The sequence below is a fragment of the Allomuricauda sp. CAU 1633 genome, assembly GCF_017313225.1.
Lineage (GTDB): Bacteria > Bacteroidota > Bacteroidia > Flavobacteriales > Flavobacteriaceae > Flagellimonas.
In genome coordinates this window covers 340692-398362 of record NZ_JAFLNE010000003.1, presented here as the reverse complement: position 1 = coordinate 398362, position 57671 = coordinate 340692, and the positions used below count along the sequence as shown (strand labels likewise).

General features: G+C 42.5%; 52 protein-coding genes (1 of these 52 only partly in view). 45 read left to right on the top strand and 7 right to left on the bottom strand.

From position 1 onward, the window contains the following. The 7 genes from nrfD to J0X14_RS11235 form a co-directional block, all read left to right on the top strand. Positions 1–604, top strand: partial view of an NrfD/PsrC family molybdoenzyme membrane anchor subunit gene (gene nrfD, locus J0X14_RS11265; protein WP_242528000.1) — the 3' portion only. The gene continues 851 nt to the left of window position 1, outside the view; 604 of the gene's 1455 nt are visible here — the last part of the coding sequence; the start codon falls outside the window, past its left edge; its stop codon occupies positions 602–604. A 2-nt stretch (positions 605–606) separates the two neighbouring features. Then, complete coding sequence (locus J0X14_RS11260; RefSeq protein ID WP_207097878.1) at positions 607–1134, top strand: DUF3341 domain-containing protein; 528 nt, start codon at positions 607–609, stop codon at positions 1132–1134. A 4-nt stretch (positions 1135–1138) separates the two neighbouring features. Then, the gene (locus tag J0X14_RS11255) at positions 1139–1708 is read left to right on the top strand and encodes a c-type cytochrome (protein WP_207097877.1); all 570 of its coding nucleotides are present in this window, start codon (positions 1139–1141) and stop codon (positions 1706–1708) included. A 17-nt stretch (positions 1709–1725) separates the two neighbouring features. Continuing rightward, on the top strand, positions 1726–3081 hold the full coding sequence (locus J0X14_RS11250; RefSeq protein WP_207097876.1) for a quinol:cytochrome C oxidoreductase: 1356 nt from the start codon (positions 1726–1728) through the stop codon (positions 3079–3081). A 28-nt stretch (positions 3082–3109) separates the two neighbouring features. Further along, the gene (locus J0X14_RS11245) at positions 3110–4168 is read left to right on the top strand and encodes a cytochrome c oxidase subunit II (protein ID WP_207097875.1); all 1059 of its coding nucleotides are present in this window, start codon (positions 3110–3112) and stop codon (positions 4166–4168) included. Positions 4169–4212: 44 nt separating this feature from the next. Continuing rightward, positions 4213–6027, top strand: coding sequence for a cbb3-type cytochrome c oxidase subunit I (locus J0X14_RS11240; RefSeq protein WP_207097874.1), 1815 nt, complete (start codon positions 4213–4215; stop codon positions 6025–6027). 124 nt (positions 6028–6151) lie between these two features. Then, complete coding sequence (locus J0X14_RS11235; RefSeq protein WP_207097873.1) at positions 6152–6976, top strand: GIN domain-containing protein; 825 nt, start codon at positions 6152–6154, stop codon at positions 6974–6976. Between the two features lie 5 nt (positions 6977–6981). Here the strand turns inward: J0X14_RS11235 and J0X14_RS11230 are convergent, their stop codons facing one another. Further along, complete coding sequence (locus J0X14_RS11230; protein ID WP_207097872.1) at positions 6982–9246, bottom strand: acyl-CoA dehydrogenase; 2265 nt, start codon at positions 9244–9246, stop codon at positions 6982–6984. A gap of 109 nt (positions 9247–9355) precedes the next feature. Between J0X14_RS11230 and ruvB the strand changes: the two genes are divergently transcribed. From ruvB to J0X14_RS11150, 15 genes are all read left to right on the top strand, one after another. Then, positions 9356–10378, top strand: a complete 1023-nt coding sequence (gene ruvB, locus J0X14_RS11225; RefSeq protein ID WP_207097871.1) for a Holliday junction branch migration DNA helicase RuvB — start codon at positions 9356–9358, stop codon at positions 10376–10378. 99 nt (positions 10379–10477) lie between these two features. Continuing rightward, on the top strand, positions 10478–10840 hold the full coding sequence (locus tag J0X14_RS11220) for a hypothetical protein (protein WP_207097870.1): 363 nt from the start codon (positions 10478–10480) through the stop codon (positions 10838–10840). A 37-nt stretch (positions 10841–10877) separates the two neighbouring features. After that, complete coding sequence (locus J0X14_RS11215; protein WP_410548705.1) at positions 10878–11069, top strand: c-type cytochrome; 192 nt, start codon at positions 10878–10880, stop codon at positions 11067–11069. A 512-nt stretch (positions 11070–11581) separates the two neighbouring features. Then, the gene (locus tag J0X14_RS11210; RefSeq protein WP_207097868.1) at positions 11582–12565 is read left to right on the top strand and encodes a c-type cytochrome; all 984 of its coding nucleotides are present in this window, start codon (positions 11582–11584) and stop codon (positions 12563–12565) included. An 8-nt stretch (positions 12566–12573) separates the two neighbouring features. Continuing rightward, the gene (locus J0X14_RS11205; protein ID WP_207097867.1) at positions 12574–13251 is read left to right on the top strand and encodes a Tat (twin-arginine translocation) pathway signal sequence containing protein; all 678 of its coding nucleotides are present in this window, start codon (positions 12574–12576) and stop codon (positions 13249–13251) included. Between the two features lie 11 nt (positions 13252–13262). Then, positions 13263–13673 carry a DsrE family protein gene (locus J0X14_RS11200; RefSeq protein WP_207097866.1) on the top strand — a complete coding sequence of 137 codons (411 nt, stop codon included), beginning with the start codon at positions 13263–13265 and terminating at the stop codon, positions 13671–13673. Positions 13674–13848: 175 nt separating this feature from the next. Then, complete coding sequence (locus tag J0X14_RS11195) at positions 13849–14169, top strand: GIY-YIG nuclease family protein (protein ID WP_207097865.1); 321 nt, start codon at positions 13849–13851, stop codon at positions 14167–14169. A gap of 27 nt (positions 14170–14196) precedes the next feature. Continuing rightward, positions 14197–15120 carry a tRNA epoxyqueuosine(34) reductase QueG gene (gene queG / locus J0X14_RS11190; RefSeq protein WP_207097864.1) on the top strand — a complete coding sequence of 308 codons (924 nt, stop codon included), beginning with the start codon at positions 14197–14199 and terminating at the stop codon, positions 15118–15120. Positions 15121–15253: 133 nt separating this feature from the next. After that, complete coding sequence (locus J0X14_RS19070) at positions 15254–16927, top strand: MFS transporter (RefSeq protein WP_242527999.1); 1674 nt, start codon at positions 15254–15256, stop codon at positions 16925–16927. A gap of 124 nt (positions 16928–17051) precedes the next feature. After that, entirely contained in the window at positions 17052–19352 is a 2301-nt protein-coding gene (locus J0X14_RS11175) for an NADP-dependent malic enzyme (protein ID WP_207097863.1), read from the top strand. A 29-nt stretch (positions 19353–19381) separates the two neighbouring features. Next, positions 19382–19963, top strand: a complete 582-nt coding sequence (ruvA, locus tag J0X14_RS11170) for a Holliday junction branch migration protein RuvA (RefSeq protein ID WP_207097862.1) — start codon at positions 19382–19384, stop codon at positions 19961–19963. A gap of 5 nt (positions 19964–19968) precedes the next feature. Further along, positions 19969–27108: a cell surface protein SprA gene (sprA, locus tag J0X14_RS11165; protein WP_207097861.1), complete on the top strand. Its 7140-nt coding sequence runs from the start codon at positions 19969–19971 to the stop codon at positions 27106–27108. A gap of 104 nt (positions 27109–27212) precedes the next feature. Further along, complete coding sequence (gcvH, locus tag J0X14_RS11160; RefSeq protein WP_207097860.1) at positions 27213–27593, top strand: glycine cleavage system protein GcvH; 381 nt, start codon at positions 27213–27215, stop codon at positions 27591–27593. A gap of 49 nt (positions 27594–27642) precedes the next feature. Continuing rightward, positions 27643–27993, top strand: coding sequence for a VanZ family protein (locus J0X14_RS11155; RefSeq protein WP_207097859.1), 351 nt, complete (start codon positions 27643–27645; stop codon positions 27991–27993). Positions 27994–28045: 52 nt separating this feature from the next. Next, positions 28046–28750 carry an energy transducer TonB gene (locus J0X14_RS11150; RefSeq protein WP_207097858.1) on the top strand — a complete coding sequence of 235 codons (705 nt, stop codon included), beginning with the start codon at positions 28046–28048 and terminating at the stop codon, positions 28748–28750. Positions 28751–28821: 71 nt separating this feature from the next. Here J0X14_RS11150 and J0X14_RS11145 read toward each other — a convergent pair whose 3' ends face one another. After that, positions 28822–29718 (bottom strand): MBL fold metallo-hydrolase, encoded by an 897-nt coding sequence (locus J0X14_RS11145; RefSeq protein WP_207097857.1) that lies wholly within the window; start codon positions 29716–29718, stop codon positions 28822–28824. A gap of 119 nt (positions 29719–29837) precedes the next feature. On the opposite strand from J0X14_RS11145, the gene cyoE reads away from it, so the two are divergent. The 17 genes from cyoE to tsaB all read left to right on the top strand — a co-directional run bounded on the left by cyoE (position 29838) and on the right by tsaB (position 45278). Beyond that, positions 29838–30737, top strand: a complete 900-nt coding sequence (gene cyoE / locus J0X14_RS11140) for a heme o synthase (RefSeq protein ID WP_207097856.1) — start codon at positions 29838–29840, stop codon at positions 30735–30737. 5 nt (positions 30738–30742) lie between these two features. After that, entirely contained in the window at positions 30743–31324 is a 582-nt protein-coding gene (locus J0X14_RS11135; protein ID WP_207097855.1) for a heme-copper oxidase subunit III, read from the top strand. A gap of 93 nt (positions 31325–31417) precedes the next feature. Further along, complete coding sequence (locus J0X14_RS11130) at positions 31418–32392, top strand: cytochrome c oxidase subunit 3 (RefSeq protein WP_207097854.1); 975 nt, start codon at positions 31418–31420, stop codon at positions 32390–32392. A 16-nt stretch (positions 32393–32408) separates the two neighbouring features. After that, positions 32409–32792 (top strand): cytochrome C oxidase subunit IV family protein, encoded by a 384-nt coding sequence (locus J0X14_RS11125; protein WP_207097853.1) that lies wholly within the window; start codon positions 32409–32411, stop codon positions 32790–32792. Between the two features lie 70 nt (positions 32793–32862). Continuing rightward, complete coding sequence (locus J0X14_RS11120) at positions 32863–33495, top strand: hypothetical protein (RefSeq protein WP_207097852.1); 633 nt, start codon at positions 32863–32865, stop codon at positions 33493–33495. Further along, positions 33476–34219 carry an SCO family protein gene (locus tag J0X14_RS11115; protein ID WP_207097851.1) on the top strand — a complete coding sequence of 248 codons (744 nt, stop codon included), beginning with the start codon at positions 33476–33478 and terminating at the stop codon, positions 34217–34219. The genes J0X14_RS11120 and J0X14_RS11115 overlap by 20 nt, the downstream gene beginning before the upstream one ends. Further along, positions 34216–34749 (top strand): DUF420 domain-containing protein, encoded by a 534-nt coding sequence (locus J0X14_RS11110; protein WP_410548704.1) that lies wholly within the window; start codon positions 34216–34218, stop codon positions 34747–34749. The genes J0X14_RS11115 and J0X14_RS11110 overlap by 4 nt, the downstream gene beginning before the upstream one ends. Before the next feature lie 7 nt (positions 34750–34756). Beyond that, positions 34757–34969, top strand: coding sequence for a hypothetical protein (locus J0X14_RS11105; RefSeq protein ID WP_207097850.1), 213 nt, complete (start codon positions 34757–34759; stop codon positions 34967–34969). 102 nt (positions 34970–35071) lie between these two features. Then, the gene (locus tag J0X14_RS11100; protein ID WP_207097849.1) at positions 35072–36316 is read left to right on the top strand and encodes an ABC transporter permease; all 1245 of its coding nucleotides are present in this window, start codon (positions 35072–35074) and stop codon (positions 36314–36316) included. 20 nt (positions 36317–36336) lie between these two features. Beyond that, positions 36337–37593 carry an ABC transporter permease gene (locus J0X14_RS11095; protein WP_207097848.1) on the top strand — a complete coding sequence of 419 codons (1257 nt, stop codon included), beginning with the start codon at positions 36337–36339 and terminating at the stop codon, positions 37591–37593. Between the two features lie 32 nt (positions 37594–37625). After that, complete coding sequence (locus tag J0X14_RS11090) at positions 37626–38735, top strand: efflux RND transporter periplasmic adaptor subunit (RefSeq protein WP_207097847.1); 1110 nt, start codon at positions 37626–37628, stop codon at positions 38733–38735. Positions 38736–38836: 101 nt separating this feature from the next. Next, entirely contained in the window at positions 38837–39538 is a 702-nt protein-coding gene (locus tag J0X14_RS11085; protein WP_207097846.1) for an ABC transporter ATP-binding protein, read from the top strand. Next, a complete protein-coding gene (locus tag J0X14_RS11080; protein ID WP_207097845.1) occupies positions 39531–40763 on the top strand; it encodes an ABC transporter permease in 1233 nt (410 codons plus the stop codon). Before J0X14_RS11085 ends, J0X14_RS11080 begins: the two co-directional genes overlap by 8 nt. 1 nt (position 40764) lies before the next feature. Further along, positions 40765–42027, top strand: a complete 1263-nt coding sequence (locus J0X14_RS11075; protein ID WP_207097844.1) for an ABC transporter permease — start codon at positions 40765–40767, stop codon at positions 42025–42027. 38 nt (positions 42028–42065) lie between these two features. Then, positions 42066–43184 carry an efflux RND transporter periplasmic adaptor subunit gene (locus tag J0X14_RS11070; protein ID WP_207097843.1) on the top strand — a complete coding sequence of 373 codons (1119 nt, stop codon included), beginning with the start codon at positions 42066–42068 and terminating at the stop codon, positions 43182–43184. A 50-nt stretch (positions 43185–43234) separates the two neighbouring features. Beyond that, a complete protein-coding gene (locus tag J0X14_RS11065; protein WP_207097842.1) occupies positions 43235–44584 on the top strand; it encodes a TolC family protein in 1350 nt (449 codons plus the stop codon). A gap of 16 nt (positions 44585–44600) precedes the next feature. Further along, entirely contained in the window at positions 44601–45278 is a 678-nt protein-coding gene (gene tsaB, locus J0X14_RS11060) for a tRNA (adenosine(37)-N6)-threonylcarbamoyltransferase complex dimerization subunit type 1 TsaB (RefSeq protein ID WP_207097841.1), read from the top strand. Here the strand turns inward: tsaB and J0X14_RS11055 are convergent. From J0X14_RS11055 to J0X14_RS11040, 4 genes are all read right to left on the bottom strand, one after another. Beyond that, positions 45275–46102: a mechanosensitive ion channel family protein gene (locus tag J0X14_RS11055; protein WP_207097840.1), complete on the bottom strand. Its 828-nt coding sequence runs from the start codon at positions 46100–46102 to the stop codon at positions 45275–45277. The two genes, tsaB and J0X14_RS11055, sit on opposite strands and share 4 nt — an antisense overlap. 79 nt (positions 46103–46181) lie before the next feature. Next, positions 46182–48296 (bottom strand): thioredoxin domain-containing protein, encoded by a 2115-nt coding sequence (locus J0X14_RS11050; protein ID WP_207097839.1) that lies wholly within the window; start codon positions 48294–48296, stop codon positions 46182–46184. Between the two features lie 65 nt (positions 48297–48361). After that, on the bottom strand, positions 48362–48562 hold the full coding sequence (locus J0X14_RS11045) for a dodecin family protein (protein WP_207097838.1): 201 nt from the start codon (positions 48560–48562) through the stop codon (positions 48362–48364). A 70-nt stretch (positions 48563–48632) separates the two neighbouring features. Continuing rightward, complete coding sequence (locus J0X14_RS11040) at positions 48633–49526, bottom strand: NifU family protein (protein ID WP_207097837.1); 894 nt, start codon at positions 49524–49526, stop codon at positions 48633–48635. A 127-nt stretch (positions 49527–49653) separates the two neighbouring features. Between J0X14_RS11040 and J0X14_RS11035 the strand changes: the two genes are divergently transcribed. After that, positions 49654–50649 carry a type IX secretion system membrane protein PorP/SprF gene (locus J0X14_RS11035; protein ID WP_207097836.1) on the top strand — a complete coding sequence of 332 codons (996 nt, stop codon included), beginning with the start codon at positions 49654–49656 and terminating at the stop codon, positions 50647–50649. A gap of 58 nt (positions 50650–50707) precedes the next feature. On the opposite strand, the gene J0X14_RS11030 is transcribed toward J0X14_RS11035, so the two are convergent. Further along, the gene (locus J0X14_RS11030; protein ID WP_207097835.1) at positions 50708–51877 is read right to left on the bottom strand and encodes a vWA domain-containing protein; all 1170 of its coding nucleotides are present in this window, start codon (positions 51875–51877) and stop codon (positions 50708–50710) included. 197 nt (positions 51878–52074) lie between these two features. Between J0X14_RS11030 and J0X14_RS11025 the strand changes: the two genes are divergently transcribed. The 5 genes from J0X14_RS11025 to J0X14_RS11005 all read left to right on the top strand — a co-directional run. Continuing rightward, positions 52075–54291: a histidine kinase gene (locus tag J0X14_RS11025; RefSeq protein WP_207097834.1), complete on the top strand. Its 2217-nt coding sequence runs from the start codon at positions 52075–52077 to the stop codon at positions 54289–54291. Then, entirely contained in the window at positions 54291–55022 is a 732-nt protein-coding gene (locus J0X14_RS11020) for a LytR/AlgR family response regulator transcription factor (protein ID WP_207097833.1), read from the top strand. The genes J0X14_RS11025 and J0X14_RS11020 overlap by 1 nt, the downstream gene beginning before the upstream one ends. An 8-nt stretch (positions 55023–55030) precedes the next feature. After that, entirely contained in the window at positions 55031–55546 is a 516-nt protein-coding gene (locus J0X14_RS11015) for a gamma carbonic anhydrase family protein (protein ID WP_207097832.1), read from the top strand. A gap of 47 nt (positions 55547–55593) precedes the next feature. After that, positions 55594–56478, top strand: a complete 885-nt coding sequence (gene fabD / locus J0X14_RS11010; protein ID WP_207097831.1) for an ACP S-malonyltransferase — start codon at positions 55594–55596, stop codon at positions 56476–56478. A gap of 145 nt (positions 56479–56623) precedes the next feature. After that, on the top strand, positions 56624–57671 hold a 1048-nt coding region (locus tag J0X14_RS11005), incomplete at its 3' end, for a Calx-beta domain-containing protein (protein WP_207097830.1).

The following is a 57671-nucleotide window of genomic DNA, read 5'->3' as shown; positions in this document are numbered from 1 at the left end:
AGTATGTCACTTGGAAGCATATATCACGGTTCAGCATATTGAGTTGATGAACATCGTTATTATGATTACAGGTTCCATCGTGGGATGTGCCTATATCACCGAGTTGTTCATTGCTTGGTATTCCGGTGTGGAGTACGAACAGTATGCCTTCTTGAACAGGGCTACAGGACCTTACTGGTGGGCCTACTGGTCTATGATGACCTGTAACGTGTTCTCACCACAGTTCATGTGGTTCAAAAAATTGCGTACCAGTATCATGTTCTCTTTCTTCATCTCTATTGTGGTAAACATAGGAATGTGGTTTGAGCGTTTTGTGATCATCGTGACCTCATTGCACAGGGATTACTTGCCCTCTTCTTGGACGATGTTCTCCCCAACCTTTGTGGATATCGGAATCTTCATCGGAACCATAGGATTCTTCTTTGTGTTGTTCCTATTGTATTCCAGAACCTTCCCGGTAATTGCGCAGGCGGAAGTAAAATCCATTTTGAAGGCATCAGGGGAAAAGTACAAGAAGCTTCGAGACGCTGGAAAACCATTATATGAAATGCCGGCAAAAGGAGGAAAGACAACTAAAGCTAAAAAATCTAACGATAAAGAATAATTATGGCATCAAAAGTTATACAAGCGCTTTATAATGATGACGATGTGTTGATGCATGCCGTAAAGAAAGTGAGGGCAGAGCACCATCATATAGAGGAAGTGTACACGCCGTTCCCGGTTCACGGTCTGGACAAGGCCATGGGATTGGAGGATACCCGTATCGCTATCACTTCTTTTATGTATGGATGTTTGGGATTGACCGTTGCCATAGTGATGATGAACTACATCATGATTGAGGATTGGCCCCAAGACATTGGTGGTAAACCAAGCTTTAGCTATTTGGCGAACATGCCCGCCTTTGTGCCGATCATGTTCGAGATGACAGTTTTCTTCGCAGCCCACTTAATGGTGATTACCTTTTACCTTAGAAGTAGAATGTGGCCCTTTAAAAAGGCGGAGAATCCAGATGTACGTACAACCGATGACCACTTTTTAATGGAAATTGGCGTACACGATAATGAAAAGGAACTGACCGATTTGTTGTGGGAAACAGGTGCGGTGGAAATAAATGTTACAGAAAAGGAGTCTTAAAACTATGAAGCATTTAGGTAAAATAAGTGTTGTCTTGGTCTTGGTACTGTTGGTTGCAGCTTGCGCCGATAAAAACAGTCCCAACTACCAATATATGCCAAACATGTACGAACCCGTAGGCTATGAAACCTACCAAGGTGTGGACAATGGGTTGTTCCCCGATGGAACATCGGCCATGCTTCCCGTTGAAGGAACCATCTCCAGAGGATATATGCCCTACGAGTTTGAAAATACACCAGAAGGGAAAGAATTGGCCCGTTTAAACCCTAGTCCATTGGATTCCTTGGATATGGAGGATAACATGGTAAAAGGTGCTGAATTGTATGCTATTTACTGTGCCGTATGCCACGGACCCAAGGGAGATGGACAGGGCAACTTGGTAAAACGCGAAAAAATATTGGGTGTTCCCAGCTATTCGGATGCTGCACGTAACATTACGGTAGGCACCACTTACCACACCATTTATTATGGACTGAACTCTATGGGTTCATATGCTTCTCAGTTCGCAAATGAAAAAGAGATGTGGCAGGTGTCCGAATATGTGATGAAATTAAAGGAAGACCTAACAAAATAATTGGATAAGAGTTGATTATGTATACCTTTTCAAACAGACTAAAAATAGGATCTTTCATTGCCATGGGTCTTGGACTTATTTTCCTGGCAATAGGTTTTGTATCCGCACCCTCAACCGTGGAAGAGGCAAAAGCTATTGTAGCATCCGCCCACGGAGATGGCCACGGTGGAGGTCATGCCGAAGCCACCGAAGACCATGGCGGTGATCAAACTCACGGAGAAGCTGCAGCACATGGTAAAGAAGCTTCCCATGATGAAGGTCACGATGCTTCACATGATGAGCATTTGTTGCACCAATTGCAGAACAGACCATGGGCTGCATTATATGTAGCTGCATTTTTCTTCTTTATGATTGCCTTGGGAGTTTTGGCCTTTTATGCTATTCAACGAGCTGCTCAAGCTGGTTGGTCGCCATTATTGTTTAGGGTTATGGAAGGGATTACAGCCTATTTGGTGCCCGGAGGTATCATCGTGTTCGTGATATTGGTGCTTTCCGTTTTGCATATGAACCATATGTTTGTTTGGATGGATTCTGAAGTTGTGGCACACGATGAATTGCTACAAGGAAAAGCGGGTTATCTCAACCCAACCTTCTTCTTGATTCGTGCTGCTATTTTCTTGGGCGGTTGGATTTTCTACCGTGAATATTCAAGAAAATTGTCCCTGGCTCAAGATGAGTCTGATGACAACTCCAACTTTGTAAAGAATTTTAGATGGTCTGCCGGTTTCTTGGTGTTCTACTTGGTGACCGAGTCCATGATGTCTTGGGATTGGATCATGAGTTTAGATCCCCACTGGTTCAGTACGCTTTTTGGATGGTATGTGTTTGCCAGCATGTTCGTATCGGGTATTACCGTTATTGCCATGGTGAGCATTTACCTAAAATCAAGAGGATATTTAGAGGTGGTCAACGACAGCCACATCCACGATTTGGCCAAGTTCATGTTTGGTATCAGTATTTTCTGGACTTATTTGTGGTTCGCCCAATTTATGTTGATATGGTACGCGGACATACCTGAGGAAGTTACCTACTACGTAGCGCGTTTTCAAGACTACAAACTGCCATTTTTTGGCATGTTGGTCATGAACTTTGTGTTTCCATTGTTAGTATTGATGAACAGTGATTACAAAAGGGTAAACTGGTTTGTGATTATGGCCGGTATTGTGGTCTTGTTGGGCCATTATTTGGATATTTTCAATATGGTAATGCCTGCTACCGTGGGAGACCAATGGCATATAGGACTGCCCGAAATAGGTGGAATATTGTTCTTTGGTGGACTCTTTGTGTTCTGGGTGTTCAACACCTTGACCAAGGCTCCGTTATTGCCAAAGCGTAACCCATTTATTGAGGAAAGTAGACATTTTCATTATTAATACGATTTAAGTCTTAGATAGATACACGATGACTGCATTATTAACTTTGACTGTTTTAGTACTGGTGGCAATTGCAATTTGGCAGATGACCAAGATTTTTGAATTGTCCCAACTCAAAACAGAGCACGCTGAGGTAGCAACTGACAATGACAATAAGAACAATGGCTATCTTATGTTTGGTTTCCTGATTTTTATCTACGGAATCACCATATTTAGTTTTGCAAAATATTCCAAGATGTTGCTTCCTGAAGCTTCATCTGCCCACGGTGGAGAGTACGATCAATTGATGTGGGTATCCTTTGCCATCATTTTCTTTGTTCAGTTCATCACTCAGGCCTTGTTGCACTACTTTGCCTACAAGTATCGTGGTGAAAAGGGGAAAAAGGCACTTTTCTTTGCGGATAATGACCGTTTGGAGTTTATCTGGACCATTATTCCCGTAATTGTTTTGGCAGGACTGATTCTTTGGGGTCTATACACTTGGACCAATATCATGGATGTAAATGATGAAGATGACCCCTTGGTAGTGGAACTCTATGCCCAACAATTTAACTGGACAGCTCGCTATGCCGGAGATGATAATGTATTGGGTGATGCTAGCGTTCGTCTAATTGATATTGATCGTGCCAACGTATTGGGATTGGATGAATCTGACCCTAATGGCGAGGACGATGTCATCGTAAAGGAATTGCACCTTCCTGTTGGTAGAAAGGTGAACTTTAAAATGCGATCACAGGATGTATTGCACTCGGCCTACATGCCACACTTTAGAGCACAGATGAACTGTGTTCCTGGAATGATCACACAATTTTCATTCACCCCAACGGTAACTACCGAAGAAATGCGGTTGAATCCCGATGTAGTGGAAAAAGTAAAAAGAACCAATGCGCTTAGGGCACAATGGGCCGCAGAAGGAAGGCCAAACTCTGAACCTTGGGAGTTTGACTACGTACTTCTGTGCAACAAAATTTGTGGAAAGTCCCACTACAACATGCAAATGAGAATAGTGGTGGAGACCGAAGAGGAATTCAACAAGTGGATGGCAGAGCAAAAGACCTTTAAGGTGAGCATGGCACCCGCAGAATAATAGTAAGGCTAGGAAAAGAACCAAAACAAAATTTAGAAGAGATTATGTCAGCTACTGGACACGAACACGGACACGACGATCACGGACATCATCATAAAGAGACCTTTATTACTAAGTACATCTTTAGCCAAGATCACAAGATGATTTCCAAGCAATACCTTATTACGGGTCTCATCATGGGATTCATTGGTATTGCAATGTCATTGCTGTTTAGAATGCAATTGGCTTGGCCAGGGGAGTCTTTCCCTATTTTTGAGGCTTTGCTTGGAAAATGGGCCCCAGATGGTGTTATGGATGCCGATATCTATTTGGCATTGGTGACCATCCACGGAACCATTATGGTGTTCTTTGTGTTGACAGCTGGTTTAAGTGGTACCTTCAGTAACTTATTGATTCCATTGCAAATTGGTGCTAGGGATATGGCATCAGGCTTTTTGAACATGGTATCTTATTGGTTGTTCTTCCTGTCCTCTGTCATCATGGTGATTTCCTTGTTTGTTGAGGCTGGACCTGCAGCAGCAGGATGGACTATTTACCCGCCTTTAAGTGCATTACCTATGGCGCAACCTGGTTCTGGGGCTGGTATGACCCTTTGGTTGGTATCCATGGCCATATTTATTGCCTCTTCCTTATTGGGTTCTTTGAACTATATCGTAACGGTTATCAACCTAAGGACGAAAGGAATGTCAATGACCCGTTTGCCATTGACGATTTGGGCGTTCTTCGTAACAGCTGTTATCGGTGTGATTTCATTCCCAGTGCTACTTTCAGCAGCCTTGTTGTTGATCATGGATAGAAGCTTTGGAACCTCTTTCTTCCTATCGGATATTTTCATCCAAGGTGAAGTATTGCACTATCAAGGTGGTTCGCCCGTGCTATATGAGCACCTGTTCTGGTTCTTGGGTCACCCTGAAGTATATATCGTATTATTACCAGCATTGGGAATTACTTCTGAAGTAATGTCCACTAATGCACGGAAACCCATCTTTGGATATCGTGCGATGGTAGCCTCCATTTTGGCGATTGCCTTCCTTTCAACCATAGTTTGGGGTCACCACATGTTTATTTCTGGTATGAACCCATTCTTGGGCTCTGTATTTACTTTTACAACCCTATTGATTGCGATTCCATCAGCGGTAAAAGCATTTAACTATATCACCACTTTATGGAAGGGTAACCTCCAACTGAACCCTGGAATGCTATTTTCCATAGGTTTGGTTTCCACATTCATCTCTGGAGGTCTTACCGGTATTATTTTGGGTGACAGTACCTTGGATATCAACGTACACGACACCTATTTTGTAGTGGCTCACTTCCACTTGGTAATGGGTATTTCAGCCTTGTACGGACTATTTGCAGGGGTATACCATTGGTTCCCTAAAATGTTCCAAGGTAGAATGATGAATAAGAATTTAGGATATGTCCACTTCTGGATAACCGCAATTTGTGCCTACGGAGTATTCTTCCCCATGCACTTTGTGGGTATGGCTGGTGTACCTCGACGTTATTATGAGAACACAGCTTTCCCTATGTTTGATGAGTTGACAAACGTTCAGGTATTGATGACGGTATTCGCCATCATTGCGGGATTGGCCCAGTTGGTATTCGTCTACAACTTTATCTCCAGTATTTTCTATGGAAAAAGAGGGCCTCAAAACCCTTGGAGCTCCAATACCTTGGAATGGACAGCACCACAAGAGCATATGCATGGCAACTGGCCTGGTGAAATTCCCCATGTATACCGTTGGGCTTACGACTATAGCAAGACCTACGAAAATGGAGAGTACATTATTGCCGGTCAAGATTTTGTGCCGCAGAACGTACCCTTACAAGAAAACGAAGAAGAACTCAACCATTAAGGAGTATCTTTAAAAAATATACGGCCCATCCTTTAGGATGGGCTTTTTTTTTGGTATATGATTGAATCACAATAGTTAGCAGTAATTGTAATATCTTTAGTGCACCATACCCCAAAAAAGAACCATGAAAAAAATACTTGTTGTACTACTGCTTAGCGTTCCCATCATCGCATTGGGGCAACGAAAACCGAGAATAAAAGGAAGTCGTGTTGTAACCGAAGTCAATGAAGAATTGCCCCCGTTCAATGCCATTATTCTTAATGATAATCTGGACATAGTGCTTAAAAAGTCCTTCGGACCAGGGTATGAAATTGTCGCCGATGACAACCTTATCGACATTCTTAAATTTGAAGTACAGGATGGTACTTTGGTCATTAGCTCGTATTATGATGTCACAGCCAAAAAACAATTAGACATCACCGTAACCTACACCGACCTCAGAGCAATTTCTCTAAAGGATGGCAGCATTGTTTCCCAAGATATTATTCAAAGTGATGAGCTCTTTGTGGATGGATTCAACAATACCCGATTGGACATCAAAGCCAGTGCCTCCGTAATGGACATCAATTTGGAAGATACCAGCCATGGTGATTTTAACGTAGATGTGGATTCGCTAAATGTCACTATAGGAAATAGGGCAGATGCCTACGTGTATGCCGTGAACGAAACCAGTTTGGTAGATTTGGAAAATGATGCTTCCTTGACATTGGAAGGAACCTCGAGCACCATTCAAGCTCGCTTGGTTGGCAATTCAAAATACAAAGGGGAGACCATGGAGGTGGGAACCGTTAAAATAACCATGGAAGACGACCCAACAGCCCATATTTATGCCCATGGCGATTTTGAATTGAGTGCCAAAGGAAGGTCTCGGATTTATCTTCACGGGACACCCAAAATCACGATTTTGGAGTTTTTGGATACCGCCCAGTTGATTAAAAAGGACGACTGATCCTATTAGTTTACGATAGGAGCCGTTAAACAATGTTCGGGAATCCCAAAACCATCCACCAATACTTCAATATGAGGTCGTAATTCCGTGGACAGTCGTTCCACACGTTGGCGAATGGCTTTTGATTTGGTTCCCCCAATATAGCCCTGCTCCAAATACCATCGGGCATCCGAATGAATTTGATGTAACGCATAAAGCGTTCCCAATTTTTCCAATAGACTTTTGTATTCCTCATCTTCAACATTGGCACAAAATTCAGTAAATACCGAATAGGCCAGCTCTACGCTGTAGGCTTTTCCCAACGCCAATAAATGGGTCTGCACCTTTAAAAAAGCTTGATAGGAGGGGACTCCTTTTTTGATATAGCTACGAATTCGCATGGCCAAGGTGTAGGTTAATCTTCGGGTGCGATAGTTGAAAGCGTGCTTGTGAAACTTGGGATTATACAAATGCCCTGCATCTACTTTGTTGGAATAAAGTGGATTGATGGCCGTTAATTTATCCGAAAGCTGTGTTTGCAGCAATTTGAGCACCGATGCAAAACCCGCACTGTTGAACTCCGCCTTAAAATCGGAAAGTACACCTTTGGCGGCCAACTGCAATAATACGGTGTTGTCTCCCTCAAAAGTGGTGAAAATATCCACATCGCCCTTTAGGTCGGCTATACGGTTTTCCAATAAGTAGCCTTTTCCTCCACAGGCTTCGCGGCACTCTTGGATAGTCTCATTCGCAAACCAAGTAATCACCGATTTCAATCCTGCTACTTGCGTTTCTATTTCCCGTTTGTCCGGTTGCGATTCGTCACTGTAGCGCTTCATCATTTCCTCCAAGGTAAAATGGTAGACGTAGGCACTGGCCACAGCAGGGGTCAATCGCAGTTGATGGGTAGGATAGTCCATAATCAAATCTTCCTGAACTTTTACGCTATCATTGAATTGTCTCCGATTCAAGGCATATTTTACGGCAACGGTCAAAGCCATCTTGGCACCACCCAGAGCACCTCGGGCCACGCAAATACGTCCACCCACCAATGTGCCCAACATGGTGAAAAAGCGTTTACTTGGATTTTTTATGGACGAATGGTAGGTGCCGTCTGGCTTGATTTCGCCGTATTTGTCCAAAAGATTTTCCCGTGGCACCGAAACATTATTGAACCAAATTTTCCCATTGTCCACCCCATTCAGACCAAGTTTGTAACCGTTGTCTTCAATGATTATGCCTTCAAGTAGTTCGTGTTTTTCGTTTCTGAGGGGAACCAATACAGCATGCACCCCTTCATTTTTTCCGTTCACGATCAGCTGTGCAAAAACCGTCGCAATTTTGGAGTGTAGTGCGTTACCGATATATTCCTTATTATCATTTTTTCCAGGAGTATCGATAATGATGGAGTCGGTGGTTGGGTCGTACGTCGCGGTGGTTTTAATGCCCCGTACATTGGAGCCGTGTCCCGTTTCCGTCATGGCAAAACAACCTAGCAAGTTAGTTGTCCCTGCATCGGATAAGTATTGGTCATGATGCCTTTGGGTGCCCAATTTTTGAATGCTGCCCCCAAAAAGTCCAAACTGCACCCCAAATTTTACGGCAAGACTACCTTCAATAAACATTAAATGTTCAAAAATGGCCGCATAGGCAGGCATGTTTCCCGTTCCACCAAATTCTGAAGGATAGGCCATGGCTCCGTAGCCTTTTTTGCCCAAGACCTGGACCTGTTCCAAGATTTTGGCCCGGAAATCCTCTTTTTTTCTTCGGATATCCCATTTAAAGATGGGTTGATTCAAGAAGCTTCGGAATTCATCCACCACCAATGCATGGGGACCTTTCAATAAATGATCCAGAATGTTGGCATTATACTGGTCCGAAGTTTTTTCATGAACCACATCAACCTCAAACAAATGATTGTAATGGTTCGGTTGAATCCCCAAATTGATTTCGATATGTTTGAGATTTTCATTGAAGCCCAAACCATCGGTTTGCAAATTGACCAAACGCTGGCTAAGCGATGTTAGCGGGTACGTATCACTTTCAATGAGCTTGACCTGAGAAGTGGAAATGGCTTGCTTCCAAGTTTTTATTTCGTCATCCGTTGGAGGATTTTCCCGATTCAACCAAAACCGCAACTGCTCTTTTTCATTGGAATCCAAGGAAGTGTCTTGTTCAATGGTGTTTTCAACAACGGAGATTTCAGAAACCGATAAAAGGTCATCCGACCAAATGACATAGAAAAAAGGGATATATTGTAAAATTCCAAGGGAATACTCTGTGGTGACCATAAACTGAAGGTTGAGGCAAAGCCTGCTATTTCGTGATAACTAAGGTAAGACTTAGATTTTTAAGATGTGCCTTCAGGCTCATGGGCTTTTCAACTATATTTGTTAAGCGATGAATGAAAATTTAGACCCAACTGCCGAGAATTTTTCCCAAGAAGAGCTGGATATCGAAAGAGCGCTCCGGCCCATCACTTTTGATGACTTTACCGGTCAGGCACAAGTGCTGGAAAACCTGAAAGTATTTGTTGAGGCTGCCAATTTACGGGGAGAAGCTTTAGATCATACCCTTTTTCACGGCCCTCCTGGATTAGGAAAGACCACCCTTGCCCATATCTTGGCGAATGAACTTGGCGTTGGCATAAAAGTGACTTCGGGCCCGGTTTTGGACAAGCCCGGTGATTTGGCCGGACTGCTCACTAATTTGGAAGAGCGGGATGTTTTGTTCATTGATGAAATCCACCGACTTAGTCCCATTGTGGAAGAGTACCTCTACTCGGCCATGGAGGATTACAAAATTGATATCATGATAGAGACGGGCCCCAATGCCCGAACGGTCCAAATCAATCTAAGCCCATTCACGTTGATAGGGGCTACCACGCGCTCTGGGTTGCTCACCGCACCCATGCGGGCACGATTTGGCATTCAAAGTCGGTTGGAATACTATAATACCGAATTGCTTTCCACCATTGTGGAACGAAGTGCTGAAATTTTAAAGGTGCCCATCAGTCAAGATGCAGCCATAGAAATTGCGGGTAGAAGCAGGGGCACACCAAGAATTTGCAATGCATTGCTACGAAGAGTAAGGGATTTTGCCCAAATCAAAGGGAATGGAAACATCGATTTGGATATCTCCCAATTTGGCCTCAAAGCCTTGAACGTGGATGCCCACGGTTTGGATGAAATGGACAACAAAATCCTAACCACCATCATTGACAAGTTCAAGGGCGGTCCGGTGGGTATCACCACCTTGGCCACAGCAGTTTCGGAAAGTGCGGAGACCATAGAGGAAGTTTATGAACCTTTCCTGATTCAACAAGGGTTTATCATGCGCACCCCAAGAGGGCGTGAGGTAACTGAATTGGCTTATAAACATTTGGGAAGGATTAAAGGTGGTGGTCAAAATCAATTGTTTTAAAATTTAAGCATTTTGTACAGTTGGCAAAGCAAATTGTACAATTGTAAATTTCTGTGTTTTTCTTGTTTGTAATATTGCCGCGATTTATTCGTAAAAACAATGAGAACACAAAGAAATCTTTCTAAAATTCTAGGCTTATTAGGCCTATTAATCCTTCTTGTTTCATGTCAACAGAAAAAGGAAAAACCCCTTGAGGAAATAGTGGAAAATCAACTTCCACCTATAGATTTGGTTGCACATGGAAAATATATGGTAGATGTTTTGGGTTGCGCGGATTGTCACACTCCAAAGAAAATGACCGATATGGGTCCGGTCTTGGATATGGAAAAATATTTAATGGGCTATGATTCTTCCCAAGAGATGCCCCCTGTGCCTGAAAACGTCCCTATTGGACCATGGGTTCTTTTTAAGGGAGACCTAACAGCGGCCGTGGGACCTTGGGGGAACCTCTTACTCGGGTAACTTAACGCCACATGGAACAGGAATTGGCAATTGGACATTGGAGCAATTTACCAAGGCATTGCGTGAGGCCAAGTTTAAAGGAATGGACAATACTCGACCAATAATGCCACCCATGCCTACAAACTACGCTAACCTTAAGGATGAGGATATTGTGGCAATTTTTGCCTATCTGAAGTCAATCAAACCCATTGAAAATGTGGTTCCAGGTTACCAACCACCAACCTCATAGTTGTAGTTTTTCACAAAATTCATCAATCAAAAAGAAAACGGGGCCAACTGCTCCGTTTTGTCTTTATAGCTTTTAGTGAATTCCATGAGTCAATGAGTCAAAATCCATACTTATTTTTAAAAAATAACATGCTTGGAGAGATGCAGTATATGGAAAACCATTTTGATAAGCGCTTGGATAAAATGAGAGAAGGAGCGCTGTTCTAATTACTGATTGTCCTCGCAAAGGGCAAATAACCTACCCTAACCACTTAAATTTTAACATTTTTTTGTAATTTAATACAATGTATTGGTTTGCAATGTTTTATATGGTTTTTCCTATAAAGTATTTAGGGTAATTCCATGGTTTTGCACCATATCGCTACTCCAGATCTACCATTTATAAATTAAGTCTTCAGATAGATTTTAATGAATCAATGTGGTAGCATGGGGGAAAGTCAAAAAAATATAAATACTTCCGCTTCAACGGATTTTCAGTCCTTATCCAAGCAAATAAGGGGGTTGTGCACTAAAATGGGCATTTGTACAGCCCTCTTGATTTTTTTGGCATTTGGGGTAATCATGATTGGCTTTGGTTCTGAGAAAAAAACCTACGCTGCTTTTCCAGACGAAGTCTACTACATGGATTATAATGTGTACAACCTCTCCTTTTCCGAGAAAAATGAACTGATCAAATGGGGGTTTGAGATTTTCAGAAATACCTCATTACACATTGGCCCCAAACAGAAAGATTCCACCCAAATATTTGCCGGAAACAACTTGGCTTGTGCCAGTTGTCATCTCAACGGCGGAACCAAACCCTATGGTGCACCGCTGATCGGTGTAATTAAACGCTTTCCCCAATATCGTGGACGTGAAGATAAAATTGGGACGATTGAGGAACGAATCAATGGCTGTATGGAACGTAGCATGAATGGAAGAATGATGCCGGAAGACAATGCAGAAATGAAAGCTCTTGTGGCCTACATGGATTGGTTGGGCCGTGCGGCACCGGAAGATGGCAAAATAGAAGGGCAAGGGTTTATGAAAGTCAAGATACCCAATCGTTCCGTGAATTTGGAACACGGTCAGCTAATTTTTGAGAAAGTCTGCGTGGAATGTCATGGAATGGATGGACAAGGGCAGATTGTGGAAGGGGAGGGACTTTATCTGTATCCACCACTTTGGGGCAATGATTCCTATAACAATGGGGCAGGAATGACCAGGGTCATTACCGCTGCAGAATTCATTAAGAGTAATATGCCCTATGGAACCACCTATGACCAACCCTTGCTTACCGATGAGGAGGCCTATGATGTGGCGGGATACATCAATCAAAAATTTAGACCTACCAAACCCAATCGCGAGGTCGATTTTCCGGATTTGGTTAAAAAACCTGTTTCTACACCGTATGGCCCCTATGTGGATTCATTTACGGAAGAACAACACCAATTGGGGCCATTCCAACCTATTATGGATTACTATCTAGAAAACCATAAAATCAATAAATCTAAATAAACACTACTATGAAAACAACAAAAACAACAACGAGAAGAAATTTTATGGGAGCCATGATGTTGGGAGCTACAGCATCCACATTATCGGCCCTTACCAACCCTATTTTGGCAGGCATGCCAGAATTTACCCATTCTGAAATGAATGATGCAGAAGCTTGGTTGAAAACCATTAAAGGAAATCATCGTGTGGTGTATGATGGTTCTTATCCGCATAAAGGGTTTCCAGTTATCTGGAATTGGGCCTTTTATTTGTCCAACAATGAAATGGGGTCAACGGATGATCAGGTCACGGCCATGACCGTATTTCGACATGATGCCATTCCCTTGGCGTTGCATGATGATCTTTGGAAAAAATATCCCTTGGGAGAAATGTTCCATGTTAAAAAAGCAGATGGAACTCCCTACGATCGTAATCCATTTTATGAACCCCAAGAGGGTGATTTTCCATTGCCCATGATACAAGGGGTTAAAGACATGCTGGGGCGTGGCGCTATGTTCTGTGTCTGCAATCTGGCACTTAATGTATATAGTGGTGCCATTGCACAGCAGATGGGAAAAGACCCCAATGCGGTATACGAAGAGTGGAAGGCTGCCGTGTTGCCCGGTATCCAAATTGTGCCCTCTGGAGTCTGGGCATTGGGTAGAGCCCAAGAAGAGGGTTGTGGTTACATTTTTGCGGGAGAATAAATCGTAGTATCATGAAAAAAGCAATTCTATTTATCATGTTAATGGTTTCTGGGATTATTTTGGCCCAGAAAGAACCCATCAAAGTAGTATTTGATGTTACCAGTAGTAATCCGGATGTTCATAGAACCGCTGCCAAACATTTACGATTGATGGCAGAGGCGTATCCCGATTCGGAGTTTGAAATGGTCATTTACAGTGGTGCTTTTACATTAGTGGACAAAAAATCATCAGCGGCAGGGGAGAGCCTGTCCGAAATTGTCCAAAAAGACAATGTGTCCATTGTTATTTGTCAGCAGACCATGAAGCGTCATGAAATGACCATGGATGATCTTATTCCAGGAGTGAGTTCTGTACCCGATGGTATTTATGAAATCTACATGAAACAAAAGGAAGGCTGGGGTTACATTAAGGAAGCGCAATAAGCAGTTCCCATACTGATTAGCTATCAAGAAAACCGGAGTGAGCAGCTTCGGTTTTTTTGTTGTCTTCTATGTCAGGCTGAGCGCAGTCGAAGCCTCAAAAAAGAGAAAACTTCCTAAAGTGTCAGGCTGAGCGTAGTCGAAGCCCTTTATTGAGACAAATGTTTAAATTTACGCCGTGTTTACCTACTATGTCTATATTTTAAAGTGCGCGGATAATTCCTTTTACACAGGAATAACAAATAATTTAGAGATACGCTTGCAACAACATAGATCTGGTTTCACAAAAAGCTGCTACACCTATAAAAGAAGACCTGTTGAGTTAAAATTTCAGCAAGAGTTCAATGATGTTTTGCGGGCTATTTATTTTGAGAAAAAAATCAAAGGGTGTACAAGGGCAAAAAAGATTGCCTTGATAAAAGGTGATTTTGATACGTTACAGACTTTGGCAGAATGCAGAAACGCAACGCACTTCAAATACCAACCTTTAGACGAGTAAGCGCTTCGACTGCGCTCAGCATGGCAGATGGGTACTAAACAAATGCATACCGATTTAATCAAGACCGAAGCCAAGCGCCTCGGTTTTTTGTCTTGTGGGATTTCCAAAGCACAATTCTTGGAGGAAGAAGCTCCGAGACTGGAAAAATGGCTCAACCAGAATATGCACGGGGAAATGCAGTATATGGAAAACCATTTTGACAAGCGGTTGGATCCAACAAAGCTTGTTGAAGATTCCAAATCCGTTATTTCATTATTGTTGAATTACTACCCATCTGAAAAACAAAATCCAGATTCCTATAAAATTTCCAAATATGCTTATGGAATGGATTATCACTTTGTGATAAAGGACAAGCTCAAAAACCTGTTGCATTTCATTCAAGAAGAAATAGGGGAAGTACATGGCAGGGCCTTTGTGGATTCCGCTCCCGTTTTGGACAAAGCTTGGGCGGCCAAAAGCGGTTTGGGATGGATGGGAAAGCATAGCAATCTCTTGACCCAACAGGTGGGCTCTTTCTACTTTATTGCCGAGCTTATTGTGGACTTGGAACTGGAATATGATACTCCGGTCACGGACCACTGCGGTACCTGCACGGCCTGCATTGATGCTTGCCCTACGGAAGCCATTGTGGAACCTTATGTGGTGGATGGCAGCAAATGCATTTCCTATTTTACCATTGAATTGAAGAATGAGATTCCAAACGAGTTCCATGGAAAATTTGATGAGTGGATGTTCGGCTGCGATGTTTGCCAGGATGTTTGTCCATGGAACCGCTTTTCAAAACCCCATAACGAACCTTTGTTCAATCCAAACCCAGAGTTGTTGTCCTTTACTAAAAAGGATTGGGAAGAAATTACGGAGGATGTTTTCAAGAAAATATTCCAGAAATCCGCAGTTAAGCGTACCAAGTTGTCCGGGCTTAAGCGAAATATTGATTTTATCAAAGAGTAAAAAGCTTTCCATTAGGTCTTTTGGGAATTATTTCTGTAGGCATTACGAAAAAATGCTATCTTGAAGTCGGGTTTTTTGAGGAATTCTCATTTATTCCCTATCCCTGTTGCAAACTAACTAAACTCACACAGCAATGAAGATTACCAAACCAAGGTTGAGCTTTTGGCAAATCTGGAATATGAACGTTGGATTCTTCGGGATCCAATTCAGTTTTGGCCTACAACAAACTGCTGTCAGTCCTATTTTCTCATTTTTAGGTGCCCATCATGATGAGCTTCCCCTATTGAACTTGGCCGGTCCCGTAACAGGCCTGTTGATTCAGCCTATCATTGGAGCCATTTCTGATAAAACATGGTCACCCAAATGGGGTGGGCGCCGTAAACCGTTCTTTTTAATTGGGGCTATTTTGGCCAGCTTATGTCTTTTTGCCTTCCCATTTAGTCCTGAACTCTGGTTTGCCGTGGGATTATTATGGATTTTGGATGCAGGGAACAACACAGCCATGGAACCCTACAGGGCCTTTGTGGGAGATAAACTGCCCGATAGTCAATTGACCTTCGGCTACCAAATGCAGAGCCTTTTTGTGGGAGCAGGGATTACCTTGGCCAACTTGTCGCTGTTTGCTTTTCAGCATTGGTTCAGTACATCCGCTGAAACCAGTGGACTTTTTGATACGGTAGCTGAAACAACTTCTTCCATTCCAACTTGGGTGTACTATTCTTTCTTTTTAGGAGCTTTGGCTTCCATTGGAACGGTATTGTGGTCCGTTTGGAAAACCCCTGAAATTCCCCCAGCACCTGAAGAGCTTCAGGAAATTAAAGAACTGAATGAAAATACCCCAGCACCCATCATTCAAATATTGAGTGTGCTTTTTGTTATTTTTTCTGTTCCGCTTGCTTTGGGCTATTTGTTGGGCGGCGTGTATCCGCAATTATGGGAAAACATCAACCTTTGGGTCATCTTCGTTTTGGTATTTGCTTTCTTATGGCTGTATATGCTCTATCGAATCATCAAAAAAAATACGGGAAACCCAACCATCAAAAAACTGGGTGAGACGTTGAATCCCTTGCTTGAAGCCGCAGAAGCCATTGGAGTAATGCCTGGATTCTTGTGGAAACTGGCCGCTGTTTATCTATTTCAATGGTATGCACTGTTCGTATACTGGCAGTTTATGCCACCTATGTTGCGAAGCAGTTTGTACGGCATAACCAATGAGGATAATGAGCGCTTCGAATCCATAATGTCTTCCTTTAGGGAGGGCGCTACCATCAGTGCAGAAGACATGTCCTTTGCAGAGCAGATTCAATCTTTGGCCGAACAAGCTTTGGGGCATGCTGGTTTAATGAATGGCACGTACAATTTTGTGACCATGTTAGTGGCTTTGGCCTTGGTGCCCATTGCTTCTAGAATTGGTTCAAAGTTGGTGTACGTACTCTGTTTGTTCCTGACAGGTGTGGCCATGCTGATGATGCCTTTTATTACCGATAAATGGTTGTTGCTGGCTCCCATGGTCTTGTTTGGAATAGGTTGGGCCGCTATGATGGGCATTCCCTACGCCATGGTTTCCAAAGTAATTCCAGAAGAACGCCGTGGAGTATATATGGGAATTGTTAACATGATGATTGTTATTCCCATGTTGATTCAAACGGTAAGTTTTGGTCCCATTATCAAGAATTGGATGAACAACAGTGCAATCAATGCCATTTTGTTCGGTGGGATATTCTTTATCATTGCTGGATTATTGGCCATGCGTCTTAACCTCCCACAGGACAAAAGAGATTCAGAATTGGATGCAGAAATACCATAGGTTTTCAGAAAGAGGGGAGACCGTAAATATTGTTTGAGATTTAACTTTTGTATCAAAATTGGTGTCTATGGTATTACCTTAAAACCATGGAATGCCCTACCTTTACCCATTCATTAGCCACTATATGAGTAAGGAAAAGCAAAGAAGGGAAGCGTTACTTTATCACGCAAAGCCACAACCAGGAAAGATAAAGGTAGTACCAACCAAACCGTATTCCACACAAAGAGACTTGGCATTGGCCTACTCTCCCGGAGTAGCAGAACCCTGTTTGGAGATCGAAAAAAATAAGGACGATGTCTATAAATACACGGCAAAAGGAAATATTGTAGCGGTGATTTCCAATGGGACCGCCGTTCTGGGCCTTGGCAATATTGGGCCAGAAGCATCAAAACCCGTGATGGAAGGGAAAAGCCTTCTGTTTAAAATTTTTGCGGACATTGATGGTATTGATATTGAATTGGATACCGAAGATGTAGACAAATTCATTGAAACCGTTAAGACCATTGCCCCAACATTTGGAGGCATCAATTTGGAGGATATTAAAGCACCGGAAGCTTTTGAAATTGAACGCCGCCTTAAAGAAGAATTGGATATTCCCGTAATGCACGATGACCAGCATGGAACGGCCATTATTTCTGCTGCAGCTTTGCTGAATGCCTTGGAATTGACCAATCAAAAGATTGATGAGGTGAAAATAGTGGTCAGTGGCGCTGGTGCCGCTGCGGTTTCCTGTACAAAACTCTACAAGGCTTTTGGGGCCAAAGCTGAGAATATCGTGATGTTGGACAGTAAGGGGGTTATCCGTAGTGATCGGGAAAACCTTAGTGATGAGAAGAGAGAGTTCGCCACGGATAGGAAGATTGATACCTTGGAAGAGGCCATGAAAGATTCCGATGTGTTTATTGGGCTTTCTATCGCCAATATTGTAACGCCCAAAATGCTCAAATCCATGGCAGAGGATCCCATTGTATTTGCCATGGCCAACCCTAATCCAGAAATTGCATACGATCTGGCTCTAAAAACCAGAAAAGATGTCATTATGGCCACAGGGCGTTCCGATCATCCTAACCAAGTGAACAATGTACTTGGCTTCCCGTTTATTTTTAGGGGGGCATTGGATGTTAGGGCTACCAAAATCAATGAAGAAATGAAGATGGCTGCGGTAAGGGCGTTGGCTGATTTGACCCGGGAATCGGTTCCTGAGCAAGTGAACATCGCTTATGATACTACTCGACTGGCCTTTGGAAAGGAGTACATCATTCCAAAACCATTTGATCCACGGTTGATTACTACCATTCCACCTGCGGTAGCAAAAGCAGCCATGGAAAGTGGTGTGGCTAAGTTTCCCATACAGGATTGGGAAAAATACGAGGAAGAACTTTACCAAAGGTCGGGTAACGATAATAAAGTGGTTCGATTGATGCACAACCGGGCCAAGCTGAACCCAAAACGTATTGTTTTTGCGGAGGCCGAATTGTTGGATGTGTTAAAAGCTGCCCAAATTGTACATGACGAAGGTATTGCCATACCCATACTTTTAGGACATAAGGAGACGATAGAAAAGTTAAAGAAGGAGCTCGACTTTGATGCTGAGGTGCCTATTATGGACCCTCGAGCGGATGAGACCAGTGAAATGCGTACAAAATACGCCTTGAAGCTATGGGAAATCAGAAAACGAAAAGGAGAGACGAAATATAGTGCCCGGGTAAATATGGGCAAACGAAATTATTTTGGGGCCATGATGCTTCAGGAAGGGGATGCGGATGGAATGATCTCTGGATATTCCAGGGCTTATCCAAGGGTGTTGCGCCCTGTTTTTGAAGTCTTGGGTCGTGCCAAAGGCGTAAAAAATGCCTCCACGGTGAATATTATGATCACCGAAAGGGGTCCACTCTTTTTGGCGGATACCTCCATCAATATTGATCCCAACGCCGAAGAATTGGCTGAGATAGCTCAAATGACCGCCAATGTGGCCAAAACCTTTGGTTTTAGCCCGGTTATGGCGATGTTGTCATACGCTAATTTTGGGTCTTCAAGCCACCCACACGCCCAAAAGGTGAGGGAAGCGGTAAAGATTCTACATGAGAGAAATCCTGAGCTGATTGTGGATGGTGAAATTCAGACTGATTTTGCTTTGAGTCAGGAGCTGTGCAATAATAATTTCCCATTTTCAAAAATTTCAGGAAAGAAAGTAAACACATTGATCTTCCCTAATTTGGAATCGGCCAACATTACCTATAAATTGCTCAAAGGATTGCACGAAGCAGATTCTATTGGACCAATTATGGTTGGTTTGCCAAGGGCTGCCCATATTATTCAGTTGGGAGCCAGTGTGGATGAAATGGTAAACATGGCGGCTGTGGCCGTAATTGATGCCCAAGAACGGGAAAAAAGAAGAAAGGCAAGGATGGAATCCGAAGCCTAGTTTCAAACTAAGCAACTTTAGGTCGCGAAATGATTAACCACCTCAGAGGAAAACTGGTAGAAAAGAACCCCACCTATGTCATTGCGGAGTGCAATGGGGTGGGCTACTTTTTACATATTTCCCTGCATACCTTTTCCTTGTTGAAAGATGAAGAGAACATTCACTTGTACACCCATCTTCTCATCAAGGAAGATTCCCATACCCTCTTCGGTTTTGTAGAAAAATCTGAACGGGAAATTTTCAGGTTATTGATTTCTGTTTCTGGGGTGGGATCTAGTATTGCAAGAACCATGCTTTCTTCACTTTCTCCAACGGAGGTTCGGGATGCGATAGCCAATGGAGACGTGGCTTCCATTCAGGCAATCAAGGGAATAGGAGCCAAGACGGCCCAACGCGTAATCTTGGACCTTAAGGACAAGATTTTGAAAGTCTACGATATGGGAGAAGTTTCCCCTCAATCAAACAATACAAGTAAAGAAGAAGCGTTATCTGCTTTAGAGGTTCTTGGTTTCACCAGAAGACAATCTGAAAAGGTGGTTGACAAAGTGCTTTCCCAAGACCCTTCACTTAGCGTCGAGAACACTATAAAACAGGCGCTGAAAAATTTGTAACTAGTTTGAAAAGAGGGGCAAAACCAATGCTTAAACCATCGAGTTTTAAGTACATTTTCTTGTTTTCATGTTTCTTGATTACGGCCATGATGATGGGTCAGGAGACCAATGAGCAGGCTCAAGATTCTGTACAGACGGGCGTAGCGCTTGGCCGCTTGATATTGGATAACCCCGACAGTATCGTTGCCAAGTATACCTATGATCCCAATACCGATCAATATATTTACACAGAGAGCATTGGGGATTTCAACGTAAATTACCCACTTATCCTCACTCCGGAACAGTACTATGATTTGGTGGAGAAGGAGCAGATGAAATCCTATTTCAAGGAAAAAATAGATGCCTTTACAGGTCGAAAGGAGGGAAGTGAAGAAGCTCGAAAAAATCTACTGCCCAACTTTTATGTGAACAGCAACTTTTTTGAATCCATCTTTGGTGGGAATACTATTGAAGTGATTCCCCAAGGTTCCGTGGCCATGGATTTGGGAGTGTTGTGGCAAAAAAATGACAATCCAGCATTATCGCCCAGAAACCGAACCAACCTTTCTTTCGATTTTGATCAGCGTATCAGTTTGAGTTTATTGGGAAAAGTGGGGGAGCGACTCCAAGTGACCGCTAACTATGACACAGAGGCCACTTTTGATTTCCAAAACTTGGTCAAGTTGGATTACACTCCTACCGAAGATGACATTCTACGAAAAATAGAGATAGGTAACGTGAACATGCCTTTGAACAGTTCACTGATCACAGGCGCACAAAGCCTTTTTGGGGTGAAGACACAATTGCAATTTGGGAAAACAACGGTTACCGCAGTTTTTTCTGAGCAGCGATCCCAGAATAATACCGTTGTGGCCCAAGGCGGGGGAACCTTAAATGAATTTGCCCTTACCGCATTGGACTATGATGAAGACAAACACTTTTTCTTGGCACACTATTTTAGGGATAATTATGACCGTGCTTTGCAAAACTATCCCTTTATTCAAAGTCAGGTACAGATTACCAGATTGGAGGTATGGGTGACCAACCGCAACCAGCAGACCTTAAATGTTAGGAACGTAGTGGCCATTCAGGATTTGGGGGAAGCACTGTCAGATAAAACACGAATAGGAATCAACAATGGAGACCCAGCAGGATTCTTTAACCCTGTTGCAATTGCCACCGGATTTCCGCAAAACGGTGCCAACGATTACGATCCCAACCAGATTGGTTCTGGGGCCTTGACCCCATCCATTCGCGATATTGCCACGGTGGAAGCCGGATTTAATATTCCCGGATATTCTGTTAACCAAGGTTTTGATTATGCCATCCTGGAGAATGCCCGAAAACTGGAGCAGGGTAGAGACTATCAATTCGATTCTCAATTGGGATACATCTCCTTGAACCAACGATTGAGCAACGATGAGGTGTTGGGGGTAGCGTTTCAGTATACGTACAATGGGGAAGTGTATCAGGTTGGGGAGTTTGCCAACGGCGGTGTGGATGCCACAACCGTTTCTGGTGGCGTAAATCCAATTATTGAGAACAATACGCTGATCCTAAAATTGTTGAAGAGTAACATCACCAATGTGGATGACCCCATTTGGGATTTGATGATGAAAAATATTTACGCTACTGGAGCTTTTCAGTTGAGCGAGGAGGATTTCAAGTTGAACATTCTATATTCTGACCCTACTCCGAGGAACTATATCACCCCTGTGGATCCCAATATAGGATGGCCTTCTGGTTTGGAGGATCGGATTTTGATCAATGTGTTCAATTTGGATCGTCTTAATGTCTATAATGATGTACAACCGGGCGGAGATGGATTTTTTGATTATGTCCCTGGGATTACCGTAGACCCCCAATCGGGACGAATTATTTTTACCAAAGTGGAGCCCTTCGGGGAGTATTTATTTGAGCAACTGGGAGGGGGAGCGTATGATGTGGAAAACGATCAGGGGTATAATGTAAACCAGCAGCGGTACGTATTCCGAAACATGTATGCCAAAACCAAGGCCGCTTCATTGCAGGATGCGGAAAAGAACCGGTTCCAGATAAAAGGACGCTACAAATCCCAAGGGAATAATGGAATTCCAATCGGAGCCTTTAACGTGCCCAGAGGTTCGGTTCGGGTAACGGCTGGTGGACGTCAGCTTCAAGAAGGAATTGATTATACCGTGAACTATCAGGCGGGAACCGTTCAGATTTTGGATCCAAGTTTACAAGCTTCCAATACACCCATCAATATTTCAGTCGAGAACAATGCTGTTTTTGGGCAACAAACCCGAAGGTTTACCGGAATCAATGTGGAGCATCAATTCAATGAAAATTTTGTGTTGGGGGGAACGCTTCTCAATCTGAATGAGCGACCGCTGACCCAAAAATCCAATTACGGAATAGAACCCGTGAACAATACCATTTTTGGTCTGAATGGAAACTTTAGCACTGAGATTCCCTTTTTGACCCGACTGGCCAATAAGTTGCCAAATATTGATACCGATGTGCCTTCCAACCTATCCCTGCGGGGCGAAGTGGCTTTTTTGAAGCCCAACTCCCCCAAAAACGCAGATTTTCAAGGGGAGACCACCACCTATTTGGATGATTTTGAAGGGGCACAGGCCTTGATAGATATCCGTTCTTCCTTGGGATGGACCTTAGCGAGCCCGCCTGTTGAGTTTTTACAGGACAGAACCGATATTGATGTGGGCTATGAACGGGCAAAAATGGCATGGTATACCATCGACCCCATTTTTTATACCAACCAAAGACCATCGGGCCTATCTGATAATGATATTTCGCTGAACACCACCCGTAGGGTGTTCATTGACGAGGTTTTTACCGAAACCGATATTGCCCAAGGGCAAACCCAAGTCCAGAGCACTTTGGACATTGTATATTATCCTAACCAAAAAGGACCTTATAACGCCAACCCCGGTTTTGAAACTGAGACCCCGGAGGCCAAATGGGCCGGGATTATGCGTCCGTTGAGCAGTACCAATTTTGAACAATCCAATGTGGAATTTGTGCAGTTTTGGGTTCTTGATCCTTATGTGGATGGTCAGACCACCAATGCCAATGCAGGGGAGCTGGTATTGAACTTGGGAAATATTTCTGAAGATATTTTACGTGATGGTCGTAAGCAGTATGAAAACGGATTGCCGGCAAGTACCAATACCGAAGTGCCACGACCTACCATTTGGGGACAAGTACCTTCCACACAATCGTTGGTATATGCATTTGATGCCGATGAGGCCAATCGAACCTTGCAAGATGTAGGTTTGGATGGTTTGGATGATGCGGGTGAACAAACCATTTATAATGGTCCTGCAGAAGACCCCGCTTTGGATAACTATCAATATTATTTGAATAGGGATGGAAGCATTTTAGAACGCTATTCAGATTTTAACAATACGGATGGAAACTCGCCTGTTGCCGTGACCAATACCAATCGAGGTTCAACTACCTTGCCCGATGTGGAGGACATTGACCGGGATTTGACGATGAACACCGTGAACAGCTATTATGAGTATCGCATCCAAATTAAGCCCAATACCACCATAGATGATGAATATGTAACGGATATCCGCGAAGGCCTTACCCCATCATTGCCCAACGGTACCCAATTGAACCGTAGGTGGATTCAGTATAAAATTCCTTTGAGTGATTTTACCGATGCGGTAGGGGGAATCACCGATTTTAGGTCCGTCAGTTTTATGCGGATGTACCTGACTGGATTCTCCGATGATGTTGTGCTCCGTTTTGCCACTTTGGATTTGGTTCGTGGCGATTGGCGTACTTATACAAGGTCGTTGCAGCCCGATGTGGACAATGACCCTTCAGACGATGGTACCGTAACCGATGTGAACACTGTGAACATTGAGGAGAATTTTGGAAGACAGCCTATTCCGTACGTGTTGCCTCCGGGAGTGGTTCGGGAGCAGTTAAACAACAACAATACCATTATCCGTCAGAATGAACAGTCCTTGTCATTTGTTGTAGACGGATTGGAATCTGAGGACTCCCGCGGGGTTTTCAAAAATGTGAACGTCGATGTGCGGCAATATGAACGGATAAAGATGTTCATGCACGCCGAAAAAATTATGAGTGGCGACTATTCGGATGATGATACGCCTTTGGTTGGTTTTCTTCGAATAGGGACAGATTTCTCGGAAAACTTCTACCAGATAGAATTGCCGCTTCAGTTTACACCCTTCAATGTAACCTCTGCAGATCAGATTTGGCCAGATGTCAACCAAATTGACATTGCCTTGGACGACCTTAATAAAGTAAAATCGCGTGGAATAGCCGAACAGACTCTGAATCAAATCAATTATTATGAAGTAGTGGATGGCGAGGTAATTCCTGTAGATGAATTTGCACCGAGAACCTTGGGAAGAATCCGTATTGGAATCCGCGGTAATCCTTCCTTAGGTAGTATCCGTGGGATGATGGTCGGGATTAAGAACATAGATGACCTACCTGCTAGGGGAGAGGTATGGTTCAATGAGCTGCGTTTGGCAGGATTGGACAATAACGGAGGATGGGCTGCCATAGCAGCCTTGGATGCCAACATGGCTGATTTTGCCAATGTATCGGCTACAGGAAGCAAAAGTACTTCTGGGTTTGGGTCCATAGACCAAATGCCCAATGAACGATCCAGGGAAGATGCCATTTCCTATGATGTGGTCACCAATGTAAATGTGGGCCAGTTGTTCCCAAAGAAATGGAATCTACAATTGCCGTTCAACTATGGAATTTCTGAAACTTTGATCACACCCGAATTTGATCCTGTGTATGACGACCTCAAATTGGAAGACCGAATTGATGCAGCAGAAACTCCCGAGGATGCTGAAGCCATCAAAAAGCAGGCAGAAGATTACACCAAGCGTACCAGTATCAACTTGATCGGGGTGCGAAAAAATAGAGGAGAGGAAGCGGAAGCCAACTTCTTTGATGTGGAAAACTTCACCTTCAATTATTCCTATAACGAAACCAATCACAGGGATTTTGAGATAGCTGATCTTAAAGACCAGAATGTGAATACGGGATTTGTGTACAATCACAATTTTAAACCAGCTCCAGTGGCGCCTTTTGCCAAGAAGGACTCCCTTTTTATGAGCAAATACTGGCAATGGTTAAAGGATTTGAATTTTAATGTATTGCCTACCAGTTTGTCTGTAAATGCAAATTACCTCCGCTCTTTTAACCAGCAGCGTTTTAGGGATGTATTGGAACCTGGGGTGGATGCTTTGGAATTACCGTTGTTGCAACAACGTAACTATCTGTTCAATTGGCAGTATACCTTAAATTATAGCCTCAGCAAATCCTTGCGGTTGAATTTGACGGGTTCCAACAACAGGATCGTCCGGAATTATTTTAATGTGGATGACGACCCGGATTCGGGTATAGACGAGACCTTGGATTTGTGGGATGGTTTCTTTGATATTGGCGAACCCAATAGGCATGCTCAGCAAATGCAGTTGAATTACGAATTGCCGTTTAGTAAGTTTCCATTCCTGGATTTCATCAATGCGCAATATACCTACACCAGTAATTTTGACTGGCAACGTGGTGGAGATGCTTTGGCCGAAGTGGTTCAGGAAGCACTTAATGATCCCAATGCCCAAATAAATACCGTACAAAATGCGAGCACCCATAATTTAACGGCAAACTTGAGCATGCAACGCTTTTACGATTTCTTGGGATTGAAGAAGCGTGATGGAAAGGTTACTGCAACTGAAGCGGCCATACGCAGGGATAAAGCGGGTAACCCAGCCGAAGGTACAGGTGAAAACACACCCAAAAAGACCAGTAAAGGTTTCAATACTTTGGTGGATGTTTTAACCATGGTGAAACGGGTGAATGTAAATTACAGTGAAAATAGGGGAAAAGTACTGCCTGGATATACCCAATCCATTGGATTCATAGGAACCGCCCGTCCAACTTTGGGCTTTGTTTTTGGTAGTCAGGCTGATGTCCGTTACGAGGCGGCAAAGAACGGCTGGTTGACCACTTTTCCGGAATTCAATTCGCAATACATGCAGAATTCCACCAAGCAATTGAACATAACGGCTACGGCCCAGCCCACTCAGGATATCACCATCGATTTAACAGCCGATCGCCAATTGACCACTAGCTATCAAGAAAACTTTAGGGTGAATAATATAGGAGGCGGTGAATTGGAGTATGAGACCCTGTTGGGGAATACCTTTGGAAATTTCAGTATTTCCACTTTAATGATTGGAACCATATTCAAAAAGAGTGATGAGTTTGATTCTGAAACTTTTGAAACTTTCAAACAAAATAGAATTACCATCGCAAATAGGCTGGTATCGGACAGAGGTGAAAACCCCGGTGAATTGGATGAGGATGGGTTCCCAGAACGCTATGGAAAAACTCAGCAAGAAGTTTTGCTTCCGGCATTCTTTGCGGCTTATACGGGTCAGGATGTCAATCGGGTGAATCTGGATGCCTTCAGGCAAATCCCTATTCCAAACTGGAACATCAAGTATACTGGATTGATGAAGAATAAGTGGTTCCGAAAAAAGTTCAAGCGTTTTTCATTGAGTCATGGGTATCGAGCGGCGTATAGCATCAACTCTTTTCAGACCAACTTGGAACGTCAGAATACCACCACCGATCCTGAAACAGGAGATGTGTTACCTGAAAATATTATCAACAATGTGGTGTTGACGGACCAGTTTAATCCTTTGATGCGTGTGGATTTTGAAATGGCCAACTCCTTTAGTTTCTTGGCTGAAGTTCGTACTGACCGAACCCTTTCGCTTAGTTTTGACAACAATCTACTTACTGAAATCAATGGTAAGGAATACACGTTAGGATTAGGGTACCGTTTTAAAGATGTGAAGTTTGTGACCAATATTGGTGGCGAAAAGACGCGTTTAAAAGGAGATTTAAACCTAAAAGCCGATTTATCCCTACGGGATAACATCACCATCATCCGCAACTTGGATATTGACAATAACCAGATTACATCGGGCCAAAAATTGATGTCCATAAAATTCACTGCAGATTATGCCCTGAGCAAAAGTTTGAATGCACTTTTCTTCTACGATCACTCCTTCTCCAAATTTGCGGTTTCCACAGCATTTCCACAAACCACGATCAACACCGGGTTCACGATACGGTATAACTTCGGGAACTAGTAAAAAGGAGGAGGTATTTTTCACGGATATAATTGAAAGGTTTGTTTGAATACCAACCTGCAATCTGTTACATTTGTCCATCGACTAATTTCAAACTTTGACAAATGAACATACCAGCTGAACTGAAGTATACCAAGGACCACGAATGGGTCAAAATAGACGGTGACATTGCAACTGTAGGAATCACAGATTTTGCCCAGGGCGAATTGGGTGATATTGTTTATGTAGAGGTGGAAACCTTGGATGAGACCCTGGATAAAGAAGAGGTTTTTGGAACCGTGGAAGCGGTAAAGACCGTTTCCGATCTTTTTTTGCCCCTAAGTGGTGAAATTATCGAGTTCAATGAAGCATTGGAAGACGAACCCGAAAAGGTAAATACCGATCCTTATGGTGAAGGCTGGATGATCAAGATCAAAATGAGCGATACTTCTGAGGTGGAAGGTTTAATGAGTGATGAAGACTACAAGGCATTGATAGGTGCTTAAAAAAAATACGTATACCTTATTATTTATAAGCTGGGTGATGTTCATAACAATGCTCAGCTTATTTTCTTTCTCCGAGATGGATTTGGACACGGGACAATTGAATATTCCCTATGCCGATAAAATGACTCATTTTGTATTTTATTTGGTTTTTACGTTTCTGGGCGTTTTTTTTGTAAGGGAGCGTACCAAGGGCAATTTAAAATTGCGGAAAGCCATCGGGTATGTTTTTTTCGGGGCAGTTGCCTATGGCATACTTATTGAGGCTTTACAGTACACACTTACTGTTGATCGAATGGCCGAATTGGGTGATGTTTTTGCCAATGTATTGGGCGCATTTGTAGGAATTGGCCTTATCCAATGGCTTTTTTCCAAAAAAAGGCCGTTAAAATGGAAGTTTTAATTGCTTGTTTAACGAATTAATAATTAAATTAGCGAACACTAAATTCAAAAAGATGGAACTAAAAAAGAATCCAAAAGCAGATGTAGGACGAAACAGTTCACTCTATTTTGTTGTAGGGCTGGCCGCTGTTTTGGCATTGGTGTATGGAGCCATGGAATGGAAAAAATATGACAAGGCTAATGATTATGACATTGCCTTGAACGTTGAGGATCAGTTGGACGAAGAAGTGCCAATGACCGAACAAATAAAAACTCCACCGCCACCACCGCCACCTGCAGCTCCTGAGGTAATTGAAGTTGTTGAAGATGAGGAAGAGGTAGAAGAAACCGTAATCGAATCCACTGAGACCAGCCAAGAAGAAGAGGTTATCGAGATTGAAGAAGTAGAAGTGGAAGAGGTTGAAGAAGATATTTCAGTTCCATTTGCTGTTATTGAAGATGTACCTGTTTTCCCAGGTTGTGAAGGAGCCAGCGATAAAAAAGCTTGTTTCCAGGAAATGATGCAGAAGCATATCCGTAAAAACTTCCGTTACCCAGAAATTGCCCAGGAAATGGGTGTTCAAGGTAGGGTAAACGTAATTTTCGTTATCCAAAAAGATGGGAGCATCGGAAACATTAGAATGCGTGGACCGGACAAAAACTTGGAAGCGGAGGCATTGAGAATTATCGAGAGATTGCCTAAAATGACTCCTGGAAAGCAAAGAGGTAGAGCTGTAAAAGTACCTTTTAGTATTCCAATTACATTTAAGCTCCAGTAAAATATCTACAATTCCTGTTGAGGCGGGAATGGGAAAAGCCCTGATGGTAACGTCAGGGCTTTTTTTGTTCTTTACTTTGACTTTGCTACCAAGCTATTGTATACTGTTTCCCGCATACGTTCAGGATTAATGTACCCATTGCCATAGTCGGTGTCATATTTGGAAGTAAGATTACCGTTGCTTTTTACTTCCTCCAGAGACTTCCCAGCAGTAATCTCTTTTTGAATGATTTCTTTAATATCTTCAAGCACCTGAACATAAGTCTCCAGTTCAACTTTGTTTGACGGTCTTCCATGTCCGGGAATAATTTTGGTGTCACCATCAATCACCATTAGGGCTTTTCTATGAGCCGCAATATAGCCTTCAATGCTTCCACCACTTCCCAAATCTATATAGGGATAACGTCCTGCAAAATATGTATCGCCCATGTGCAATACATTCTCAGTCACGAAATAAATCAGGGCATCTCCATCGGTATGGGCGTTGTGCACGTGGATGGCCATCACGGTCTCCTCGCCATCATGGAAGGTAAGGTCCTCTGAAAAAGTGATTTCGGGCAAACTGTTCTCATATTCCTGTTGGCTCATTTCGTTGGCAGTCAATTTTTCCACACCACTGGCCTTAAGCCGTTTTCGAACATTATCCTGAGCCACCAAAACGGTCTCATCGGTATTAAAATTTATATTGCCACCTGTATGATCCCCATGCATGTGGGTGTTCAGTAAATAGGTAATCGGTTTGTCCGTAAGCGTGGCAATGGACATTTTAATTTTTTCGCTGAGCGGAGCAAATTGATCATCCACCATAAAAACGCTTTCTTGGCCCACATAAATGCCAATATTTCCGCCCCGTCCGGTAAGCATAAAGGTTCTTTGGGAAAGAGTGTCAATCGTGATGGTCACCTCATCATCTTGGGCATATAAAGTGAGTAAGGGCAATAAGAGCAAAAAGCTTAGGATGTAGCGCATAATTATAGTATTAGGGTTGATTTAATTAGATACTGACATTCAAAAATAACACAAAGACGATCAATGGGTTGGAAAAGAAATGAGATGACGTTATCTTTGCCTGCCAATTATGTTTGTGGATGAAATCTGCTGTAGGTTCCGTTAAAAATACTTCCTTTTCCTTACTATTTTCCGATTTCAAGGAGATTACCAAGGCCAAGCTGGCAGTTAGTGTTGTTTTTTCATCCATTGCCGGATATTTCTTGGGTGCCTATCAAATCAGTGCGGTATCCCTATTGTTATTGACCTTTGGCGGATATTGTATGGTTGGGGCCTCCAACGCCTTCAATCAAATCATTGAAAAGGACTTGGACGCTTTGATGAACCGTACCAAGAATCGTCCTATTCCTTCTGGAAGAATGTCGGTAAAGGCAGCATTGACCATCGCTATACTGTTGACCGTTCTGGGAGTAGTGGCCCTATTTGCGCTTAGCCCAAAGACAGCCATGTTTGGAGCAATCTCCATCTTTCTATATACTAGTGTATACACTCCTTTAAAAACAAAAACTCCACTAGCTGTTTTTGTGGGGGCTTTTCCTGGAGCAATCCCCTTTATGTTGGGTTGGGTAGCGGCTACTGACGATTTTGGCATTGAGCCCGGAACCCTTTTCATGATTCAGTTTTTTTGGCAATTTCCCCATTTTTGGGCTTTGGGTTGGATGTTGGACGAGGATTACAAAAAAGCAGGCTTTAAAATGTTGCCCACCGGTAAAAAGGATCAGGGCACCATCATGCAGATTATTTTATATACCGTTTGGATGATTGTCATCTCAGTGATGCCTGCCTTTGGCATTACAGGGAGATTGAACCTGTCTGTTGTAGCAGCAATATTGGTGTTGTTGGCAGGATTGACGATGCTATTTTTTGCATTCAGACTGTATGAAAAGCGAGACAATGTTACCGCAAGACGGTTGATGCTGGCAAGTGTCACCTATATATCATTGATTCAAATCATATACGTAATAGATAAGTTTATTTAATAAGAATGGATTTAACCCAGGGAACAGCGGAGGAGAAGAACAGAAGGGCAAAGAAAATGATGCTATGGTTTGGCATTGTAAGCCTTATTATGGGGTTTGCAGGTTGGACAAGTGCCTATATTGTAAGTAGTAAGCGGGACGATTGGATCAGTGATTTGGAATTGCCACAAGCGTTTTTCATCAGCACTGCAATCATAATTTTGAGTAGTATCACCTATTTTGTGGCCAAAAAATTTGTGTCAAGAAATGACCAAAAAATGGGAACCGTCTTTTTGCTGATTACTTTGGTGTTGGGGATATCCTTTATTGTCCTTCAATTCATTGGATTTTCACAAATGCTGGAGAATGGGTACTACTTTACAGGACCTACCAGTAGCATTAAAATGTCTTATGTTTTCTTGATTGCTGCAGTGCACATTGCCCACGTGGTAGCGGGATTGATATCCCTTTTGGTGGTAATGGTGCAGCAATTGAGGGGAAAATATATGCCTGGCGATATGTTGGGGATGGAATTGGGTGCCACGTTTTGGCATTTTCTGGATTTTCTTTGGGTATACTTAATACTATTTATGTATTTCGTGAAATAAATCTTTGTTCAATCAGTTTTCGTTCAAGTTTATCTTTTTGAATACGTCAAAAGGTGTAAATTTGTGAAAGTTTTACTAAAACGACCTTTTTATATGGATACAACGGTGACTACCGGTACAGAAGACAGCGTTTGGGGAGGCGGAAATAGACCCCTCGGCGCAAGCTATGGAAAATTGATGATGTGGTTTTTTATTGTCTCGGATGCCTTGACCTTTTCTGGGTTTTTGGTGTCATACGGCTTTTCCAGGTTCAAGTTTATAGAGACTTGGCCCATTGCCGATGAGGTATTTACCCACGTACCTTTTTTCCATGGAAATTACCCCATGTACTATGTGGCCTTTATGACCTTTATTTTGATTATGTCATCCGTGACCATGGTATTGGCTGTGGATGCAGGACATAAAATGAAACAGAACAGTGTCATCATCTATATGTTCCTTACCATCATTGGAGGTGCCATTTTCGTTGGCTCACAAGCATGGGAGTGGGCTACCTTTATTAAAGGAGACTATGGAGCAGTGGAGACCAAAGGAGGTCGTATCCTACAGTTTGTAAATGCTGAGACCGGTGAAAGGGCAGCATTGGCTGATTTTGCCACCACGCTGCCAGAGGAAAGGGTAAAGCACTTGAAGAGTGAAGGCATTTGGTTTGAGCAAGAAGGGTACAAAACTTCTTTCTCCCTAAATGAGGTTGTCGAAGGATTTAAGGCGACTCCAAATATCCTTATCCGTACGGAAACGATTACCGAAGAAGGTGAAAAAACACTTTTGAATAGAGAAGAATCCTTGGCAAAACTTTTGGATGGCACACAGGTAGTGGAAGGTGCAAACCTTATCCACAATGAGTATGGTAGCCGTCTTTTTGCGGATTTCTTCTTCTTTATTACAGGATTCCACGGATTCCACGTATTCTCTGGAGTGGTAATCAATATCATCATATTTTTCAACGTTATTCTGGGCACTTATGAGCGTAGGGGGCATTATGAAATGGTAGAGAAAGTGGGACTGTACTGGCACTTTGTGGATTTGGTATGGGTATTCGTATTTACATTCTTTTATTTGGTATAAAACATTGATTAGATAAATGGCACACGAGCATAAACTTGAGATTTTTAGAGGGCTGGTAAAATTTAAGTCGAACGTCCAAAAAATTTGGGGTGTTTTGATTTTCCTTACCATTGTAACAGCAGTAGAAGTTGCTTTGGGTATCACCAAACCACGTTTTTTGACTCACAATTATTTTATAGGAATGAAGCTCCTCAACTGGATATTCATTGTACTTACTTTGGTGAAAGCCTATTATATTACTTGGGATTTCATGCACATGCGTGATGAAAAGAGTTCCTTGAGAAGAGCAGTAGTTTGGACACCCATTTTCTTGGTGTGTTACTTAATATTTATACTTCTTTTTGAAGCCGATTACATTTACAATGTTTTCAAGGATGGCTTTATGGCTTGGAACTTCTAAAAGAGTATTAACAATAGTAAAAGACGGTTTTTCAACCGTCTTTTTTTATTTTTGTAAGGTTTAGAATGCTATGAAAAAAACCTTTGTTTTAGTAATCTTGTTCATCTTTCCGTTGGTGGCCTATCTCTTTTTCGCTTCCGGGATCAACAATTTTGGAAAACTGCCCATTTTAACGGAGAATGTACCTGATGTTTCCCAAATGGATCCTTCCACAACATTAAAGGGAAAAATTACCATCCTGGGTTTTTTGGGAAGTGATATTGAAGAACGAAAAGGCAATGCCTTCAACCTAAACCAAAAAATTTACAAGCGCTTCAGTGAGTTTCATGACTTTCAAATGTTGATGGTGGTGCCCGAAGCGAGCAAGGATCAGGTAGAATCGCTACGTAAAGAACTAAGTGAACTCTCAGATGCCCACAAATGGAACTTTGCTTTTGGAAGTGAAACGGATATTCGTAATTTCTTTGAAAGCTTGAAGACTGAGATCACTTTGGATTCGGATTTGTATACACCCTATGTGTTCATCATAGATAAAGACCAAAACCTAAGGGGTAGAAATGATGATGAAGATGAAGGAATCAAATACGGGTTCAATACTACATCTGTTGCAGAACTGAACAATAAAATGGAGGACGATGTTAAAATAATTTTGGCCGAATATCGTCTCGCTTTAAAAAAGAACAATGCCGACAGGAGCAAATAACAAGAAAAAGAACACCTACATCTGGGTATCCGCAATCATCCTAATTTTTGGAATTTTCGCAGTCTATGAAATTACCAAAAGGATCAAGAGCGGAACCATTGTGGAGAACGACCGAATGAGCGTTGGTGCAGGGCAAAGTAAAGTGGGTTTTGTGGTGAATCAGGGCCAAAAGCGAAAAGTACCTGCTTTCTCATTCCTCGATCAAGACAGTACCTTGGTCACCAATGAAGATTACCTTGGAAAAGTATATGTGGTCGAATTCTTCTTCACAACATGCCCCACCATTTGTCCCATAATGACCAAAAATTTGGTGGAGCTTCAAGATACCTTCAAGGAATATGACGATTTTGGTGTAGCATCCTTTACCATCAACCCCAGATACGATAAGCCATCAGTACTTAAAACGTATGCGGAGAAATACGGCATAACCGATAAGGATTGGCATTTAATGACGGGAGATCAAGAAGAGATTTATCTTCTGGCAGAAGAAGGATTTTACATTTTGGCCAATGAAGATGAAAGTGTGCCGGGCGGTTTTGAACACTCCGGTATGTTCGCACTGATCGATAAAAATGGGTATATTCGTTCCCGTGAAGATGAGCATGGCAACCCATTGATTTACTACAGGGGAACCATTACCGAAAAACAAGGGGTGAATGCTGATGGCGAGGCGCAGCAGATAACCTTTTTAAAAGAGGACATTAAGAAATTACTTGTAGAATGATGGAAGAGATTTCTATTAGAGAAAAGAAATTTAATAAGTGGATAACGGCCATATCTGTGGCAATCCCTTTGGTTGTGGCATTGTTGTTTGCATACAAAATACCCAATGCTGAACCTTTAAGCTTTTTACCCCCCATTTATGCAAGCATAAATGGCATTACTGCTATTTTATTGGTGACTGCTGTTATTGCTATTAAAAATGGTAGAAGGTCGTTGCACCAAAAATTGATGACCACCTGCATATTTTTATCGGCCTTGTTTTTGGTCATGTATGTGGCCTATCATATGACTTCTGAAACTACCCTTTATGGAGGTGAAGGAAACATAAAATATGTCTATTACTTTATTTTAATGACCCATATTGTGCTTTCCATTTCGGTGATTCCATTGGTGCTGATTACCTATTCAAAAGTGTATTTGGATGATTTTGAAAGTCACAGAATGTGGGCCAAGTATACCTTTCCCATTTGGCTCTATGTGGCGGTGACCGGGGTCATTGTCTACCTTATGATTTCGCCCTACTATCAATAGGAAACCTATGAAAGCTAAACTTTTCTGGATATTTGTATTACTGTTGGTTTTACCATGTACGGTGGAGGCCCAGTGCGCCATGTGCAGGGCAGTGGTGGAAAGTGAAGCTGATGGAAGTACCGCAGAAGGAATCAACAACGGTATTGTATATCTAATGGCCATACCCTATGTTTTGGTGGCTGGCCTCTTCTATTTTATTTACCGTAGGATGCGAGGGTGAAACTTTTTGGGAAAATTTCTTTTCCCAAAAGTGTAACAAACTCAAAATGATGAAGTCCTATAAGTGTACCTTAGCGTACTTCATCAATCAAAACACCGACCTATGTTCGATATTGAACGATGGCAAGAGATATTCGATACCATCCGAAAGAACAAACTGCGAACTTTTTTGACCGGTCTCTCGGTTGCCTCCGGGATATTCATTCTTGTTATCTTATTGGGCTTTGGCCAAGGTATGCAAAATGGTATTGAGCATGAGTTTAAGCAAGATGCCTCTACCAGTGTTTGGGTTTGGCCCGGCATAACTTCAAAAGAATATAAAGGACTTAATCCAGGCAGACGCATCCAGCTGGTTAACGAAAACATTGATAAGGCGAGCGCCATGTTCAATGAAACCATTGAATACGAATCAGGACGAGTATTTGTTGGTGGGATTAGCGTAAACTATGGTAAGGAAGCTTTGGTGTATGGCGTTCAAGGCGTAAGCTCCGACTTCCAGTTTATAGATAATGCGTCTATGGTAGAAGGCCGATTTATCAATTATCAAGATGAGGTGTCCACTGGAAAAGTGGCCATTATCGGAAATAAAATCAAAAAGGATGTTTTTAATGAGGTAGAATCTCCCATTGGTGAGTTTATTGATTTTTCCGGGATTCCCTTTAAGGTCATTGGGGTGTTCAGTGAAATGGAGGATCGTGAGGAGGAAGTGATCTATATCCCAATTACCACGGCCCAACGCGTCTTCAATGGAGGAGATAGGATAAACACCATGTCCTATACACTTCCACCGGTGGAGAATTTTGATGAAGCCGTGGCTCAGTCCATTACCTTTAAAAATAATCTTAGGGAATATTTACAGCAAGCCCATACCATCGCTCCAGATGATACAGGGGCCATAGGTGTCTGGAGTGCCTTGGAAGAGGCCAAGCGCTATTACGGGTTGACGAACAACATTAAGCTGTTCTTTTGGTTTGTGGGAATCTGTACCATCATTGCTGGGGTAGTGGGGGTGAGCAATATTATGCTGATTGTGGTCAAAGAACGAACCAGGGAAATTGGGATTAGAAAGGCATTGGGAGCCAAACCATGGTCCATTATTGCAATGATTCTGCACGAATCCATTTTTGTCACGGCCATTTCCGGTTTTACAGGACTTATTTTTAGTATGGCCTTATTGGAGTTGGTGGGGCCCAATGTTGAGATTGATTATGTGAAGAACCCTTCGGTAAACTTCAATGTGGCCTTTTCAACGGTACTCGTCCTTATTTTGGCAGGTACTTTGGCTGGTTTTGTGCCTGCATGGCGGGCTGCCAAGGTCCAGGTAATTGAATCATTACGGGATGAATAAGAAACGGAAAAGCTTGTACCATGTTCAATAAAGATAGATGGCGCGAAATACTGGAAGTGCTCACCACTAACGTGTGGCGTACCATATTCACTGCTTTTGGAGTCTGCTGGGGCATCTTTATTCTCATTGTGTTATTGGCTGCGGGCAAAGGTCTCGAAAATGGCATTAAACAGGATTTTGGGGACATAGCCACCAACACTATGTTTATGTGGACAAGGGCCACCACCAAACCCTACGAAGGCTTGCCAAAGGGTAGAAGTTTTGAATTTAAGATCAGCGATGTGCAGGCCATTCAAGACAATGTTCCCAATATGCGATTTATCTCGCCCAGAAACCAGTTAGGTGGATTTCGGGGATCTAACAACGTAGTTCGCGGGATAAGAACAGGAGCTTATAATGTGTACGGAGATTATCCGGAAATTATCAACCAAGACCCCATGACGGTCACCTCTGGGCGGTTTTTAAACTTCAACGACATTCAGGAGAAACGAAAAGTTGCCATTATTGGACAAGGGGTCAAAAACGACCTTTATGATCAGGATGAAGAGGTTTTGGGGACCTATATCAAGATTCAAGGGGTCAATTTTATGGTGATTGGCACCTATAAAAAGAACGATAGTGGAAATGGCGAAGAAGGACAAAAAGAAATTTTTGTGCCCTTTACCTCATTTTCCCAAGCTTTTAATAGAGGTGAAAATGTAGGATGGATGGCCATTACAGCAAAAGACGGTAGTTCCATATCCCAACTAAAGGAGAAGATTGTCAAAGTAATGAAGGAAAGGCACAAAGTGCACCCGGAGGATACCCGCGCCATAGGATATTTTGATCTGTATGAGCAGTACAACCGAGTGGAAAGTCTTTTTGGAGCCCTAAAAGGAGTGGCCTACATTGTTGGAATCATGGTTTTGCTCTCTGGAATCATCGGGGTGAGTAATATTATGCTCATTGTGGTGAAGGAACGTACCAAAGAAATAGGGATACGTCGCGCCTTGGGAGAACAACCTTGGTCCATCAAAAAACAAATACTCATGGAATCTATATTCCTTACAATAATTTCAGGGATGGTGGGAATTATTTTTGGTTCCTTGGTCATTTACGGAATCAATTCTTTATTAGATAGTGTGGGACCTGTGGATATGTTCATGAATCCAAGTGTGAGTATAGGGGTTGTCAGCGGGGCATTGCTCATACTAACGATATCCGGGCTTTTGGCAGGGTTCATTCCGGCCCAAAGTGCCATCAGGGTGCGCCCCATTGAAGCATTACGAACAGAATAAGAAATCAATCAATCAAAATTAGTTAGATAAACATGAAAAAATCGGTAACCATTATCATCCTGTTGCTCATCGTCATCGTATTCGGGGGCTCCATGTACTATTTGTACTCAAAAAATGCAGAGGATCCCGTGGTATATGAAACTGAGGAACCTTCCAAGCAGACCATAGTTAAAAAAGCTGTGGCCACAGGTAGCATCCTTCCTTTGGAAGAAGTTTTGATCAAACCCAATATTTCGGGTGTTATTGAGGAAATCTATATTGAGGGAGGTGATTATGTGAAATCAGGTGATCTATTGGCCAAAATAAAGGTTGTGCCTAATCTTTCTGCATTGAACGATGCCAAAAATGCCATTGACGAAGCCAAAATCAATCTGGATGATCAAAAAAGAAATTATGAACGTCAGTTGACACTTTTCAACAAAGGTGTTATCTCCAAAACCGATTTGGAGCGGGCGCAGGTCTCCTACGATCAGGCCAAGCAATCGTATGGTGCGGCCAACAAACGGTATGATATTGTACAGACCGGAACCACCAGTGGCCTTAGCAATGCCGCCAATACCATGATCCGGGCCACCGTAAGCGGTATGGTGCTGGAGGTGCCTGTTGAGGTGGGGAACCAGGTTATTGAGGCGAATAACTTCAATGAAGGAACAACCATCGCTGCCATTGCCGATGTGGACAAAATGATTTTTGAGGGCAAAGTAGATGAATCCGAAGTGGGGAAAATAAAAGAAGATTTACCCTTGGAAATCACTGTAGGTGCCATTGAAAACAAAGTCTTTGATGCGGTTTTGGATTATATAGCACCAAAAGGAAAGGAAGAAAATGGCGCTATTCAATTTGAAATCAAGGGCAGTCTCAAAAAACTTGATACTACTTTTATAAGAGCGGGACTCAGTGCCAATGCTTCCATTATTTTGGCTCGGGCCGATAGTGTATTGGCTGTTAAAGAAGCTTTGGTTCAATTTGATGATGATACCAAAAAGCCTTTTCTGGAAGTAGAAACTTCGGAACAAAAATTTGAACGTAGGGATGTGGAACTTGGTGTTAGCGATGGTATTTATGTTGAGGTAAAATCGGGTGTCAGCGTAAACGACAAAGTAAAAGTTTGGAACGCTATTGAGCCCGAACCATCAAATTAGTAATCATTTAACATAAAATTTCAATACTATCTTGTAACATTTTAACAACTTGTATGTCTTACTTGCAGAAGTTAAAAACTAGATAGCTAACATCACCAATCATGATAGAAATCAAAGATCTTCATAAATCCTATAAAATGGGGAGCAATTCCCTTCATGTTTTAAAAGGGATAAACTTTAAAGTAGATGATGGGGAGCTGGTAGCCATAATGGGGTCTTCGGGATCGGGTAAATCAACCTTGTTGAACATATTGGGAATGTTGGACGGAGCTGATTCTGGCGAATATACCTTGGACGGTGTCCCAATCAAAAATTTAAGTGAGACCAAAGCTGCTCAATACCGGAACAAATTCTTGGGCTTTGTTTTTCAATCCTTTAACCTTATCAATTACAAAAGTGCCCTAGAAAATGTGGCCCTTCCCCTATACTACCAAAAAGTACCCCGAAAAGAGCGTCAGGAGAAAGCCATGCAATATTTAGATCGGGTAGGTCTAAAACCATGGGCCAATCATCTGCCCAGCGAATTGTCTGGAGGGCAAAAACAACGGGTGGCCATTGCGCGTGCCATGGCTGCAGAGCCCAAAGTCCTCTTGGCAGATGAACCTACAGGTGCCTTGGACAGTAAAACGTCTTATGAGGTGATGGACCTCATCCAAAAAATAAATGATGACGGCAATACCATTTTGGTGGTGACCCACGAAGAGGACATCGCTCACATGTGTAAACGTATTGTACACCTAAAGGATGGTGTTATTGTAGAAGACAAGAAAATTGAACAAGTAAGGGCAGAACAGTATGTTTGATCGGGATATTTGGCAGGAAATTTTCCACAGCATCAAGAACAACAAGCTGCGTACCTTTTTAACGGGCTTCTCCGTGGCGTGGGCCATCTTTATTTTGGTACTGTTGTTGGGTTCGGTAAATGGCATGAAGAATGGATTTACCGGTCAATTTGCTGATGATGCCAATAATTCCATTATTATCCGTACTGGGTCTACCTCCAAAGCGTATGCTGGTTTTGAAGCCGATCGTAGGATTCAGCTTCGTAACGATGATGTCGAATATATCAGTAAAAGTTTTCCAAAGGATGTGGAATACATCACCCCGGTCATGTTCAAAGGTGCTACCACCCGATATAAATCTGAAACTGGAAGTTATAGTCTAAGAGGCGTTAATCCAAACTATCTGCTCATTGACAAGACACGACTTACAGAAGGTAGGTATATAAACGATAATGACTTGTACAAGAGTTCGAAAGTCGCCGTAGTTGGAAAAAAAATAGTGGAGGATCTCTATAAAAAAGATTCTGTTTTGGGCAGTTTTCTAGAAATCAATGGACTTCCTTACAAGGTTATAGGGGTTTTTGAGGAAGAAGGCAGGGATGACAATGCGGAAAGAACCATTTATGCCCCAGTTACCACTATGCAACGGATTTATGGTCAAACCGATGAAATCAACCAGATTTCACTCACCTATAATCCCAATTTTGACCTTACGCAGGCCTTGAGTTTTTCGGAACGATTGGAAAATCTGCTGAAAAGAAGGCATAAAGTAGACCCTGATGACCAAGCTGCTGTTCGGGTGTTCAACTATGCACAGATTTTCTCAGACATCTCCAACTTTACAACGGGCCTAAGTACCATGAGTATTATTGTTGGTGCGTTGATTTTGCTGGCAGGAGTAGTGGCCATTGGCAATATCATGGTGTTTATCATAAAAGAAAGGACCAAAGAGATCGGGGTAAGAAAAGCATTGGGAGCCGAGCCATGGCAAATCATAAAATTGGTATTGCTCGAGTCTATCTTTACAACAGTATTGGCCGGATTTTTCGGGATGCTCTTCGCATCATTGATATTAGGGATTATTGGTCCCAACATTGACACACCGGCATTTGCGAATCCGTCGGTGAGTATTTCAACAGTAGTTACGGCAACCATCATTTTGGTGGTGGCTGGGGTTTTGGCAGGGTTGATTCCCTCTATAAAAGCAGCAAACGTAAAACCAATAGTAGCATTAAGCGATAAATAGCATGTGGTTATTCGATAGAGATTTATGGAGTGAAGTGTTCAATACCTTGGGTAAAAATATCTTTAGGACCATTTTGACCATGTTGGGGGTGGTCATTGCCATGATCATATTGATTTTGTTATTGGGAAGTTCCAATGGCATGTCCAATATGTTTCAAAACGTATTTGCAGGAACAGCGTCCAATAGTCTGTTTGTCTGGGCCCAAAGCACTTCCGAACCGTACAAGGGATTTGAGCGGGGGCGAAGAATCCAATTCCATATGGAAGATGCTGAAATTATTAAAGAACAAATCCCTGAGATTGAGGTATTGGCCCCTAGGATTGAGCTGGGCTCGCATAGAGGCGTAACCACCGTTTACAGAAATGGGAGAACCAGTGGGTCAGCGGTATATGGAGATTATCCGGTTATTGATGAGGTGACCAAGAAAAAATTGGTAGAGGGAAGGTTCCTGAACAATACGGATATTGAAGCCTCCAAAAAAGTCTGTGTCATTGGGGAGGAAACCTATGAACTCCTTTTCGACAAAGATGAGACTGCCATTGGGGAAGATGTGCGTATCAATGGGGTTTTCTTTACCGTAGTTGGGATTTATAAGCCCAATGACAATGTCAATATCGATGGGGAAAATGCGGTTTTCATTCCGTTTTCAACCTTCCAAAAAGCCTTTGGTTCTGGAGATCGGTTGGGATGGATGGCCATTGCGGTACAAGAAGATACCAAAGTGCCGGTGGTAGAACAGAAAATCAAAAAATTATTGAAGACCAAATACGATATCCATCCAGATGATGATAGGGCAATAGGCAGTTTTGATATGTCGGAAATCTTCAATAATGTCACCACGTTTACCTCTGTACTGAAAGGTGTTTCCGGCTTTATCGGGTTCTTTACCCTGATAGCGGGAGTCATCGCCATTAGTAATATCCTTTTGATTACCGTTAAGGAGCGTACCAAAGAAATTGGGGTGAGAAGGGCATTGGGGGCCACACCAAAAATTGTAAGGAGACAAATTATTTTGGAATCGATTGTAATGACCGTTCTTGCGGGGTTGATCGGATTTTCCATTGCCATCGGCATTTTGGCCATGATCAATGGCTTTTTGGGTGAGGGCGGCCAGGATGGCATACCCTTATTGAATCCGATGGTCAGTATTCCCCAGTTTTTGAAATCTTTTATTTCGATGGTCGGACTCAGTGTATTGATTGGATTGATTCCAGCAAACCGGGCGGTTCGTATTCGCCCCATAGAAGCATTGCGAGAAGAATAAGCATAAATAAAAAATAAACAACAATCAAATTTTAAATAATGAACAAGTACGTAAAATATGGCCTGATAGCAATTGGAGTCTTTGTGTTATTGGCCGCAGTGGTTTACTTTTTAAAGAAGAACAGTACTCCCCTGAAACTTTACGAGACCGAGACCGTTGAAAAAAAGGACATTACCAATAAAGTGGTGGTTACGGGCAAGGTGATTCCAGAGGAAGAAATTGAGATTAAACCTCAAATTTCAGGAATCATTGAGCAAATCTATTTGGAAGAAGGAGCCGATGTCAATGCCGGGGATTTGATCGCCGTAATCAAAGTGGTGCCCAATGAACAATCTTTGAACCAGGCAGCTGGAAGGGTGCGAAATGCTGAACTCTCCTTGAACAATGCCAAAATTGAGTACGACCGAAACAAAGCCTTGTTCGATAAGGGAGTCATCTCAAGCCAAGATTTCAACAATTTAAAACTTACTTACGATCAAGCGGTGCAAGAACTGGAAAATGCCAGGGCGGATTATCAAATTATCCGTAAAGGTTCCGCCGGAGGCTCATCCAGTGCCAACACCAATATCCGGGCAACCGTAAGTGGTACCATCTTGGAAATTCCTGTTGAGGTTGGAGACCAAGTAATTCAGAGTAACAATTTTAACGACGGTACCACCATCGCCACTATTGCTGATATGAACAAAATGATTTTTGAAGGTGAGGTAGATGAAGCGGAAGTGGGCAAATTGAAACTCGGCATGCCCCTGGTCATTAGCATGGGCGCTTTGGATAAAGTGACTTTTCCGGCCAAATTAAAGTTCATAGCACCCAAGGGTGTGGAAGAAGAAGGCGCGGTACAGTTCAAAATTGAGGGTGATTTGGAAGTGAACGACAGTACCAATGTTAGGGCTGGTTATAGTGCCAATGCTTCCATAGTACTTGAAGAAAAGAAAGATGTCCTATCTATCAAAGAAGCCCTTTTGCAATTTGATAAGGATAGTGATGACCCGTATGTTGAGGTGCAAACAGGTGAAAATGAGTTTGAGAAAAGAGATGTCGAGTTGGGAATTAGCGATGGTATTGATGTAGAGATTCTTTCCGGTTTGGGTGAGGATGACAAGATTAAGGTGTGGAATAGACTTGAAAAGAAAAGCGAAGAAGATTCCAATAGCTAATGGGTCAACCAGAAACAGAAATCAAAAAACGATAATAAATCAAAAAACGAATGAAACTTAGTTTAACGACCTTACTATTGCTGTTCACCATATGTGTTTCCCATGCGCAAATGCGCAAATGGACTTTGCAGGAATGTGTGACCTATGCAGTGGAAAATAACCTGACCGTACAACAATTTGAACTGGATTTAGAGAACGTACAAATTGATAGATCAGATGCCTTGGGGGATTTTCTTCCATCCTTGAATGGAAACACAACGGCATCGAGCAATACTGGATTTTCCATTAACCCATCGACCAACTTGCCTACCAATAGTACGCAATTTAATATGAACATGGGAGTGAGTTCCAATATTACGTTGTTCGATGGACTCCGAAATATCAACAGATACAATCGGGCTAAAATGAGTGCCATTGCCAATCAATACCGTTTGGATAATCTAAAGGATGATATTCGGCTGAATGTGGCCAATGCCTATTTGCAAGTACTTTCCAACAAAGAGCAATTAAAGACCTTTAGAGCCCAATATGCGGTCACTGAACAGGATTTGAATCGAACCAAGGAATTGGTGGAATCCGGTGTGGTACCCAGGGGTGACCTATTGGAAATTGAGGCCACAGCTGCTAACCAAGAACAACAAATAATCAATGGTGAAAGCTTGGTGCTGATTGCCAGGGTAAATTTGGCACAATTGCTTCAAATAACCGATTACGAAAACTTTGATATTGCTGAAGAAGAGTTCGAAATTCCACCATCTGATATTTTGGACAATTCAGCAAAAGTCATTTTTGATAAGGCGTTGACTTTTAGAAATGATATCAAACTATCACAGTCCAATGTAGAATTAGCAGAACAGGACCTTAAAATTGCCAAGGGAGCTTACTACCCAACTATTTCTGGATTCTTCCAATATGGAACACGTTATTCTGATATCACTTTAATTCCAAATGGTAGCGGTGGTGTTTACACTCCTGGTTTTACCGATCAGTTATGGATTTTGGACGGTGTCAGTTATGGTGCACAATTAAGTGTTCCAATATTCAATGGATGGAGTACCCGCAATGGAGTAAAACGATCTAAAATAAGCTTGGAAAAGGCCAAATTACAGTTCGAGCAAGATAAATTGGATTTGGAAAACACCATTCAACAAGCTTATGTCGATGTAAATACATTTGAAAAGGCCTATACCGCTGCAGAAAAGACATTGGAAGCGCGCACACTAGCTTATGAATATGCCAAGGAACGATATGAAGTGGGCTTAATGAATGCTTTTGATTTTAGTCAGGCACAGGCAAGGGTAGATAATGCACAAGCTGATGTAATCCGTACCAAGTACGATTATATCTTCCGATTAAAAATATTGGAGTTCTACTTTGGTCTTCCCATTTCTTTAAACTAGTATCTTTGTGGCCGCTATGGCCATAATACTCAATTTAGAAACAGCAACGACCAATTGTTCGGTTAGTATTTCCAACGGGGATGAGGTAATTCTCCTAAAGGAAAACAATGCGGTAAACTATTCCCATTCAGAGCAATTACATGTATTTATCAAAGAAGTCTTGCAAGAGGCTTCTTTGTCGTTTTCAGATTTAGATGCCATTGCTGTCAGCAAAGGGCCTGGTTCTTATACAGGCCTTCGCATTGGGGTTTCTGCAGCCAAAGGATTGTGTTTTTCGCTGGATTTGCCCTTGATTTCCGTTCCTACCTTGGAGAGTATGGCGCATCAGGTGCAATTACAAGAAGGAGAATTGGTGATTCCAGTACTGGATGCCCGACGTATGGAGGTCTATTCGGCCGTATTCAATCATCAATATGAAGAAATTAGGGAGACCCGTGCAGAAATCATCGATGAAAATTCCTTTACCGACTATGCTTCTGAACATAAAGTATGTGTAGTGGGCAGCGGTGCCGAAAAATGCAAGGAGATATTGGGACATTCCAACTTCCAATTTGATGCCTCCATAGTTCCATCAGCAAAAGAAATGGCCCCTATTGCCTTTGAAAAGTACGAGAAGGGCCAGTTTGAGGATGTAGCCTATTTTGAACCGTATTACCTAAAGGATTTTGTAATTCAATCCAAAAAGAAAGCTTAATCTGTTGGTGCTTGATGCATAACCCGTTGTGGGAAGGGAATCTCAATTCCAGCGGCATCGAAACGTAGTTTGGTCTCTTCGATCACATAAAAGTGTGCCGGCCAGAACACTTCATTGGGTGCCCAAAAACGTAATGTCAGGTTTACCGAACTATCGCCCAATGCCCCCACATATACTTCTGGAGCAGGCTCTTTGAGGATATTTTCATTATCTGCACAGATTTGAAGCAAAATTTCTTTAGCTTCCTTGATATTGGAACCATAGCCAATACCTACATCAATTTTATCCCTTCTGTTGTTTTCCATGTTGTAGTTAACAATGTTTCCGTTGGACAATTGCCCGTTGGGAATAATGGCCACTTGATTGCCAAAGGTGTTCAATTTGGTATTGAAGATGGAAATTTCTTTTACGGCACCGTCAACACCTTGGGCCGATATCCAATCCCCAACCTTAAAAGGTTTAAAAATGAGGATGAGCACCCCTCCGGCAAAATTGGCCAAAGAACCTTGCAAGGCCAAACCAATGGCCAGACCGGCAGCACCCACAATGGCTACCAATGAGGAAGTTTTTACACCCAATTGGGTAATTACAAGTACAAAAAGCAAAGCTTTTAGCGCTATACTGAAGAAACTTTGTAGAAAGGTTTCCAAGGTTTGGTCATAATCCTTTTTCTCAAAAAATCGTCTTATGAGTTTGTTGATAAACCGTATGATCCATAAACCAATGATAAAAGTAATGATGGCCAGAAGTATATTGGGCAAAACCCCTATGGCCCATTCAACACCTTTATCAATATACTCTTGGTAATTTTTTATTTCTTCCATAACTAAATTTTGTTTCCTGATAACTTAACTGAAAATCTTCTAATATTCAAGGATGCCCCTTTTAAACAATTGTTAACCTTTAGCGGAACGATTTGATTTGCTCTAAAACCTTATCAGAAGAGGTCACGGGCAATTTACAGGTTCCCTCAATACAGACGTAAGCATAGGTTTCCCCATCTACGTACCTATTTTCCAATAATTCCAGGTTTCCTTCTTGTTTAGATCCTACTAGAATGCTATTGGGTAAATAGGTGCTGGCGACTTCTTTGCCCAAAGTTTTATAGTTTTCGCCCACAAGGGCAATTTCGTAGAAATTTTGATTTTCATACAGGACTACGTGCAACCAATTCGCAAAACCTTGGGCACTGGTATCAAAGTCTTTTTGCACATTGATGACCATCTGCTTGGCAATGTCTCCGTAGCCTTCATCAGGATACAGTTTATGAAACTTCAGTAAGTTTTTGGCCATAATGGAGTTGGAGGCGGAAATAACATTGTCGTTGGTTTCAATACTTCTACGAATCAAGGAGTGGTCTTCATCCGAAGTAAAGAAGAACATGCCTGATTCCTTGTCCATGAAATGGACTTTGGTGTAGTCCAACAATTTTTTGGAATGATTGAGCCATTTTTCATCAAAAGTGACTTCGTATAGGGCCAAATAGGCTTCAATGACGGAAGCATAATCCTCTAAAAAGCCATTGATGCTGCTCTTTCCTTCTTTATGATTTCTGAAGAGTGAATGATCCTCTTTGATCATTTCAGTTTCAATGAACTTTGCATTTTTTAAGGCCATATCCAAATAGGCATCATTGCCCAAGTAGCGATAGGCATCCACCAATCCCTTTAACATCAATCCGTTCCAAGAGGTCAAAATCTTATCATCCAATCTAGGTTTGGAGCGTTTAGCCCTTTCTTCCTTGAGAATTTTTCGGGCACTGTCCATTTTCGTTTTCAACTCAGCAACTGAAATGTTGAATTTTTCGGCAATTTCTTCATCGGGCTTGTCTTTGATGAGTACATAATTCCCTTCCTCCCACAGGCCATAGGAATTGATGTTGTAATACGCTTCAAAAATGCTGTAATCCTCACCTAATAGTTGTGTCAATTGTTCTTTCGTCCAAACATAATAGGCACCTTCCTCAAGTTCGCCCTCTTCATTTAAACTATCGGCGTCCAATGACGAATAAAAACCACCATTTTCATCCCAAAGCTCTTCCTGAACAAAGGCTAAGGTTTCATCAACCACTTCTTTGTACATTTCATTTTTGGTGACCGCATACGCTTTGGCATACAAACTGGACAATTGCCCATTGTCGTACAACATTTTTTCAAAATGAGGTACGTGCCATGTAGTGTCCACCGCGTATCTGGAAAATCCACCACCCACATGGTCATAGACGCCTCCATAGGCCATTCTTCTGAGGGTGGTGTTCACTTGTTCCAAGAGCTCGGGTTTGTCGTTCGCAGTAGCGTAGTGCAATAAGAAATCCCAATTGTTGGGCATCATAAATTTTGGAGCCCGCTTATATCCCCCTAAAAAGGAGTCAAAATATTGGGACCAATTGGCCACTGCCACATCCAATTGCTCCAAGGTATATAAGTCAGAATCTTTGGCATTTTCCACTAGGTTGATGGCATGAATACCGCTGGCAAGGTCGGTGGCGTATTGGGTGACTCTTGCTTTGTCATTTTTATATAATTCCGTTAGTTGTTGTAGTGATTTCACCCAATTGTCTTTTGGAACATAGGTGGCACCCCAAAAGGGTCTTCCATCGGGCAGTGCTACAATATTGAGCGGCCAACCGCCATTTCCGGACATCATTTGGATGGCATCCATGTAGATTTGGTCTACATCAGGGCGTTCTTCGCGATCAATTTTAATGTTGATGAAATTCTCGTTCATCATTTGGGCCACTTCCTCATCTTCAAAGCATTCCTTTTCCATAACATGGCACCAATGGCAAGCGGCATACCCAATACTGATGAGAAGGGGTTTATCCTCCTTTTGGGCACGTTCCAAAACCTCGGGATGCCAGGCTTCCCAATTCACGGGATTGTGGGCATGTTGCAAAAGGTACGGACTGGTTTCGTTGATGAGGGCGTTGGTATGTTTGTGGGTCACTTTGTCGGATTTTTGCTTACAACCAAAGAAGAAAAAAGGCAAAACCAATACAATGGTGATTCTTTTTAGCATAGTATTCTTTTTGAACATAAAAAAAGCGCCCAATGCGGGCGCTATATTGTGCATTGCCCTTGGGGTTATTTCACCTCAAAGGTAATTTTAACGTTAACTCGATAATTATCGATTTTTCCGTCCTTAACCGTAGCGCTTTGCTCGTTGATATAGACGGAACGAATATTCTTAACCGATTTAGTGGCTTGGTCCAATGCATTTTTAGCTGCATCTTCCCAGCTTTTATCGGAATTTGCCAATACTTCTATTACTTTTAAAACTGCCATGGGTAGTGATTTTTAAATTTATTCAATTTAACAAAAATTGATCACAATTTTGGTAAGAATACCTTAAAAATCAGCCGTTCAGTGCCACAACTTCTCGGATTTTATCACCCATCATATTCTTCAACATGGTCTCAATTCCATTTTTGAGGGTGAAAGTGGAGGAAGGGCAACCACTGCATGCACCTTGAAGGATAACACTGACCGTCCGGCTCTCTTCTTCATACGACTGAAACATAATGTTTCCGCCATCACTTGCAACCGCAGGCTTCACGTATTCCTCCAAAATATCAATGATTTGCTGTGAAGTGTCATCATATTGTATTTGTGAAGCACCTTGGACACTCTCTTTGGTCTTTTCAATGGCCTGGGCAGTAACGGCTTCCTTGCCATCACCCAAAAAGTCTCTGATAAACTCACGGAGTTGCATGGTGATTTCCTCCCAATCAGCCATTTCATATTTTGAGACGGATACATAGTTCTCATCAAAAAATACCTCTTTTACAAAAGGAAATTGAAAGAGTTCCTTGGCCAAAGGGGAATCCTTGGCCTCATCAATATTTTTAAACTCAAACGTAGTAGGCACAATGCGTTTGTTGCAAACAAACTTCATGGCGGCCGGGTTAGGTGTCACCTCGGCATAAACCGTAACGGGCTCTTTTTTCTGGGTCAGTTCCTCATGAACCACAGGCTCACCGGCATTAAGATATTCCACCAATTGCTGGGCTACTTCATCCTTTACATCATTCCATTCCACAATGTCATACCGCTCCAAAGCAATAAAGTTTCCGGAAATGTAGACCGTTTTAATAAATGGAAGATAAAAGAGTTGTTGTGCCAAGGGAGAATTCTTGGCCTCATCTATATTTTTATATTCGTAATTTCCCTTGACCAAAAAATGATTGGCTTCCAATTTAATGATCTTTGGGTTATTGGTGGCGACTATGGTGATATTGTATTCTTTCATGACGAATCTTTCTGCAAAAATACCAATAGTTGCGTTGCATTACAAAATAATATAATAATGTAGTACATGAACCGTTATGTTTATGTTTAATAGTGTTTAAACCTCAATCACAGCCCAAAATCGTCACATGAGACGCTACCTAACCTCAATCATCATCACCCTGTTTTTTGGGCTATCAGCAAAAGCTCAGGAAGGTATCCCCGTTTATTTTGATTATTTGGCGGATAACTACTATTTGGTCTATCCCTCAATGGCAGGGATTGCCGAGGGAACCAAGATACGTCTAACTGCCCGTAAGCAATGGTTCAATGTGGACGAGGCACCTAGTTTGCAGACGTTCAACATCAATTCCAGAGTGGGGTCAAAAAGTGGTGTTGGTGGAATTATTTTCAACGATGCCAATGGCTATCACTCCCAAACCGGATTTAAGGCCACGTATGCACACCATTTACAATTGGCTGGGGATTTTAGAACCCTGAACCAATTGTCTTTTGGATTGAGTGCCGGGGTGATATTGAGTAGTTTGGATGAAACCGAATTTAGATCTGTAATTCCTGACCCCGTGATTACTGGGGTGAAAAATACCACCAGTTATTTTAATGTGGATTTGGGGGTTTCCTACAATATTTTTGAGTTCTATGCCCATGCCGCCATCTTGAACATTTTAGGAAGTGGCCGTGATCTTTACAGTGCTGCCCGATTTGATAATATAAGAAGGTATTTGTTGTCGGCAGGGTATGTTTTTGGAAAGAGTACACGGATAGAGCCTTCTATCTTGTTCCAAATGACTGATTTTACCAAGGAGAAGACCATCGATATCAATGCGAAGGTCTATAAAGATGTAAGTTTTGGGACCATTTGGGGTGGATTGTCGTACAGAAGGAGTTTCGATGGTGCTCAATTTCAGACCAATGGTGGTTTTGGGGAACAGCGGTTACAATTGTTCACACCCATTATTGGGGTAAATGTGAACCGGTTTTTATTTTCCTATAACTATTCCTATCAATCTGGCGATATTCGTTTTGATAATGGTGGTTTCCATCAAATTACCTTGGGGTATGACTTTGGACAAAGCGATCAAGGTAAACGTTACGACTGCTACTGTCCGGCGGCCAACAACTGAAAATGGCCTATCGGTTTAGGATAGACCATTTTTCACTGTTCAACACTACAACTTACGTCTAATCCCAAGTATAGTTCTTTTTGGAAGCTTGTGTTTTGATGGCGCTCAACAACGCATTTTCCAATTCCCCTTTTTCTTCTTTTTGATGCTCGGCAATGTAGGCTTCACGCTTTGTGTTTAGTTCTTGGATTTCTTTTTGAATTTTTTCCCGCTCTGCCTTTTTTCCGTCCACATAGCTTTTGATCTCACTTTCTGATTTGCCTTGAAGTGCTGGAGGAAGGTCTTCTATTACCAATTCCGAAATGATTTCCTCATCTTCCTCAACGGCATCCACCAAATCCCATTGCGAGTTCTTGTACATCCGTGAACTTTTGCTCACTGACCTTTTTACCGCTACGGCAGCTTCCATTTCGGCCGCATTGCTATCTTGTGCACTCTGCATGGCCTTTTTTTCACGACCAAGGCTTCCATAAGAAATATAGGTGCTGTTCAATTTGGAGTTCAATCGGATAATGACATCATCATATGGGGTGGCAATGTGCACTACCTGTCTGTTGTGGTCAATGGCCATATAATCACCTCCGGTCAAAATAGCACCACTTTTCCATTGGGTAGAAATACCCTGCTCGTAATTACCGCAAAAAATAGTATTGACGATGACATCCTTTTCTTTGGCATTGTAGGCTGCATCCTTGTAATTGAGCTTTCCTTGGGTAAAGGGCTCGTTCCCTGCAATGAAAATCATTTTAAGGTCATCGGCATTTTTGCCCCAATCCAACTGTTTCAAAGAGGTTTGGATTACCTCACCACAATATTCTTCACCACCATTTGTGGTAAGGGAAAACAATTTTTCTGAAATCTCATCCAAATCGTTGCTAAAGCCGATGACCTGTCTAATATAGCCTTCCCTTGAGGATAAATTATCGTTTCCATACTCATAAAGGGCAATCTGAAGGGATGGTCTACTCTCGTTTCCACATTTGGCATGGGTAAATTCATTTACAATGTCCCAAAGTTGGGCTTTGGCCTGATTTATAAGACCATCCATGCTATTGCTCGTGTCCAACAAAAGGGCAATCTTCACATATTGCTTTGCTGGTTTTTCAGCGATGGATTTTGCAATCAATGTGGTGTTGACAGGTTCCGCTACCTTAAGATTACAACCATAGGATGTTCCCGTCACCGCTACAAAAAGTACTGTTCCGAATAGATGTTTCAAATATTTCATGATTCAATTTTTTTAGAATGATGCCCTAAAAGTATTTCCAACTTTTTTCAATAAAAATCCAGAATGAGTCAACGGGAACCTTTAGTGAGCCACTGGGCCAAATGGGTTTGTAAAGTGGAATTTTTGGGATGCTTTTAGGTGTTTTTCGCACTTGGTCCATTTTTTAATACGCTTGGGATGAACTAAGTTTACAATGCATGATTAAAAAGGGATACATACTATTCTTGTTGATGTTGACCTCCGTTGTGGCGTTTTCACAGGTGAACAGTGGACGTGTGGAGATGGACATTGAGGGCTCAGTGAAGGGAAAAGAGAATTTTTCCCCAATTTCCGGTGTTCAGGTTTCCACCGATCAGGGAAAGTACACCCGGACCAATGCATTTGGGGAGTTTACCATTAAGGCCGCAATAGGGGATATACTCATCTTTGAGAGCCCTGAATTTGAAACGGTACGGCATCGTATCCGTTCCAATGAAGATGTGGATGTTTTGGTTGAAGGATATGTTGTATCAAAGTCAACCAAAAAAGAAAAAAGGTCGACTTCTGGGGCCAGGGGAAGCATTGCAGGCCATCAACAGTTTTTGGACTCGGCCAACTTTTACAAGAGAACCAACCTCGAAAAAAGCATTGATTTTATTGCCCGTTCCATGGAGCCTTTGGGTGCATTGGGCAACAAAAGTGAATTGTCAGCTTCGCTCAGCACTTTGGGTGAAATCTACATGTACCATCAGCAATACGATCTGGCCATTGCCAACTTTAAGGATGCCCTTGCCGCCAGACCATCCAACAAAACAAAGCTCCTATTGGGAAAAACCTATGTGCTCAACGGTCAATTTGAAGAAGCAGAGTCTACATTATCCCCATTATTGGATGTGAAAAACATGGTTCCCTATCAACGAATTGAACTATATGAAGCATTGGGCGATGCCAACAAAGGTCTTTCCAATTCAAGAAAGGCACAAGATTTTTATCAAGAAGGACTTCAAGTGGCCGAGAAGAACCAAATATCGCCCAAAGTTATCGACTTAAACTCAAAAATAGCTGAAACCTATGCCAGTGAAAATAGGGTGGTTGAGGCAGAGGGGTTTTATCAGAACAGCTTAAACCTTTCAAGACAGGTAGCTCCAGAACGGTTGATTCAGGAAAGTGAACGTGTGGCAGATTTCTACAATCAAAAAAACCGCTATGACGATGAAATCCAACTACGCAAAAAAAGCTTGAACGAGCTACGTCAGTTGCCCCAGTCAAAAGTAAGTACGGAGAGTCGTGGCGTTTCGGCGGCGGATACCATTACGTCCCAACGCATCAACTACAAAATTGCCAGTGCCTACATTGCCCAGGACAAATTAGACGAAGCTATACCCTATTTGGAAAGAAGTATTGTAGAAGCCGATCAAGAAGATGACCTGGTAGTGCAAAAAGATGCTACCCGAAAACTGTCCGAAGTCTATCGGTACAAAGGGGACTTTTCCAAGGCATTGGAATCGTATCAGGATTATGTGGCCGTGGTGGACAGCCTGTATATCAGAAAGGAACAGGAAATTTCACGGGCCGCCCGATTCAATCGTGAGATTGCCAATACGCAAAACCGAATCTCAAGTTTGGAGCAAGAACGGGAACTTTCTCAAAGTAAGTACAGTTTGGCGGTAACGGAGCAACAGTTGTTCGAAGAGACCAGCAAGCGGCAAAAATGGATCATCTACTCTTTACTTTTTGGAATTTTGCTTACAGCGCTTACTGCCTTTTTGTTTTACCGAAGCAACAAGCAACAAAAGCTGGCCAACAATCTTTTGGCGTTAAAATCATTGCGCACCCAAATGAACCCGCATTTTATTTTCAATGCGCTCAATTCGGTAAACAATTACATTGCCAAGAGCGATGAGCGGAGTGCCAATCGGTTTCTCAGTGAATTTTCGGTGTTGATGCGCAGTGTATTGGAAAACTCAGAAGAAGATTTTATTCCATTATCAAAAGAATTGGAATTGTTGGAGCTCTATGTAAAATTGGAACATTCCCGTTTTTCGGACAAGTTCGATTACAACATCGATGTGGATAAACAAGTGGATATTGATGCGTTTCAAATTCCACCCATGTTGCTACAACCTTATATTGAAAATGCCATTTGGCACGGATTGCGGTACAAGGACGAAAAAGGATTCCTGAAGATTGCCTTAAAACAGCTCACGCCAAATTTGCTGGAAATTACCATCACCGATAATGGTATTGGTAGGAAAAAGTCTGCGGAACTGAAGACCAGCAATCAGAAAAAACAAAAATCAAAAGGGATGGGGAACATCAAGAAACGTATCCAAATCCTTAATGATATGTACAAAAACAAAGTTGATGTGTCCATTACCAACCTAAATGAGGATCAAACCGGGACCAAAGTGACCTTAAAGCTAAAGAAAGACTGATGGAACTACAGGCAATCATAGTAGAGGATGAGGCGAATAGCCGCGAAATCCTTCGGAATTACCTCAATAAATACTGTAAAGGGGTAAAATTGTTGGGCGAAGCGGCCAATATTGAAGAAGGAATTACCCTGATTCAAAAACATCAACCTGATTTGGTATTTTTAGATGTGGAAATGCCCTTTGGCAATGCATTTGACCTTTTGGATAAGATTCCCGACCGCACTTTTGAGGCCATTTTCGTCACAGCTTATAACCAATACGCCATGGATGCCCTTAACCATCATGCGGCCTATTATTTAATGAAGCCCATCAACATTGATGAACTGATCAAGGCAGTGGATTATGTAAAAGCCATCAAGGAAAAGGAAAATGCCCTCGAAGGGCAGGTGCTGAAAATTGCCCATATGAAGGCCGAGGGAAAAATTACCTTACCGCAACAAGATGGATTTCAGGTTTTGGAAGTGGGCGACATCTTTTTCTGCAAAGCCGATGATAATTACACCGAAATCTATTTGGAGCACAAGAAAATCTTGGTGAGCAAGACCCTAAAATATTTTGAAGAAGCCCTCCAGCCGCATGCTTTTGCCCGAATTCATAAATCCTATTTGGTAAATGTGGCCGAAGTGGTCAAGTACAAAAAGGGCAAGGGAGGTAGCGTGATTCTTTCCAATGGCAAAGAACTGTCCGTTTCCGCTTCCAAAAAGGCCGAACTTTTATCGTATTTTCAATAAAAAATTAAATGATACTCAAACCCGTCAGGGGGAAATCCCCAGAAATAGGAAAAGATTGTTTTATCGCCGAAAACGCCACCATTGTGGGCGAAGTGACCATGGGTGACCAGTGCAGTGTGTGGTTCAATGCTGTAATTCGGGGTGACGTGCACTACATTAAAATGGGAAACAAGGTAAATGTACAGGACGGCGCCGTAATCCATTGTACCTACCAAAAATCACCTACCAACATTGGAAACAATGTTTCCATTGGTCATAACGCCATTGTGCACGGTTGCACCATTAAGGATAATGTGCTGGTGGGTATGGGCAGTATAATTATGGACGATTGTGTGGTGGAGAGTAATTCCATTATCGCAGCAGGTGCGGTGGTGACCAAAGGCACCCATGTGGAATCGGGCAGTATTTATGCAGGTATGCCGGCCAAAAAAATCAAGGATATTAGTCCAGAATTGAGCTCAGGGGAGATAGATCGCATTGCCAATAATTATGTAACCTATTCCAGTTGGTTCAAGGAAGACTAAGAATCAAATAATCCCTATTTTTGAACCACTCAAAAAACTAGACTACTATGAACGCATATATTTTTCCAGGACAAGGCGCACAATTTGTTGGGATGGGATTGGACCTTTACGAAAACCATTCCGAAGCACAGGAACTGTTTGAAAAAGCCAACGAAATTTTAGGTTTTTCCATTACAGACACCATGTTTGAAGGAACCCCAGAAGATTTAAAACAGACGAAAGTAACCCAACCCGCTATTTTTCTGCACTCTGTGATTTTGAGCAAGGTATTGGGCGAGAGTTTTAAGCCCGATATGGTAGCAGGGCATTCCTTGGGTGAATTTTCCGCTTTGGTGGCCAACGGTACCCTCAATTTTGAAGATGGCCTCAAATTGGTATCCCAACGAGCATTGGCTATGCAAAAAGCCTGCGAAATAAAGCCCAGCACCATGGCAGCTGTTTTGGGATTGGAGGATGCTATCGTGGAAAAAATATGTGAAGAAGTCGAAGGAATTGTGGTTCCGGCCAACTACAACTGTCCCGGTCAATTGGTAATTTCCGGGGAAGTGGATGCGGTGAACATCGCCTGTGAAAAACTAAAAGAAGCCGGAGCCCGAAGGGCTTTGTTGCTTCCGGTGGGCGGTGCGTTTCATTCCCCTTTAATGGAACCCGCACGGGAAGAATTGGCGGCGGCCATTGAAGCGACCCAATTTAGTGCACCAACTTGCCCAATCTATCAAAATGTGACCACTACGGCCGTTTCCAATGCCGATGAAATCAAGAAAAATCTGATTCTGCAATTAACAGCTCCCGTAAAATGGACGCAAAGTGTGCAACAAATGGTCAAAGACGGGGCCAAAACCTTTGTGGAAGTAGGCCCAGGCAAAGTGTTGCAAGGTTTGGTGAAAAAGATCAACCCAGAGTCTGAAACCAGTTCTGCGGAAGTTTCCTAAATATGTGTTAGCCGTTTATCCGATTAAACGCAGATTTGAACCGATTGGGTATGGGGGTTAAATGCCTTTTTTGTAATATTGAGATTCCCAATCAACCAACCTAAAATGGCATTTACGAACGAAACTGAAACGCATTGATCAGGTAATGGTAACCTCCCAAAAAAAAACCTCAAAACAACCCTTTGCTGTCTATGGTAAGGGGGTATTCCTGTGTATAGCTTTTGTACTTTTTGGAGTTGGGATTAGTTTTGGGCAAACGGTTGATGTCCAGTTTTCTCAGGCCACTGGTTCGGACGATGAAGCAAACGGTGGTAATCTGCCAGTAGTTGTAGTTTCTGGAGGTAATCTTCTAGTTGATGCAACCGTTACCGTAACGGTTACAGGAGGCTCTGCAATTGCTGGTGATGACTACGTGTTTTCCAGCCCACAGGATATAGTGATTTCTGCGGCTGATTATACGACTCCTGCTAATTTTGCAATTCCTGGATTTTCTATAACAGACGATTCGGGCGTAGAACCTGATGAGGATATTGATTTTTCATTGTCGAGTTTGGATGTTACGGTTAATTTGGTTGCGCCAACTACAACAACCTACACGATTACAAATGATGATGATTTTTCCGCGACGATTCTGGCCAGTGACGACACGGCCACGGAGAGTCCTTTGACCACGGGCGAGTTCACGGTCAGCCTAGATGCGACGAACAATACGGGTTCCCCGCTAACGGTGAACTTCACGGTTGGCGGCGATGCGACCTCCGGGAGCGATTACACGGGCATCGGCACGAGCGTTGCCATCCCCGATGGGTCTGACCAGGCGACAATAACGATCACCCCCGTCAACGATACCGATGTCGAGGCGGACGAGACGGTCACGGTTACCCTGGCTGCGGGCACGGGCTACACGGTCGGCGCGCCTTCCAGTGACACGGTCACCATAGAAAGCGAGGACGTTGCCCCTGACCCGGTTGCGACGATAACGGCCAGTGACGACACTGCCACGGAGAGTCCTTTGACCACGGGCGAGTTCACGGTCAGCCTAGATGCGACGAACAATACGGGTTCCCCGATAACGGTGAACTTCACGGTTGGCGGCGATGCGACCTCCGGGAGCGATTACACGGGCATCGGCACGAGCGTTGCCATCCCCGATGGGTCTGACCAGGCTACGATAACGATCACCCCGATAGACG

What these genes read in the sequence shown, in the direction of transcription:
- J0X14_RS11260 (WP_207097878.1), top strand. Translation starts at nt 607, where the DNA reads ATGGCATCAAAAGTTATACAAGCGCTTTATAATGATGACGATGTGTTG.
- J0X14_RS11255 (WP_207097877.1), top strand. Translation starts at nt 1,139, where the DNA reads ATGAAGCATTTAGGTAAAATAAGTGTTGTCTTGGTCTTGGTACTGTTG.
- J0X14_RS11250 (WP_207097876.1), top strand. Translation starts at nt 1,726, where the DNA reads ATGTATACCTTTTCAAACAGACTAAAAATAGGATCTTTCATTGCCATG.
- J0X14_RS11245 (WP_207097875.1), top strand. Translation starts at nt 3,110, where the DNA reads ATGACTGCATTATTAACTTTGACTGTTTTAGTACTGGTGGCAATTGCA.
- J0X14_RS11240 (WP_207097874.1), top strand. Translation starts at nt 4,213, where the DNA reads ATGTCAGCTACTGGACACGAACACGGACACGACGATCACGGACATCAT.
- J0X14_RS11235 (WP_207097873.1), top strand. Translation starts at nt 6,152, where the DNA reads ATGAAAAAAATACTTGTTGTACTACTGCTTAGCGTTCCCATCATCGCA.
- J0X14_RS11230 (WP_207097872.1), bottom strand. Translation starts at nt 9,246, where the DNA reads ATGGTCACCACAGAGTATTCCCTTGGAATTTTACAATATATCCCTTTT.
- ruvB (WP_207097871.1), top strand. Translation starts at nt 9,356, where the DNA reads ATGAATGAAAATTTAGACCCAACTGCCGAGAATTTTTCCCAAGAAGAG.
- J0X14_RS11220 (WP_207097870.1), top strand. Translation starts at nt 10,478, where the DNA reads ATGAGAACACAAAGAAATCTTTCTAAAATTCTAGGCTTATTAGGCCTA.
- J0X14_RS11210 (WP_207097868.1), top strand. Translation starts at nt 11,582, where the DNA reads ATGGGCATTTGTACAGCCCTCTTGATTTTTTTGGCATTTGGGGTAATC.
- J0X14_RS11205 (WP_207097867.1), top strand. Translation starts at nt 12,574, where the DNA reads ATGAAAACAACAAAAACAACAACGAGAAGAAATTTTATGGGAGCCATG.
- J0X14_RS11200 (WP_207097866.1), top strand. Translation starts at nt 13,263, where the DNA reads ATGAAAAAAGCAATTCTATTTATCATGTTAATGGTTTCTGGGATTATT.
- queG (WP_207097864.1), top strand. Translation starts at nt 14,197, where the DNA reads ATGGGTACTAAACAAATGCATACCGATTTAATCAAGACCGAAGCCAAG.
- J0X14_RS19070 (WP_242527999.1), top strand. Translation starts at nt 15,254, where the DNA reads ATGAAGATTACCAAACCAAGGTTGAGCTTTTGGCAAATCTGGAATATG.
- J0X14_RS11175 (WP_207097863.1), top strand. Translation starts at nt 17,052, where the DNA reads ATGAGTAAGGAAAAGCAAAGAAGGGAAGCGTTACTTTATCACGCAAAG.
- ruvA (WP_207097862.1), top strand. Translation starts at nt 19,382, where the DNA reads ATGATTAACCACCTCAGAGGAAAACTGGTAGAAAAGAACCCCACCTAT.
- gcvH (WP_207097860.1), top strand. Translation starts at nt 27,213, where the DNA reads ATGAACATACCAGCTGAACTGAAGTATACCAAGGACCACGAATGGGTC.
- J0X14_RS11155 (WP_207097859.1), top strand. Translation starts at nt 27,643, where the DNA reads ATGCTCAGCTTATTTTCTTTCTCCGAGATGGATTTGGACACGGGACAA.
- J0X14_RS11150 (WP_207097858.1), top strand. Translation starts at nt 28,046, where the DNA reads ATGGAACTAAAAAAGAATCCAAAAGCAGATGTAGGACGAAACAGTTCA.
- J0X14_RS11145 (WP_207097857.1), bottom strand. Translation starts at nt 29,718, where the DNA reads ATGCGCTACATCCTAAGCTTTTTGCTCTTATTGCCCTTACTCACTTTA.
- cyoE (WP_207097856.1), top strand. Translation starts at nt 29,838, where the DNA reads ATGAAATCTGCTGTAGGTTCCGTTAAAAATACTTCCTTTTCCTTACTA.
- J0X14_RS11135 (WP_207097855.1), top strand. Translation starts at nt 30,743, where the DNA reads ATGGATTTAACCCAGGGAACAGCGGAGGAGAAGAACAGAAGGGCAAAG.
- J0X14_RS11130 (WP_207097854.1), top strand. Translation starts at nt 31,418, where the DNA reads ATGGATACAACGGTGACTACCGGTACAGAAGACAGCGTTTGGGGAGGC.
- J0X14_RS11125 (WP_207097853.1), top strand. Translation starts at nt 32,409, where the DNA reads ATGGCACACGAGCATAAACTTGAGATTTTTAGAGGGCTGGTAAAATTT.
- J0X14_RS11120 (WP_207097852.1), top strand. Translation starts at nt 32,863, where the DNA reads ATGAAAAAAACCTTTGTTTTAGTAATCTTGTTCATCTTTCCGTTGGTG.
- J0X14_RS11115 (WP_207097851.1), top strand. Translation starts at nt 33,476, where the DNA reads ATGCCGACAGGAGCAAATAACAAGAAAAAGAACACCTACATCTGGGTA.
- J0X14_RS11110 (WP_410548704.1), top strand. Translation starts at nt 34,216, where the DNA reads ATGATGGAAGAGATTTCTATTAGAGAAAAGAAATTTAATAAGTGGATA.
- J0X14_RS11105 (WP_207097850.1), top strand. Translation starts at nt 34,757, where the DNA reads ATGAAAGCTAAACTTTTCTGGATATTTGTATTACTGTTGGTTTTACCA.
- J0X14_RS11100 (WP_207097849.1), top strand. Translation starts at nt 35,072, where the DNA reads ATGTTCGATATTGAACGATGGCAAGAGATATTCGATACCATCCGAAAG.
- J0X14_RS11095 (WP_207097848.1), top strand. Translation starts at nt 36,337, where the DNA reads ATGTTCAATAAAGATAGATGGCGCGAAATACTGGAAGTGCTCACCACT.
- J0X14_RS11090 (WP_207097847.1), top strand. Translation starts at nt 37,626, where the DNA reads ATGAAAAAATCGGTAACCATTATCATCCTGTTGCTCATCGTCATCGTA.
- J0X14_RS11085 (WP_207097846.1), top strand. Translation starts at nt 38,837, where the DNA reads ATGATAGAAATCAAAGATCTTCATAAATCCTATAAAATGGGGAGCAAT.
- J0X14_RS11080 (WP_207097845.1), top strand. Translation starts at nt 39,531, where the DNA reads ATGTTTGATCGGGATATTTGGCAGGAAATTTTCCACAGCATCAAGAAC.
- J0X14_RS11075 (WP_207097844.1), top strand. Translation starts at nt 40,765, where the DNA reads ATGTGGTTATTCGATAGAGATTTATGGAGTGAAGTGTTCAATACCTTG.
- J0X14_RS11070 (WP_207097843.1), top strand. Translation starts at nt 42,066, where the DNA reads ATGAACAAGTACGTAAAATATGGCCTGATAGCAATTGGAGTCTTTGTG.
- J0X14_RS11065 (WP_207097842.1), top strand. Translation starts at nt 43,235, where the DNA reads ATGAAACTTAGTTTAACGACCTTACTATTGCTGTTCACCATATGTGTT.
- tsaB (WP_207097841.1), top strand. Translation starts at nt 44,601, where the DNA reads ATGGCCATAATACTCAATTTAGAAACAGCAACGACCAATTGTTCGGTT.
- J0X14_RS11055 (WP_207097840.1), bottom strand. Translation starts at nt 46,102, where the DNA reads ATGGAAGAAATAAAAAATTACCAAGAGTATATTGATAAAGGTGTTGAA.
- J0X14_RS11050 (WP_207097839.1), bottom strand. Translation starts at nt 48,296, where the DNA reads ATGCTAAAAAGAATCACCATTGTATTGGTTTTGCCTTTTTTCTTCTTT.
- J0X14_RS11045 (WP_207097838.1), bottom strand. Translation starts at nt 48,562, where the DNA reads ATGGCAGTTTTAAAAGTAATAGAAGTATTGGCAAATTCCGATAAAAGC.
- J0X14_RS11040 (WP_207097837.1), bottom strand. Translation starts at nt 49,526, where the DNA reads ATGAAAGAATACAATATCACCATAGTCGCCACCAATAACCCAAAGATC.
- J0X14_RS11035 (WP_207097836.1), top strand. Translation starts at nt 49,654, where the DNA reads ATGAGACGCTACCTAACCTCAATCATCATCACCCTGTTTTTTGGGCTA.
- J0X14_RS11030 (WP_207097835.1), bottom strand. Translation starts at nt 51,877, where the DNA reads ATGAAATATTTGAAACATCTATTCGGAACAGTACTTTTTGTAGCGGTG.
- J0X14_RS11025 (WP_207097834.1), top strand. Translation starts at nt 52,075, where the DNA reads ATGATTAAAAAGGGATACATACTATTCTTGTTGATGTTGACCTCCGTT.
- J0X14_RS11020 (WP_207097833.1), top strand. Translation starts at nt 54,291, where the DNA reads ATGGAACTACAGGCAATCATAGTAGAGGATGAGGCGAATAGCCGCGAA.
- J0X14_RS11015 (WP_207097832.1), top strand. Translation starts at nt 55,031, where the DNA reads ATGATACTCAAACCCGTCAGGGGGAAATCCCCAGAAATAGGAAAAGAT.
- fabD (WP_207097831.1), top strand. Translation starts at nt 55,594, where the DNA reads ATGAACGCATATATTTTTCCAGGACAAGGCGCACAATTTGTTGGGATG.